The sequence below is a fragment of the Metabacillus lacus genome (genome assembly GCF_009674805.1).
Taxonomy (GTDB): domain Bacteria; phylum Bacillota; class Bacilli; order Bacillales; family Bacillaceae; genus Metabacillus_C; species Metabacillus_C lacus.
Window position 1 is genome coordinate 1 of record NZ_WKKI01000036.1, and the last position, 42,635, is coordinate 42,635.

A 42,635-nucleotide genomic window follows, 5' to 3' on the forward strand; every position below is an offset into this window, starting at 1 on the left:
ATCGATGAAAAAAGAGAAATTACAAAGAATAAAAAAGCTTGTGGAAGAAACATATAGTACCTTTCTCCACAAGCTGAATGAAATAAAATAAAGCGCCAGCCGGCGCTTTATTTTATTTCATTCTCTGCATCTTTTTTCCCCAGCTCATAGGCTTCAGCCATTACTTTTGTAAATAGCCCAAACATCGGCTGAATGGTTTCCATCGATAATTCAATGCCTGCCTTATCCAGCTCAGTTTTGACTTCCGGCAGGTATTTCATTGCAATCTGCATAAATTCCAGCGATTTTTGATGCTGTTCCATTCCTCATTCCTCCTTAAAGTTGGTTTGGCAGCTTGCCTGTACTTTTGTACGTTTTTACATGCTCCTGCAGGTTCTTTCGGAATTCGTCTTCAACCAGCGGGCTGAAGTCCCCCATATCAATGACTCCATCTTGGAAATCAAAGTATAAATTTCCGCTTTCAAGCTCTTTCTCGCTGAACCTTTGTGCAACTACTTCATACAGGGTATCCACATGCTGAACCGTACTTGTCAGGACAGTACCTTCTCCCATATCAGACTGATCTGAAATGTAGCCAATCGCATACAGCCCTTTATCCTTCAGCTCTTCTATCACGGGTATGTTATAGCCGTCCCCTGCAGGATAAATAATGTCTGCTCCTTCTTCAATCAATTCATTCAGGAGGGACATAGCTGTATTGATGTCATCCCAATGCTGAACATATCTGATTTCAACATCAACATTCTTATTTTGAAAAGCAGCTCCTTCGTAAAAGCCGTTTATCTCAGGCTGCCATTCGAAGGCTGCCAGAATGCCCACTTTGTTGGTTTCTGTCATCTTACCGGCTGCCATTCCCCCAAAGAACCCCATGGCATGGCTCTCAAAGGACAGGCTTGTAATATTATCTTCCTTTGCATCACCGTTAAAAAACACAAAATGCATGTCCGGAAAATCGCCGCTGATGGAATTGAAAAACGGGCCGTATTCACTTCCGTGCCCGAACACAAGGTTGACGCCTTTGTCCTGAAATTCCTTTACAGCCAGTGAAACGGCTGCCTCATTGTCCATTCCTTCCTTATAAAAAACATCTACCTGGAACTTTGACTGTATTTTCAAAAGACCTTTATAGCCTTTAGTTCCCCACACCTGGTCACTGATTGTCTCCGGGACAAGCAGGCCGACTTTTTTCAAATGTCCTGACGTGGCAGGCTGGCCGCAACCTGAAATGAAAATCGTTATAATAAGTATCAGTCCGAGCCTTTTAACCAAGAGCACGCAACTCCTTTACTGCTGTACTGTCAACACCTCTATTTTAGCTTGTAGAAGTTTGAAAGCACAAGAGCATATTTCTTTCCCCCTTTATCATTTAAAAGATATTCTGTTCTTACTGAGCCATTCTCTTTGACTGTGAACAGCTTTCTTTTTCTGCTCTTCATCAGCAGGTACCATATATAATTCCTTTTCTTTCCTTTCTGAAAACCTTTTTCCTGATATCCATTCCTTTGAAGTGACCGTTGTTATTTGATTTTTCTGGTTTAAAAGCAGGAATACCGCCTCAGCTCCCTGATCAGCTGGAAGTAAATATTTTATCACTCGTTCTGACAGGTGCTCATCATTCATCAGCAGGTCCGAAAGCTTGCTGCTATAACTCTGCCATGGACCAGCAAGCAATGGGAGCCGGATAATTTTGTACCCTCTGCTCAGTCCTGATTCCCTGACAGCTTTTTCAGCAAGATGAAATTGCTGCAGTGATTCCTCCGAGTGACGATATCTCCTGTCTGCAAAGAAGGGTTCATCTTCAAATGTTAGCTGAGAGCATGACAGCAGCGTATAGGGAAGATGATGCTTCGCGGCTGCTTCAATTGCCCCTGCTGCATGAACTGCCTGAGAATTTGTACTGTTAGGGTCCAGTGAAGCATCAATAATATGATCATACTTTTCAGCCGGAATTTTGTTTGTTTCACCGGCATCATATCTCGCAAGCCCGGCATTTCTTCCTATCATCAGCATTCGCTCCTCAAGCATATTCTGTTCCTCTTTTAGCCCCGGGGCTAAATAGATGCCAGCTACATGAATCCCTTCTTCTAAAAGCCTCTCCGCAAGCAAAAAACCAACATAGGTTTCTGCTCCATAAAGCAATACACTTTCCATTTGTAAACTCCCCCTTCAATCCTACTGTATCGTATGCTTCCACAGCTAAAAATAGTCCCTGCTGAACAGGGACCTGAAAGAACTTCATTCAGTTTATGCCGGGATCTTCATAGCTGTTTAAAACAGGTGCAGTCACAGATTCTTTTCATGTTCTTTGAAGAATTTTGGTATGGCCTGATGGAGTCGGTAGGAATTATCAGCCATGTGAAAGACTAGATCTATGCTGCTTCCCTGTTTCTTCCTAATTTCTTCATATCTTCTGCAATGCTGCTGATAGGGATAAGGTGAGTTATTGGTTTTTTGCCATATCCGGACAGGCACGTCAGACTCATAATCTTCCAGCTTTCTAAAGTCTGCCTTCAGTACTTCTTTTTGGTCAATTCCGTGTGCAGCAGCTAATTCCATCAACAGCTTTTTAAAATAAAAACGGTTCTGTTTTTCAAGAAGAATTTGGGCAGGAAGGTCAAGGCAAGGATTTAACATTGCCGCTGAGCGTATTTGAGCTGAAGGGCTGTTCATGATTTCCAGGCTCGTTAAAGCTCCCATTCCTTCTGCGAGAAGGTGTATTTTTTTATTAAGAATTTCTTTTTTGAGCACAATATGAATGGTTTTTCTGGCGAGGTCAATGGATCGGAGGCTGTTCCAATGTTTTCCATAAAGATTAGAATAAAATACAGTGTAGCCTTCCAGAAGCAAAGCGTCCAAAAGTTGCTTTCTGCCAATATGCTGCTGCCAGAAGCTGGACTTGCCGTCAACAAACTGCTGTTTGTCTCCCAGTATAAAAACGCCAAATCCATTAGGCCTATAAGGATAATGAATAACACTCCATTCTCCTTCAATTTTAAAGAATCGTTCCGCAATTTCCATCTCTTGCCCACCTCCTTTCAAATGAAAGTCATATTCCCTCATATGATATGTGAAAGGATCAGAATAGCTTGGGAGAACACCCATCAGCAAAGGAACTTGTGATCATTCCCGCACCAGATTACTCCTGCTAAATTAGGCTTTATTCTCCCAACTATGTATGATAAGATAAGCTTTAGAATACTCTGGAAAATGGGGTGAAAACTATGCGTTACTTTTGGACTTTATTTTGGGCATTTCTTTTGGTTAACATGGCATGCTACGTAGCAGCCGCAATGATTGGAAGTACATATGATTTTGTTGTTTCCTCAATCCTGTCGGTTATTGCAACCGTTCTCATCATCTTCATTGGGGAGCTTCTTCCTAACGAACCTGCTGAAAACCATCATTAATTTATATGCTTTTTCGACAGAAATGAGAATAACCCTGCTCAATTGAGCAGGGTTATTTCTTTATAACCGTAATTTGTCCGCCTTCTGCCTCAATGACCGCTGAATCTCCGCTAACCAGTTCATTTGAGAGAAGTTTTCGTGCCAGTCCGGTTTCTATTTCTTTTTGAATGTACCTTTTTATAGGACGCGCTCCATATACCGGATCATACGCTTCCATCGCAATAAACTCAAGAGCTTCATCGGATATGGCCAACACTATGTTCCGCTCTGCAAGCCTGCTTTCAAGTGTGCTGATAGTCTTCTTCACTATTTTCTTTATTTCAGACTTCATGAGCGGTTTAAACAGAATGATATCGTCAAGACGATTCAGCAGTTCAGGCTTAAAATGACCTCTTAGCTGAGCCATTACCTCTTTCCGTGCAGATTCAGCTATTTCTCCATGATCCTGAGAATTCTCCAGCAGCGTCTGAGATCCAATATTAGAAGTCATCACGATAATCGTATTCTTGAAATCGACTGTTCTGCCCTGCGAGTCTGTTATCCTTCCCTCGTCAAGCATCTGAAGAAGGATATGGTAGACATCATGATGCCCTTTTTCTATTTCATCAAACAAAATGACAGAGTAAGGATTTTTTCTGATTATTTCCGTCAGCTGACCGCCTTCTTCATAGCCCACATAACCGGGGGGAGCTCCGATCAGCCTTGAGACCGAGTGCTTTTCCATATACTCTGACATATCAAAGCGAATCAACTGGTCTTCGCTGTCAAACAGTACATCAGCCAAGGCTTTTGCAAGCTCAGTTTTCCCTACTCCGGTAGGTCCAAGAAACAAGAAAGATCCCAAAGGCCTGTTTGGATCCTGGATACCTGCACGTGCCCGGAGAACTGCATTTGCAGTAAGCATAACTGCTTCGTCTTGTCCGACGACTCTTTGTTTCACAATCTCTTCAAGCTTTAACAGTTTTTCACGTTCGCCTTCAACAAGCTTTGCTGTCGGTATTCCAGTCCAGTTTGCGACAATGCCGGCAATTTCTTCTTCCGTCACTTTCTCCCTTAACAGCTTATTTTCCTGTTCCCGCTCTGCAAGAAGTTCTTCTTCTGTTTTCACAAGCTTTTCTAGTTCAGGAATTCTGCCGTGCCTCAGCTCCGCCGCACGGTTTAAGTCATAGTCATTTTCGGCAGCATCAAGCTCCCGGCGTGCTCCTTCGAGTTGGCTTCTTAACTCCTGGACTCTTTCTATACCTGCCTTTTCGCTCTCCCACTTCGTTCTCATGCCGCTCGCACTTTCTCTTAAACCGGCAAGCTCGCGCTGAATATCATCAAGCCTCTTGGAGCTGGATGGGTCTGATTCACTCTCAAGAGCAGCTGCTTCAATTTCAAGCCTCATGATTTTTCTTGTCACCTCATCAAGTTCAACAGGAAGAGAATCAATTTCAGTGCGGATTAAAGCAGCTGCCTCATCCACCAGATCAATGGCTTTGTCTGGAAGGAATCTTTCAGTAATATACCTGTCTGATAGTTTAGCAGCTGCAATCAGAGCTGCATCCTGAATATGAACGCCATGGTGAAGTTCAAACCGTTCCTTTAATCCACGCAGGATGGAGATGGTATCCTCTACTGCGGGCTCCTGAACTAAAACCTGCTGAAACCGCCGTTCCAGCGCCGGATCTTTTTCTATATATTTTCGATGTTCTTCCAGTGTTGTTGCACCTATGCAATGGAGTTCACCTCTTGCAAGCATCGGTTTCAGCATATTGCCCGCATCCAGTGAGCCTTCCGTTTTTCCTGCTCCGACAATTGTATGAAGTTCATCAATAAATAGTAAAATGCTTCCTTCGCTTTTTTTCACTTCATTCAGAACGGCTTTCAGCCTTTCTTCAAATTCTCCGCGGAATTTTGCTCCTGCAATTAAAGCTCCCATATCGAGTGAATAAATACTTTTATCCTTCAGGCCCTCAGGAACATCTCTTCTCACAATTCGGTGGGCAAGCCCCTCCACTATTGCTGTCTTCCCAACACCCGGCTCTCCAATCAGCACAGGGTTATTCTTCGTTTTGCGTGAAAGAATCCTGATTACCCTGCGGATTTCTTCATCTCTTCCTATAACAGGATCGATTTTTCCCGCTTTCACTTCCGCAACTAAATCACGGCCGTACTTATTTAGTACATCATACGTTCCTTCAGGATGTTGTGATGTCACCCGCTGATTCCCCCTTATATTCTTAAGCGCATTTTTCAATTTCTTTTTTAATGGCTCAGGTTGGTCAAACAGTTTGTGAGAAGATGCCTGTTTTTCTTCAAGCATTGCAAGAAGAACATGCTCAATCGAAACATAGTCATCCCCCATTGCCTCTCGTTCTTTCTCTGCAGCAGCCAGCATGCTGTCCAGCTCTGAAGATAAAAAAACAGGTGCAGAACTTTTCCCCTCGCTAAAAACTTGAGGTAATGCCTTCATAGCCTTTTCTGCTTTCTTTTTCAACTCATCCAGCTGTATCCCGGCCCGCTCCAGGAGCGTATTGGCAAGACTGTCAGGCAGCTGCAGAAGAGCCAGCAGTAAATGGACTGAATTCAGCTCTTGGTGATGATAATTTTCAGCAACTTCTTTGGCAGAAATCAGCGCCAGCTGCATGTTTTCTGTGTATTTCTGGAGATCCAAACTGTATCACCTCCTTCTTTGACTAATTTTGACCTTTATACTTATTATATTTGGTTTTCCATCCATATGTAAAGCCATCCGGTTAGGGATGGCTGAAAGTTAAGGCTTTCGTTTATATGTCCACTGTCTGTTATGGTTGGCAGTTTCCGGAAAATGGTCACCGGCACTCAATTTAATACTCTTAGGATTTGTTACATTGTCACCTGTTTCGCCAATTTCAACGTAAATGCCATTGTTCGGAGCTTTTTGCCCCGGCCTGAAACGATGCTGCTGTCCCATTGGGATCCACCTCCTAAAACGATCGTGTTTATTATTCCCTTTGAGTCAGTAAAATAATCTCTTTACAGAACGAAATGTTTCTTGTTAAATGGAGAAGTATGATGTTTTTATCGGAGGTTAATAATGGAAGATTTAATGGTGATTTTGAAGTATTTATTTTTGGGTCTTTTTCAGGGGTTCACTGAACCTATCCCTGTCTCCTCTAGCGGCCATATTGTTATGGCTCAGCATTTTCTTGGCATAGAAATAGAAGGTTTAAGCTTTGAGCTCCTGGTAAATGCTGCTTCTCTGATTGCAGTTCTGATTATTTACAGAAAAGATTTGTTCCGCCTGACAGTGAACGGATTGCGTTACATAAAAACACGGGCTCCTCAATACAAGGATGATTTTATGTTCATCGTCTATCTTGTCATTGCCACAATACCTGCAGGAGTAATTGGCGTTCTGTTCGGGGATGCTATTGCCTCTGTGTTTAAAGAAGGCATTGGCATTATCGGCGTAACTTTAATTATAACTGGAATCGGGCTTTGGTTAATTCGAAACCTTCGCGGCCGAAAAGGTGACGGCCAGCTTAAGCTTGTTGATGCGCTTATTATTGGCCTGGCTCAAGCGGTTGCTCTTATTCCCGGAATTTCCCGTTCTGGCGCAACAATTGTCGCTGCTATGGGGCTCGGAATGAAGCAGGAAACTGCGCTGCGGTTCTCCTTCCTGCTGTTTATCCCGGTCAGCTTTGGAGGGATGCTTCTTAGCTTCAGCGAAATTGCAGCTGATCCTAATCTTGATACCTATTTCATTCCATATACGATTGCTTTCATCGGTTCCCTGGTAGCCTCCTACTTTTCACTAAAATGGTTTATGGGCATTATGGCGCGAGGCAACCTGAAGATTTTTGCATACTACTGCTTTATTGTCGGTACACTTGTCCTGCTGTTCGGCTGATCCAATTTAAGTACTTGTAACCAGAAAACCGCAGCTGAGGCTGCGGTTTTTTTCAGGTTATTCCCAGTGCAATTTTCGCGATACGGGACATTTTATCTTTTGTCCAAGGCGGGTTCCATACAATATTCACATCAACTTCTTTTACTTCCGGGAGATCAGTAAGTGCAGTTTTCACCTGATCAACGATCGTGCCTGCCAAAGGACAGCCCATTGAAGTAAGCGTCATTGTCACATCTGTTTTACCCTCTTCATCCATGTCTACATCATACACAAGACCCAGGTTCACGATGTCTACTCCAAGTTCCGGATCAACAACCTGCTCCAGTGCACCCATCAAATTCTCTTTTAATGCTTCGTCCATTTGTATCCCTCCGATTCTGGTGTCGTCAGCCCTATTGTAACGCAGCTTCATATTCAATCATAATCTTATGCTTTTAAATGCTGGGCCAGCCATTCTGCAGCGGCAAACATGCCTTCCATGCTGACTTTATGCTCAGCATGAGGATCTGTAATGAATTGAATGTTCTCTGGATGTTTCTTGTAAGCCGGCTTCACTTTCTCATAAAAAAGGGTGGCCTGCTGAATTGGAACAACCTGATCTTTCTCACCGTGCCAAAACAGGAGCGGCCTTTGCTTCAGCAGTTCAGTATGTATGCTCAGATCATATTTTCTTAAAGAAGCAGCCTGCTCTTGTATTTCCATCTCTGTCATAGGCAGATCATTGCTTTGCTGTTTCATGCCGGAAATCTGCCTTTCCAGCATTTTACCGTAAGCCGGATCGCCCATTAAGCTGACAGCTGCCGCTATCCATGGATATTGTGTGAGGGCTCCAAGCGTTGTAATTCCTCCAAGAGAAGTGCCTGCAACACCTGTTTTTACAGAATTGAGCAGGTTTTTATTCTCAAAATGCTCCTTAATCTGTTCAATTTCAGAGATCGTTTGCAGAACGATTGACCAAAAATGAAGGCTTAGTTCTCTCAAAGGAATGTTTTTGGATCTTTCTCCATGAAGAGCAACATCTGGCAGTACAACACGTAATCCCCGCTCTGCCATTAAGTAGGCATACTGAAGATTCATTTCTTTTGCACTTGTAAAGCCATGTATAAAGATAACAAGCGGTACAGATTCAGTTTGCGCATTTTCTTTTACGATATGTAAAACCGGCAACTTTTCGATATATAGCTTTTCAATGATGACCAAAGCTTGTCCCTCCTTCATATATAAAAGTGTAACATGCTGATTATGTTTGTTCTAGCAAACTGGCCGGACGGTCATCAGGCAAAGAGGGAAACAGCACAACACAGCAATCTCTTGTGTCCTATCACAATCAAATGTAAGATATAAGGGCAGGAAAAAGATTATAAGGGTGAATCACACCCCGAAAAAGGAGACTTTATGGAAAAGCAACCTTACTTAATCGCTCTTGATTTAGATGGAACACTCCTAACAGATAACAAAACGATCTCTAAGTATAATAAAGAGATGATTCAAAAAGCCAGAGAGGCCGGACACATTGTGTGCATTTCCACAGGGCGGCCCTTCCGTTCAAGCTCCATGTATTACGAAGAATTGAATCTTGATACACCGATTGTGAATTTTAACGGGGCTTATGTACATCATCCAAAGGATGACAGCTGGGGCGTTTATCATACCACGCTGGAGCTGGAGGTTGTCCGGCAGATTATTCAGGCAGCAGAAGAGCACAATATACATAACATTCTTGCTGAAATTATTGATAATGTGTATTTTCATTATCATGATGAAAAGCTCTTAGATATTTTCAGTGTTGGAACGGAAAAAGTGACAGTCGGCAACTTAAGCGAAATGCTGGATGGACCGGTAACAAGTGTACTGATTCATGCTGAAGAGCATGAAGTGCAAAAGATCCGCAATTATTTATCAGACGTTCATGCTGAAGTTGTTGACCATAGACGCTGGGCAGCACCTTGGCATGTAATTGAAATTATTAAATTCGGCATGCATAAAGCTGTAGGCCTGAAGCGTATCGCTGATCACTATGATATTCCTCCTGAACGCATCATTGCATTCGGCGATGAAGACAATGACTTGGAAATGCTGAAATATGCGGGACAGGGAGTGGCGATGGGAAATGCCACAAAAGAAGTAAAGAGCATTACAGATCTTGTTACACTGAGCAATGAAGAAGACGGCATTGCCCATTATTTAAAAAAAGCTCTTTCTCTGTAGTGTTGGAAACAATTTAACTGCATATAGCACAAGGTGTGCTGCATAATAAAAGGTGACGCTGTTAAGTGTCACCTTTTCAGTTATGACAATGGGAGGCGATGGAATTGGGAAGAAGCAGCAAGTCCAGAAGGTTCGTCAAACAAGGTGCAGATTCTGTTATGCTTCATGATCAAAAATTCCCTTACCATATGACATATGCAGAAGCAGAGGAGCAGCGTGAGCGCAAACAGGAAACAGCGACTCAAACTTCTCTTGGAGGTTTTTAAAGATGGGAAACCAACTTTTTCAAAAAGCAAGAGAGTATGTCTCTGCTGTGGAACATGCACAAACTGAAGAGGCCAAGGGGGCAGCTGTACTTCGGGCAAAGCAGGCCTTGTCCTCTGCATTTGCCAACTCTACAACTGCTGAGAAAGTTCAGCTTCATGACATGCAGGACCAGCTGGAAGAGATGAATTAAACAAAAGCTGCGGCATTTGCCGCAGCTTTTATTAATAGGTTTTTTTGGATGTAATGACAGATGATGAGAGTGAGGAAAGTTTTATAAATCAGCTTGCGGGCTGCGGCATAGTTCATGCTGAGTAATCTTTATAAGCTATTCATATGTTACATAAACGGAGTATTTCCGCTTATGTAACAAATACCATGAAAAAAGCTTCTATTAGCCGGAGCCATTCCGTCTATTGGCTTCAATTAGCGTAATACAGAGGTTTTTCATAAGCTTAACCGGAATAGCTCCTCTTATTTTCCCTGAAATAAAGCTAACTTCGGCATTTAACCGGAATTGATCCGTTTAATTTTTTTCTCATTGCTGAATCAATCTATAATCCGAAGTATTTTAAGGAATTCATAAACTTTACATAAGAAAAACGAACCTTATAAAAGGTCCGCTATTCTTATTATCATTATTGATTAAAAGGTCATATGAAATGGCTTTTCCTCTTCGTTAAAAAGAAGAAGCATCAGTTGACGGTTATGTTCAGAAAAGTTCCCAGGAATTTGAAGGGAAAAGCTGGCCCATTCACCTTTTTTCGGCACTGCTTCACTACTCTTCTCCACCACTTCATTATGGCCGTCCTCTATGGAGTAGTGAAATTCATTTCCTGAAGAATTGACATCTCCGGTTACTTCCAGATGCTGATCATGCTGAAATACACGAACGTTTCGAAAAGAGGAATGAAGAGGCGGAATTGTAAAATCCTCTTCAGCTGTTAAAACATCAAGGCCTGCCGCCTCACCTGTAAAGGTTACAAACACTTTATAATTTCCTTCAGGCACCCTGCTGCCCTCATCCTGATAATTCCATGTCTCTACGTAGGTTTCACTCTCTCCGGGACCCAGCGTGACATATTCTATTGCCTGGGTAAACATCCTCCCTTTGGAATAGCGGTAAACCTCTTTTCCATCCTCATTCAAAACCCTGATCTCATACCTCATGCCGGATCGAAACTCAAAAGTCACTTCCTCTTCAGTTTGATTCAATAAGTCGATGGCAAACCTTACCTGCTCACTGTCCTCCCTGGCATCTACTGAAAGCTGAACGGTATTTTCGGTCACGTCATTTCCCACCTCTTCCGCTTCTTGTGATTGGCTGCAGCCCGCCATCAAACACAATACAAAAATAATTGAAAACATACGGATTTTCATTCCGACTTCACTCCTTAATCCCTTCTAAATGCACCATATATCCCTTGAGTTTGAACAATATTTGTGAATGCTTGCGGATCTACGTCCTTAATGATTTTTTCCAGGTCGTACAATTCATAGCGGGTTATCACAATCATCATCAGATCTTTCGTTTCGTTGGTAAAACCGCCTTTAGCCGGAATGGTTGTGATTCCGCGGACCATTTTCCCGTGAATGGCTGATTTCAATTCCTCTGCCTTTTTCGTAATAATCATCGCTGTTACTTTTTCATGACGTGTATGAATCGCGTCAATTACCCTTGTTGAGACATACAAAGTCACCAATGTGTACAAGGCTTTTTCCCATCCGTATAAAATACCCGCTGATAAAATAATAACAGCATTCAGTGTAAAAAAATATGTACCCACAGGCTTATCTTTCATTCTGGATAGTACCATAGCCACGATATCAAGACCTCCGGTGGATCCTCCCCACTTCAGAGTCAGCCCGATTCCGATGGAAGCAATGACTCCTCCAAATACTGCATTAAGAAGAATGTCCTGAGAGACTGGTTCCAGAGGAAGGATTGACAGAAACACCGTTGTTGCCGCAACACTCAGTACACTATATAGAGTAAAGGATTTCCCTACCTTTTTCCATCCCAGAATGGCTACTGGAATATTAAGAAGGAGGAGCAAGATCCCTGTTGAAATATAAAAAGTTGTATAATCTTCAAGCAGATTAGAAATCAGCTGTGCTACTCCGGTAAATCCGCTTGCATACACGTTCGCAGGTATCATAAATAAGTTCAGGCCGATTGCATTGAGCAAAGCGCCGATAATGACTACGAATATTTTTTTGGATTCTTCTATGACCATTCTATTATTCCTCCTAGTACATTGCGATATCTTCACAGTCTTGGTTTACCCAATTAAGTGTGTTTGAAATACTGTTATTGTTTTTTAGCTGATAAATGATATATTTAAGAAATAAAAGTGCATAGGAATGAGGTGTTTGCATGACAGTCCACATCATAGCCGACAGTGCGTGTGATCTGCCTGCAGATTTTTTAACAGAAAACAACATAAAACTTGTACCCCTTGGCGTCCATTATGAGGGCCAGGACTTTGAAGATCAGGTCACTATTCAATCAACTGAAGTATATGAGCAAATGAGAAATGGAAAAACCGTCAAAACCTCGGGAGCATCACCAAACAGATTTCAAGAGATTTTTACTGAGCTGGCTAAACAGGGAGAGGCTGTTATTTATCCTGCTTTTTCTTCAGAGCTGTCAGGTACATACCAGACTGCAGTGATGATAGCGAACGAAGTGAAAGAGGAATATCCAGATTTTCAATGCTCCATCGTTGACACAAAATGTGCTTCTCTCGGACACGGGCTGGCAGTGATACATGCTGCAGAGCTTTCGCGCACCGGTAAAACATTACAAGAAATCGAGACATCTGTAAAGTCCTTCTCCAAAGAAATTGTTCATTTATTTACTGTAGACAATCTGGAGTATCTTGCAAGAGGGGGAAGAATCAGCAAAGCGTCAGCATTTGTGGGCGGACTGTTGAACATCAAGCCTCTGCTGCATGTAGAAGACGGCAAGCTGATTCCGTTGGAAAAAATCCGGGGCAAGAAAAAAGCGTACAGGCGTATTCTAGATTTAATAGAAGAAAGAGCTAATCCCCTGACAAACCAGACAGTCGCAATCAGCCACGGAGATGACGAAGAAGCTGCTCTCGAAATGAAACAGCTGATACAGGAAAGATTTCAGCCGAAAGAGATACTGATCAACCCCATTGGTGCGGCAATCGGAGCTCATGCTGGTCCTGGCACACTCGCAATCTTTTTCCTGGGAGAATAATTCACGGGGGGCGGGCGATAATAGGGTAAACCGACTGAATGAAAAGGAGCCCGATAACATGTCCAATACCCGTGACGACGATAAAAAGCCCAAAGACAACAACGCCAAAAACCACTTAAAAAACCTGCAGGAAGCAGAAAATAGCAGGCAGGGAAAAAAATCATACTCAAAAAAAACTGATCACTTGTAAGAAAAGCGAAAGCGCCCGTTCAGCGGCGTATGGACTGGAGCACCCTGACTGAGATAAAGGAAACACGAAGAGCGAAAGCGTTCGATGTTGACTTATCGTAGGGAAGGGGGCGAAGTCCAATAGCCGCTGGGCGCTGAAGCTAGACAATGAAAAGCGAAAGCGCCCGTTCAGCGGCGTATGGACTGGAGCACCCTAATCCAGCTGCGGCTCCTAGTCCCTTGAGCCATAAGCTGTACTGCTATGCGGCAAATACCGCCGCGCCGCAGTCCATCTTTTGTCGGGCCTGGGCAGTCGCCTCCGCTTTTTGCGTCTGAGATAAAGGAAACACGAAGAGCGAAAGCGTTCGATGTTGACTTATCCAGGGAAGGGGGCGAAGTCCAATAGCCGCTGGGCGCTGGCCGGCTAAGATCGGCACGTCCTGTGCCAATGCCGGCACTAGGACGTCCTGTCCGTCGAAGCTAGACAATGAAAAGCGGAAGCGCCCGTTCAGCGGCGTATGATCCGCTGCCTCAAAACAAGCACCATCTTAACTATAAAAGTTAGAGCAGCCAACATTCTTCTTTGGCTGCTTTTTTGCGTTTTGGAATCAGGAATCCTGGCAGCCGTTTCCTGTACTAGTTTCAGTACTTCAGTACTTCCTCTGCTGCCCAGTATTTCCGGCTGAAAATTCAACACTCATTGCAAACCAAAAACCGTCATACTTAGTTTCGTATTGGAAATAATATGTGGGAGGTGATGATATGGACACGGAAAAATTAAGACTTACTTCATCTGAGATCGGTTCCTTATGGGGTGAGTATGTGAACGGAACAGCTACAGATACAGTGATGAAATATATGTACTCTACTATTGAAGATGAAGCGATAAAAGAAGTTTTCAATCAGGCAATCCAGATTTTTGAAAGCCAAAAAAAGCACATTAAGACATTTATTAAAAATGAAGGATTTCCTATTCCAATTGGCTTTAATGAAAATGATCTGTATTTAGGGAAACAAAAATTATTTACTGATAATTTCTGCTTAAATTACCTGCACGTAATGACACTGCATGGGTTATTAGGACATGTTACTTCGTTAGGCATCTCCGTTAGAAAAGATTTAAGAGAATTTTATGACGCATGCGATAACGATGGGAAAAAGATGTATCATCAAACAATCGAATTATTGCTTGAAAAAGGCCTTTTCCAAAGAGATCCTATGTACTATCCCGACGAACATCCTATGCTCATTACAAGCCAAGATTTCAAGGATGGTTATTTCGGTAAGGGCCGCACACTTTCAGCGACAGAAATCATTAGTATCTCATTTAACCTTAAAAAATCAATTCTTGCTAAAACTCTTTCCATTGCATTCAGTCAAATAGCAGAATCCAAAGAAGTTAGGAAGTTTTTAACACAATCTGAGAAAACTGCTGATGGCCAAATACAAGCTTTGGCAAAAATCATGCAAGGAGATAACTTACCGGTTCCTAAATCATTAGAAACAGAAGTCTCAACATCAACTGACTCTCCATTCTCCGATAAATTACTGATGTATCACATGGGATTTTTATTTCAAGCAGCTCAAGCTTACCATGGTACAGGGCTGGCAGCTTCTATGAGAACAGATCTTGTAACCACTTATGAGACAATTATTTTGCAGAATATTATGGTTACAAAAAATTGGTTTGATATTATGGTGCAAAATAAATGGCTGGAACAACCTCCCCTTGCGCCTAATCGAGCGGAAATTTCAACACAAATATAACTATGCAAATACCCTTCCAAACCTGGAAGGGTATATCATTTTTCAAATGGTCTCTGGCCCTTTTATCAGGAGTACTGAAAAAGGACCGCCAGCAGGCGATCCTGAAATCTGCATCAGCTGGCCAAATATTGAATACTTAAGAGCAGGATCAGGTCCGCCTGAATTATTCCTTGGAACCCTTTTTCTCTCCAGTATACGTCCAGCCTTCTTCCTGATAGACCCTTTTGCTTTTATAGAGGGAGCCCAATGCCCTTTTAAAAGCTGCTTTGCTAAGGCCGAACACTTCCTTAATGTCATCTGGATTGCTTTTGTCCCAGAATGGCATTGCCCCTCCCCGTGACTGCATATATGCGTAAACTTTTTCAGCATCGACGTTCATTGCATCCTGCTTTCGGGGCAGGAGCGATATATTAATTGTGCCGTCTTCCTTCACATCCACCACTCTGCCATGAACACGGGAACCCAGCCTTGGTTCTTCCTCGCGCTGTGATTCATGTATGTAAGCTCTATAGCCTTCCTCAGTAATTACGTATGTTCCAGAGGCAGTTGTTCTGTATACCCGTCCTTCAACATCTTTATTAAAAGCACTTCTGTCCGCCTTTTTTGTAATCTCCATCATCACATCTTCAGTTGCAGGCCGTGCAAACAGCTTTCCGTTTTTGCTGATTCTGAGTGTACAGTAAAGCTTGTCCCCCTCTTGAGGCCAAAGGCTTTCAAACAGCGGCAGATGGTCATCTGCGACAAGAGCATCCTTTGACAGTCCGATATCAATAAAAACGCCCATTTTCTCAACGTTGCTGACAACATCTGTCCAGCCGTAGCCGTCCTCTGTTATAAGGGGTTTTTTCATAGTAGCTGAAAGCCTGTCCTGCGAATCCAGCATGAGAAATACCTCCACCTCTTCTTCGTCCTCAAGAGGCTGAGTAATTTCACTGTTGTGCAGAAGCACTCTTTCATATCCGTCAGTTAAAAAATACCCGAAATCCAATTCTTCATCTATTTTCAGTTTGATTATGTCACCAGGGTTCATATTTACCAATCCTTTCTATGCTATGGTGGGCATTAGTTGTCTGAACTGTTTTATTCTACTATAATCAACTCATAATATAAACTCTCAGGAGGTATAACATGTCGAAAGAAAGTTCCTTTGATATTGTTTCAAAAATTGAATTGCCAGAGGTTTCAAATGCAATTGGAATTGCGAAAAAAGAGATTAGCACACGCTATGACTTTAAAGGGAGCAAAAGTGATGTTTCCCTGGAAAAAGAAGAGCTTGTTCTCATCTCGGATGATGAGTTTAAGCTGGATCAGCTTAAGGATGTTCTCATCAGCAAATTGATTAAAAGAGGCGTGCCGATTAAAAATATTCAGTACGGGAAAATAGAAAACGCTTCAGGAGGCACTGTCCGCCAGCGTGCAAGCCTGGTTTCCGGCATCGACAAGGAAAATGCAAAAAAAATTAATAATCTTATTAAAGACAGCGGTGTAAAAGTTAAAAGCCAAATACAGGATGACCAAATCAGGGTGACTGGAAAAAGCAGAGACGATCTTCAAGCCATTATAAGTGCAATCAAGTCAGCGGACCTGCCAATTGAAGTTCAATTTGTTAACTACCGCTAAGAAAATTTCTTCGTATTAATATGTATACCCTGCGAGCCTTCTATTTATAGGAGGCTTTACTATATTCCTTCATCTTTTTCGCCTAATCCTTTGTATCCGATATACTCCTGGCAGGTTTCGGTTCCTGCATATCGGGAAAATGGAGCATAAGAAAAACAATCTGATGTTTCAGTATGTCATACTATGCTGATTATCAAATTGAGGAGGAATAGTGATGAGTGAAGAAAACAAAACCCTGCCTGCACAAGAACAGGATCAACAGCCTGGACTAGAAGAGGAAATGAAACCACTGCCGGAGTTTGAAGCGCCTGAGTACAAAGGCAGTGGAAAGCTGCAGGATAAAGTGGCGCTGATAACTGGTGGAGACAGCGGTATCGGGCGCTCAGTTGCCCTTTACTATGCCAAGGAAGGTGCAGATGTTGCCATCGTTTACCTGAATGAGCATGAAGATGCTGAAAAAACGAAAAGGCTGATAGAAGACGAAGGAAGAACAGCTCTGCTGATTGACGGAGATATTGGAGAAGAAAGCTTTTGCAAAGAAATTATCAGCAAGACCATTGACAGATTCGGCAAGCTGGATATTCTTGTGAATAATGCAGCTGAGCAGCATCCGCAGGAAAGTCTTGAGGATATCTCAGCAGAACAGCTGGAGCGTACTTTCAGAACAAACATCTTCTCTATGTTCTATTTAACTAAAGCCGCTCTGCCTCATTTGCAGAAGGGCAGCTCAATCATCAATACAACATCAATTACTGCTTATGCAGGTAATCCAACCCTGATCGATTATTCTTCGACGAAAGGGGCAATCACTTCGTTTACTCGTTCTCTTGCCATGTCTCTAGCCGAGAAAGGGATCAGAGTGAATGGTGTGGCACCTGGTCCAATTTGGACACCGTTAATTCCGTCAACCTTCCCTGCTGATAAGGTTGAAAAGTTCGGTGCTGATACTCCGATGGGAAGACCTGGACAGCCGGAAGAACTGGCACCAAGCTATGTTTACCTGGCAAGCAGTGATTCCTCCTATGTGTCGGGCCAAGTGCTTCACGTAAACGGTGGAAAAGTCATAAACGGATAACTGAAATAAAAAAAGCAACCTCAGGTGGTTGCTTTTTTTATGCTTCCAAATCGAGAATTCTTGCCGGGCCTGCGTGCTTCTTGGCAGACTGCCTAATGACAAGTTCATAAGGAACAATCACTCTTTTCACAGGCTCCGAAGGTTCCTCAATTTGCTGAATGATATGCCTGGCTGCTTCGCATCCCAGCATATAGATATTAATGTCTACAGTAGTAAGCGGAGGAAACGCGATTTCAGACAGCAGGAAATTGTTAAAAGATACAATGGAAACATCTGACGGGACCTGTATCTTCATCGCAGACAGCTTGTTTAACACACCGAGTGCCATAAGGTCATCTGCCACAACCAGCGCTGTTGGCGGAAGTTTCAGGGAAAATAGTTCCTTAACAGCTTCCTGTCCGCCCTCTTCCAGAAATTCTTCATGCACAATATAGTCATCTCGATACTCCAGCCCTGCATTTCTTATCGCTTTCTCATATCCCAGCAGTCTGTCAATGGTTACGACAAAATTCAAATTACCTCCAACAAAAGCAATTTCTTTATGCCCCAGGCTGATTAAATGCTCTGTGACTTCTTTAGCCGCTCTGTAATTGTCATTGTCTACATGGGTAATTCTCTCCATATCCTTAAAAGGTTTTCCTACAATTACAAAAGGAAAGTTTTTGTCTTTTAAATATGAAGTCAGTTTGTCATCAACCTTTGAGTACAGCACAATGATTCCGTCTACCCGTTTTCCTTCAACCATTTGCACAACACCTTCATAAATTTCCTCTTCCGTTTCGCCTGTGGACATATGAAGTGCATAGTGTTTCTGGTGAGCCCCTTTGCTGATTCCCCTAATCACCTCAGGAAAGAAAGGATTTTGAAATGCTTTATCAGTAGAACTGTGGATCACAACCCCTATTGCCTGTGTAGACTGATTCGCCAGGCTTCTCGCAATAAAATTAGGATGATACCCCAGCTCATCCATGGCTTTTCTTACTCTTTCTTTTGTTTTGTCACTAATGCGCGGATTATTCGCAATTACCCTCGAAACTGTAGACGGCGCAACTTTTGCAAGCTTCGCAACATCTTTAATCGTCGCCATGTGACCACTCCCCTCTCTCCCGCCATCCTCTTTTTTCCTCTTGTGAAGGAAGCTGCCGGAGTATGTAGCAGGCCTTCTCTTAGTTCCCGCTCTATGCCGGCTGAAACCTTCACTGATGGTTTTTTTTCCTGCGATTTGCAAACAGAAATGCAGCAAATAAAACCGGGATGAGTACAATCACTGAGATAAAAGAATAGTTTATCCCTGTTTTGTCCTCTAAACGATAAATCTCTGCTGTTTCACGATCCAGCACAATTTCATATGCACCGTTTTGCTCTGCTACAGAGTCATCAAGCAGCAAGCCTTTCAGTTCTTTATTTTCAGCAATTACTGAAGAATCCAGAACTGCCTTTTCTGCCTTGGATGAGTTATTCAAAGCAATAATCATCTGTTCATTATTAGCAGTCCTTTTAAAAACAGCCATTCCGCCCTGATCATACAGCATTTCAAAATTTCCTTCTGTTAAAGCGGAAAATTCTTTGCGAATGCTGGCAAGCTTGCCAATATACTTGTTCAGTTCATCATCGGTCCGGAAATTCATCAGCTGTCTGTTATCTGGATCTTCTCCTCCATCCATAGCAATTTCTGTTCCATAATAAACAATAGGAATACCCGGAGCTGTATACAGATAAGAGAGAGCCATTTTCAGCCTTGTTCCCGGATGCTGCTGCTTCTGTATAGCCTTTCTCGTGAATCTGACATTATCATGATTGTCCAGGAACGTACCGAGAAGATATGGATTTTGATAATACGCTTCATTTCTTCTCCACACATCATATAGAGGTCCAATCGATTTGTCAGGCTCGCTGAAGACAGCGCCCATTTCTTCATATAGAGGATAATCAACAAAAGAATCTATTCCCGTTTTCTCATATTCAGCCAAATACCTGGGATCGTTGTCCCATACTTCACCAAGCAGGAAAAAATTTTCTTTTAAAGACTTCACATGGACCGCAAATTCTTCCCAGAATTCTTTTGGCACATGGCGGACAGTGTCCAGCCTGTATCCATCAATATCTGTTTCTTCAATCCAGTATGCGGCTGCATCCAATAAATACTGCCTTGCCTCTGGGTGCGATTGGTCTAAATCAGGCAGACCGAAAAGCCAGCCATTCTCAAGATCATCCTGGTTATCCCAGTTTGAAATAGGCTGATTTTCGTGAAACCAACCCGCTTTGTCAGAATCATTCAGCCATTCATGCTGATAGCCGGTATGATTAGCCACAAAATCAAGAATGATTTTCATGTCCCTTTCATGTGCCTTTTCAACCAGCTCCTTCATATCGTCCAGAGTTCCGAAGTGTTCTTCCACTTTCATAAAATCACTTATCCAGTAGCCATGATAGCCGCCCGGTTCATTTTCAAATATAGGTGTGAGCCAAATCGAAGTAAAACCCATTTCCTTGATATAATCCAGTTGATTGATAATCCCTCTAAGATCACCGCCATGATAGGCTTTAGGATCTTTCGTATTCACTTCAACATCATTGGAAGTATCCCCGTTGTTAAACCGGTCCACCATAACAAAGTAAATCATCTCATTTTGCCAGGCTCTTTCTTCTTTTTCAGCGGCACTCGCAGGCAAGGCGTAAAAAAGAAGAAACGGGATTAGACACAGTTTGAATATACCTCGTCTGCTCATCGCCGCTCCTCCATATACTCTGCAGCAAAACTGCAGAGCTTCACTATAACTGGCAGCATTCCTGCCATTTTTTTTTGCTTCTTCTTTAAGATTATCCTTTTGTTCCGCCAGCCGTCAATCCTGAGACGAAATAACGCTGGAAGGAAAGGAACAGAATGGCGATTGGAACTGCAATCAAAACCGCACCTGCAGCAAATGTCGTAAATTCCGCACCGAATTGTTTTGCTACCATATCATACAATCCTACTGCCAAAGTATAATTTTTTTCAGTTCTCAGTAGAATACTTGCGATAATGAAGTCTGCAAATGGAGCGATGAAAGAAAATAGTGCTACAACTGCCACAATCGGTTTTGCGAGCGGCATTATAATCTGGATAAAGATTCGGAAATGCCCCGCTCCATCAATTCTTGCCGATTCATCAAGCTCTTTCGGAATGGTATCGAGATACCCTTTCATCAGCCATGTGTTCATCGGAATCTGGCCGCCGACATAAACCAGAATCAGACCCAGATGGGAATCAAGCAAACCAGTCAGCAATGCCAGAATAAAGATGGCAATGAGAGCGGCAAAGTTCGGAATCATTTGCAAAATCAGGAACGTCAGCAAGCCGTTCTTACGCCCGACAAAACGGTAGCGGGAGAATGAATAAGCTGTAAAGCTGACAAGTATCACAGTTAAAAGCATGGTGGAAACACTTACTTTTAAAGAGTTCCAGTACCAGTACAAATAGTTGCTCTGATTAACATCAAACAGCTTTTCATAATGCCGTAAGCTTGCGTTCTCAGGAATAATGCTGGAACCAGATAAGCTCTGCCCCGGATTAAAGGAAGAACCAATGATCCATAGAACAGGATAAAGAATGACCGCGAACATGAACAAGATAACCAAATATGATAGTGTCAGTCTGATATACTTCTGTCTTTTTATATTCATATTACATCATATCCTCTTCCTGGAATGATTTTGTTCTTCTAAACTGCCACAGTGCAACAGTGATGACGATGATTGATAGCAGCATTGTAATTGCAGCTGCCTTCGAATATTGAGCAGATGTCATGGTCAGGCGGTAAATCCACGAAATCAGAATATCAGTTCCACCTGCATTCTGATCAGGTATTGCCGGGCCGCCTCCGTTAAACAGGTAAATGACGTTAAAGTTATTAAAGTTAAACGTGTACTGTGTGATCAGAATTGGCGCTGTAGCAAAAAGCACAAGAGGAAGCGTAATGCTTTTGAACTTTTGCATTGTATTTGCTCCATCAACCGTTGCAGCTTCATACAGCTCATCAGGTATGGATTGCAGCACCCCTGTAGTCATTGCAAAGATAAACGGGAAACCGAGCCATGACTGCAGGAAAATAACTGCAAGTCTCGTCCACATTGGATCTGTCATCCACGGTATGGGATCGATTCCAAATGCTCCCAATATATCACGGTTGATAGCTCCAAATGATTCGTTAAACATGCCGGCAAACACCAATATCGAAACGAAAGCCGGAATGGCCCAAGGAAGAATGAAAACTGTTCTGATAAGGGCTTTTCCTTTCAGATCTTTCTGGTTCACGATAATAGCAAGCAGGATCCCCAGTGAAACCTGAAGCGTTGTTGCGGCAAACGTCCATACTACTGTCCATGCAAAAACAGCAAAGAATGTCTGGCGCCAGATTTCTATTTTAAATATGTCAATAAAGTTTTGAAAACCTACCCAGTCTACAAGCTTTGCAGGCGGTGAGTGGTAAAGGTCATAATTTGTAAAAGCAAGCAGGATTACAAAGATGATTGGAAAAATAACAACAAACACGAGAAGTAAAAATCCCGGTGTAATCATTAAATACGGAAAACCGTTATCCAGAAGGTTTTTATACTGTTCGCGTACTGAACTAAGCTCAAGCCCTAAATCTCGCTTTTCACCATTTTTGTATGCATCCCTCAAGTTATACAAATAAAAACCTAGTCCAAACACAATGACAATTAGAGCGAGTATTCCGTAAACAAGCAGGAAGATTGAGTGGTCACGGGGGGTTTGTGTTCCAAGAGTGGTAATACCCCAGATCCCTATATCAAGCAGATCCCAAAACACATAAAAGAATGATGCAATTAAAACTAAAAAGATACCGCCTTTTAAATATTGCTTATTATATAATTGTCCTATTCCAGGAATAAGTGAAAGGGCAAGCGCCGCTTTTCTGTGATTGGAACGATATTGAATCTCTTCCATTGTCTCTGTATTCCCCTCTCTGTATAGTAAAGGCATTGATGTCTATGAAGATGTAAGCAAAGCCTTTATAAAGCAGTAATCCAGGCAGATGCCGGCTTTACTGCTTTACAAAATTTTGCTTAACAGCATTCCCAGTGCATCCATGGCTTGCTTTAATCTTTTTTAAAGATAAGCAGTACCTTCGTTCATTACCGAAGGTACCGCTCTGAGCATTCATTCCTTATTTGGAATGATTCGCATCAATATTTTGTTGGATCGCTTTTACAGCAGAATCCATTGCAGCTTTAGGTTCTGCCTTTCCTGTAACAATGTTTTGAAGGTTATCAGCCATAGGCTTCCACACTTCACCCATTTCAGGAATGTTCGGCATAGGAACAGCTACAGCAGACTGTTCAGCCACAGCTTTAGCTTCTTGATTATCTGCAATTGCAGGATCGTCGATCAAAGCTGTCACAGGAGGAATCTCAAACGTATTTTCATAACGGTATTTAGAATTTTCTTCATTCGTAATAAACTCTACAAATTTCGTAGCCCATTCTTGGTTTTTAGAATAAGAACTTACATGCCATCCTTTTACACCCATGAATGTTTTCATCGGCTCTCCATTTTCGAACTTCGGAAGAGGAGCAACACCGATATCAATGCCGGCATCTTTGTAAGGACCAAAAGCCCAAGGACCGTTCATAACGAAACCGACTTTTCCTTCATTGAAAAGACCATCAAGAGCGGATCCGCCGTTTTCACCAATAATTCCTTTAGGGAATAAACCTTCTGTGTACCATTTTTGAATGTATTCAGCACCTTTTACAGCACCCTCGTTGTTAAGGCCAAGATCTTGTGCATCAAGCACGCCGTCCTGTTCATTGAATACATAGCCGCCCATTCCGCCGATAACTGAATGTGCGAAATAGAAGTTATCAAATAATGCGAGGAACCCGTATTGATTTCCGCTGGTAAGCTCTTTGGATTTCTCATATAGCTCTTCCATTGTTGCAGGCACTTCATCAACAATTGCCTTGTTGTAGATTAAAACAGGTGTTTCAGTAGATTTTGGAAGGCCGTAAAGCTTTCCATCATATGTTTGAGACAGAATAGAAGATTCAGTGAACTTGCTTTTTACATCATCTTCCACACTAATTTCTGCAATTAGACCTTCAACAGCAACCTGGCCGATTTGATCGTGAGGCAAAGTTACTACGTCAGGACCTGTTCCTGCAGGACCGTCTAAACGCAGCTGGTCACGCGCTTTTGTAGCCATTTCTACTTCTTTAAACTCAATTTTAATGCCATTTTCTTCTTCAAAATCTTTTGCTACTTTTTCAAGCCATTTGGATTTATCTTTATCTTCCCAAACAATTAATTTCTCCGGTTTTTCCGGCAGTCCTTCAGCAGATTCGCCTCCAGCACCCTCAGTATTTCCCCCTGTACCCTCTTTTGCGTCAGGACCGCAAGCGGCTAACACACCTAGAAGAAGCAGCATCATCATAAACAATGAAAGAGCTTTCTTCAAAATGACCCCTCCTAATATAGTAATCTTTTTTATTTGTACAAACGGTTGCACAAAAATGATTTAAAAAAATGCAGCGCTTTCATTAAAGCGAATACATTTCTGTGAAAACGATTGCACAACATACTTTTATTATAGCGCCTATTTTTGTTTTGACAAGCGTTTTTGAAAAAAAAATTTATAACTCTATTAAAGCTGAAATTTGACTTCTAAATACCTTTCAAATAATCTTTAATTAAACTATTTTGCAACTATTGTCCTGGGAGGATGAACATGTTAAGAGAATCTATTTATCACCGTCCGAAGAATGAATTCGCTTATGTATATGATGAAAAAACTATTCACATTCGCCTGAAATCTAAAAAGGGCGATGTACAAAAAGCTCTTCTCATCCACGGGGATCCGTACGACTGGGAGGATGGAAACTGGGTTTCAGATAAGATTGAAATGGGCATAACCGGAAGCGATGAACTATTTGACTACTGGTTAGTTGCTATACAGCCGCCTAACCGGAGACTGCGCTACGGATTCGAGCTTTCAGGTGAAGAAGAAGTACTGTTTTATACGGAAAAAGGTTTTTATTCTGATATGCCGACAGACGATATTGCACACTACTTCTGTTTTCCATTTCTTCATTATAATGATGCATTCAGAGCCCCTGAGTGGGTGAAGAATACTGTTTGGTATCAAATTTTCCCTGAGCGGTTTGCGAACGGAAACCCTGATATCAATCCGGAAGGCACATTGGAATGGAACAGCACCGAACCCACTCCGACCAATTTTTTCGGAGGTGACTTTGAGGGAATTCTTCAAAACCTCGATTACCTGAAGGAACTCGGTATCTCTGGAATCTATTTCACACCAATCTTTAAAGCGTATTCCAATCATAAGTACGACACGATAGATTATTATGAAATTGATCCGCAATTCGGAGACAAGGAAACCTTCAAAAGGCTTGTTGAGGAGTGCCATAACAAAGACATCCGCGTCATGCTGGATGCAGTATTCAATCATAGCGGCTATTACTTTCAACCGTTTCAGGACGTACTGGAAAACGGAGCAGACTCAGAATACAAGGACTGGTTCCATCTTCATGAGCTCCCGGTTTCCGCAGATCCTGCTCCCAACTATGATACGTTTGCCTATGAAGCGAGCATGCCAAAACTGAATACTCAGCATCCTGATGTGAAAAAGTATTTGATTGATGCAGGAACTTACTGGGTGCGTGAGTTTAATATTGACGGGTGGAGGCTGGATGTAGCCAATGAGGTTGACCATCAATTTTGGAGAGAGTTTCGAACAGCTGTAAAATCCGTCCGTGACGATATTTATATCCTGGGCGAAATTTGGCATGATGCTTCTCCATGGCTGCAGGGAGACCAGTTTGATGCGGTGATGAATTATCCATTCACCACCGGGGCAATAAGCTTTTTTGGAACGAACAGCCAGAGTGCTTCGGAATTTTCCAACGTGATTCAGCGAATGCTGCATATGTATCCGGAAAATGTCACGGAAGTTGCCTTTAATCTTCTCGGCAGCCATGATACACCAAGAATTCTGAATATAGCGGACGGCAACAAGGAACGAGTGAAGCTGCTGTTTGCTTTTCAGCTAAGCTTTTCCGGGTCACCATGCATTTATTACGGAGATGAAATTGCACTTCTTGGTGATACCGATCCCGGATGCCGCAAATGTATGCCTTGGGATGAAGAAGAAGAAGATCTTGATATGCTGGAGCACGTGAAAAAACTTCTTTCTTTACGTAAAGACATTGATGTATTCGGCAACAATGGCAGATACGCTTTTCTTCAGGCAAATGATGAAAACGGAACTCTTGTGATATTAAAAGAATTTGAGAACCAAAGACTGCTGGCCCTGTTTAACAATCTTGAAGAGGAAACGACTATTTACCTTCCGGAAGATTTCCACGGACAAGAAATGACAGACCTGTGGACCAATGATGTTCTGGAACCTTCGGAAGAAGGAATAATCGTTCCAGGCTTGAATTTTAAATTCTTGCTGATCAACGACAATTAATTTCAATAAAAAGAAGCTGGTCGGCAATCATGAATTGCTCCCCAGCTTCTTTTTTTCTTTCTGAACAAACTGCCCCTAATATTTATTTCCTCCGTCTACTCACAATCTTCCTGAATTCCAGTGGAGAAACTCCTTCTATTTTTTTAAAAAGCTTTGAAAAATAAGTGGAATCCTCTATGCCAACTTCACCAGCCACTGCAGAGATTTTATAGTCCGTTGTAGCGAGAAGCCGTTTTGCCTGAGAAATGCGGTAAACATTTACATAATGCACCGGTGTCATACCGAGCGTTTTCTGCATGCACCTGGTAATGTAATCAGGATGAAAATGAATCTCTTTAGCCAAATCCTCCATTCTCACATCCTTTTGATAGTGCTTTTGCAAAAACTTTAGTGTTTCTTCTACCACTCTTTCGGCAGCGGTTGGAATTTTCAGCGCTTCTTTTTGCAGCTGAACCAGAAGCTCTTCAAAATAAAGCTGCTGGCGAAGCGGAAAATCAGGCGTCTGGCCGGTCACACTGAACAGATTTTCCAGGATTTTTTCTATAAAATCTCTATGTACAACTTCTGCATATCTGGGAATTTTAAAATGAAAGGAAGAAGGATGTTCAAAATCGCCTTCCCTTGTCTGTACATCACTCCAATTCTCATGTCCTGTACCCGCAAGAAGGTACGATTGAGGAATTGTAAAATGAATCCAGTAGATTCTTGTATCCCGCGGAGAGTTTTTATGTCCGAAGTGTTCAAGCCCCGGCGCCAAAATAATATACTCCCCCTCCTTAATTGTGTATTCCCTGTTGTCTTCCGTCATATAAAGAAGTCCCTTTTTGACATATAACAAATCAAACACAGTATAAATTCTCTTGAAATGCTTTGTCCCCTCATTAAACCGGTCTTCCCCTCCTTTAATAAATACCGGAAATGGTGGGACATGAAATGAGATATAACCCATAGCTGCTCCTTTGTGAGGTCGGATTTTTCCAAAAGTGTTCGATATCCTCTCTTCCTATTGTAATACATTAGATGTACACTTATAAACGTTTTGATGAACATTTATAAGGTGGGTACAACTATGATTCCTGAAAATAAAAATCGAAAATTGACATTATTCGCCCTTACTTGGCCGATCTTTATTGAAATTTTCCTTCATATGCTGATGGGAAATGCAGATACTTTGATGCTCAGCCAATATTCGGACGGCTCAGTTGCCGCAGTCGGGGTTGCCAATCAGTTTCTTTACCTCCTGATCGTAATGTTTGGGTTTGTCGCAACAGGGTCTTCCATTCTGATAACCCAGCATCTTGGAGCAAATGAGAAGAAAAGCGCGGCTGAAATATCACTTGTCTCTTTAGTTGCAAATCTCCTCTTTGGTTTGGCAATTGGGATGATTGTTTTTATGTTCAGCGAGGAAATGCTTCAGCTGATGAACCTGCCTCAAGAATTAATGCCCGAAGCAGTCATCTATCTTCAAGTAGTCGGAGGCCTTTCTGTCATACAGGCTGTTGTCATGACAATAGGGGCCATTCTTAGAAGCTATAGTTTTACGAAAGATACGATGTACGTCACCATCGGAATGAACATTTTAAACGTAATCGGAAACTACTTGTTTATTTTCGGGCCGTTTGGCATTCCAGTCCTGGGCGTCGAAGGAGTTGCCATTTCCACAGTCATTTCAAGAATCATTGGTTTAGCAGTCATCATTTATCTGCTTATGAAGAGAGTGACCCTGAAAACTCAACTGAATAACATAAAGGTAACGTTCAAGCTTCACCTGAAAAACCTGCTTGTCATCGGCGTTCCTTCTGCAGGGGAACATCTGGCTTACAACATTGCGCAAATGATTCTGACTTTCTTTATTACATTGATGGCAGCAGAGCATGCATTAACAACAAAGGTTTATGCTCAAAACATCATGATGCTCGTTTTCTTGTTCAGCGCTGCGCTGAGCCAGGGCACGCAAATACTGATTGGTTACATGATTGGCGGCAGACAGTATGAAGAAGCATATCGCAGGTGCATGAAAAGCCTCTACCTGGGTGTGAGCATTTCAACAGTTCTGGCCATTTTGTTCAGCCTTGGCTCTGACACTCTTTTCAGCATTTTCACCAGCAATCCAGACATTATTGCTGTGGGCGGCACCCTTATGCTTCTGACTATTATTCTCGAACCCGGCAGAGCCTTTAATCTGGTAATCATCAGTTCGCTAAGGGCCGCAGGAGATGTGAAGTTCCCTGTCTATATGGGAATTCTGTCCATGTTTGGTGTACAGGTTCCGATTGCCTACTACTTCGGTATCCATCTCGGATATGGGCTTGCCGGTATTTGGATTGCCTTTATCGTGGATGAGTGGCTGCGGGGGATAATCATGTTGTTCCGCTGGAGATCCAGAATATGGGTTCATAAAGGTTTTATCCAGACCGCAGAATCCAGGGCAGTAACACAATAAAATACTTCAATCCAGGCTTCCATATCCATGGAGGTCTTTTTTTGTTAGATTTTCTAACAACAATTAATAAACAAGTGAAAATATTCTAAAAATTTAGTTGCATTCTCCTTCCTTCTCTTATATGATAGTAAATATAACAAGTCGATGTAATAAAAACTGACATTGGAGTTGAAGAGATGAAGAAAATTGAAGCGATTATCAGACCCGAACAATTTCCGGCTCTTCGTGAGAAACTGGAGGAAATCGGGATAAACGGCCTCACTGTCTCAGAGGTAGCAGGCTGCGGACAGCAAAACGGCCAGACAGGAAGATTTCGCGGAACAACATACGAAATCAAACTGCTTCCAAAAGTGAAAGTTGAAATGGTCATTGAAGCGGAACATGCGGACGAAATTGTCCGTATCATTCAAACAACTTGTTCCACCGACACTGTAGGAGACGGAAAGATATTTATCATCCCCATTGAGAACGCGATCCGCATCCGAACAGGTCAAAGCGGCATTGAAGCGATAAGTTAATTAAACTAAAAGGGAGCTGTTCATATTGTTAAAAAAAATCATGTATGTTTTTGCCGGAACATTTCTGCTGGCAGCAGGGGCGCATGCAGAAGAAGTTACAGCCCAAAGCGTCAGTGCCTCTCTTGATACAATCTGGGTTATGGTTGCCACTCTGCTTGTCTTCTTCATGCACGCCGGGTTTGCCATGGTGGAATCGGGCTTCACGAGGTCCAAAAACGCTCTTAATATTCTTATGAAAAATATTTTAACAGTCGCAATTGGTTCTATCCTTTATTTCGCTGCAGGTTATGCAATTATGTTCGGCAATGATGCAGGCGGGCTGATCGGCACAAACGGGTTTGCTCTTTCAGGGCATGAAGATCAAATAGGCTTCTTCGTTTTTCAAGCAGTATTTGCAGCTACTTGTGCAACGATTATTTCGGGGGCTGTCGCCGAAAGGATTAAGCTTAGCAGTTATATTCTGCTGACAGTATTTATGACAGGATTAATATATCCGGTAGCAGGACACTGGATCTGGGGAGGCGGCTGGCTTTCAGAACTGGGATTTGTCGATTTTGCAGGCTCCACTGTCGTTCACTTAACAGGCGCAACAGGTGCAGCGGTAGCAGTTTTATTCCTGGGTGCCAGAATCGGCAAGTATACGAACGGAAAAGCCAATGTGATTCCAGGCCACAATATTCCATTGGGAGCACTGGGTGTATTTATCCTCTGGTTCGGCTGGTTCGGGTTTAACGGAGGCAGCACGCTCGCAGCAGATCCTGAGCTGATACCTCATGTGATTACTGCAACACTCCTGGCTGCATCAGGGGGTATCATCACCTCCGCCCTTTACACTCATTTCCGCTATGGACAGATCGATCCCTCACTTACACTGAACGGAGCGCTTGGAGGACTTGTCGGAATTACAGCAGGCTGTGCCAATGTATCGCTTTTCGGAGCTTTAATCATTGGCCTTCTGGCAGGGTTTATTCTCGTCGAAGCTGTTCAATTTATTGATAAGAAAGGAAAACTGGATGACCCGGTCGGCGCAATAGCAGTGCATGGCGTATGCGGCATCTGGGGAACCCTTGCTGTCGGGCTCTTTGACACATCAGCGGGGCTGTTTTACGGAGGCGGCGTATCTCTTCTGGCTATTCAGGCTCTTGGAATCGCAGCAGTGATAGCATGGACGGCAATTGCATCAGGCACTGTCATCTATATTATGTCCCTGTTTTCTCCCATCAGAGTTTCTAGAGAAGTTGAAATTGCCGGACTGGACTTTGCAGAACATGGCTCCTCAGCCTACGAGCTGAGAGAATCTTATCTTTCTCAGGGGGCCGGTTCTTCAAATAAAGACTTTGGTTCAGATTTGATAGACAGACTGAACAATCTCCATCCTCATGTAAAAAATGTAAAAACTGAGCAATCATCATAAACCTTTATACAGCCCCTTCTTATGAAGGAGGTACAGATCGTAGACAAACTCGAGAATTCCGAGTTTGCCTGCGGTCTATTTTATTTCTAAATAACGAACTGTTGTTCAAGTGAGTGATTTCATGTTGCGTTTACGGACATTGTTAAGTAGTTTCAAAAACTCAATACTGCAGACCAACGTTGGACGGACCTAGTTAAGGGCGTGGCAACCAAATACCACGACCATTATTCGGGGTGGTTTCAATACCTGGACATAATCAGATTACCTAATGATTAAAGATCATTTAGTTATCAAGCTAGAGTCCACTATTGACTTTTCAATTTTTCAATGAAGTGAGAATTTGTATTTAACTTAGACTTTGCAGTGTGCTTGATCTTAACTTTAAGAAAATTTTGAGTCAAAGTTTTAAGAATATAACTGCTGACTGGAGCGGAGGGTGCTTGACTCCTGGGGGATTAGCGGGACAGGTAAGACCCCGCAGGAGCGCAAGCGACGAGGAGGCTTACCGCCTGTCCCCCGGAAAGCAAGCACCCGGAGCGGAAATCAGCCTTTTTCCCACCATTCCTAAACAAAAATCGGTATGGATGGAGTGAACCATTGTCATTATTACTACAAAGATGACTTTAACTTTAAGTAAATCCTGAGTCAAAGTTTCAAGAATATAACTGCTGATTGGAGCGGAGGGTGCTTGACTCCTGGGGGAATAGCAGGACTGGTAAGACCCCGCAGGAGCGCAAGCGGCGAGGAGGCTTACCGCCTGCCCCCCGGAAAGCAAGCACCCGGAGCGGAAATCAGCCATTTCCCACCATTCCTAAACCAAAAAATGAATAAAGGCAGCGAGATTGGCTTCTCACTACCTTTTATCTTCCCCCCTTCTTGTGAAGGGGTTTTTATACGTTCAATTAGTGGTACAGAGTAAAGCACATCTTTTCTTGCAGAATCCGGGATACAGCTACTATAATTTAGATAGATGATGGCAGCTTGCTTCAAGGAAGCTTGGCTGAAATCACTGCAGCCTGCAGGAAGACAGCAGGCACAACTCCCCCCAATCTCCACTGAAATCAATTTCATTTCAGCAATGACATATATATTGTTCCTATTAGACGATGGCGAGGTGCTTTAGATTGAAGAAATTTTTTAACGGATGCTTTTATTTTTTTCTGGTTTGGTATGCATGCGGAGTCATTTTATTAAGCTTTGATATTCTGCCCCCTTGGCTTGAATGGGCAAACGCGGTGTTTCTCATGGCAGCAGGCCTGCTTGGAGGCGCCTATTTTATCATGAGCTACGGATTGTTAAAAGGACTGCTTCTTTCATTAGGGGTTATATTTGGATCTATATTTGCAGAGCACGTGGGAGTCAAATACGGGATTATTTTTGGAGATTATTATTATACAAAGGATTTCGGACCGCAAATGATAGGTGTCCCTGCAGCAATCGGTTTTGCCTGGCTCATGATTATTGCAGCATCACATTCTATTACAAAAACCCTGTTTCCGCAGCGGACTCTTTTTTACCTGCTCCCCGCCTCCCTTATAACTGTGCTGATTGATTTAATTATCGATCCTGTAGCATTTGAAGTGAAGAAGTATTGGATTTGGGAAGAGGGCAGCAGCTTTTATTACAACATCCCTTTTTCCAACTTTTTAGGATGGTTTATAGTCGCCTTTCTCCTTCACACTATGATTTATCTGAGTGTCAAAAAGGAATGGAAGCAGGAAAACATCTGGGACAGACGGATTGTCATCGTGTATTTTCTTGTAATGGGGATGTTCCTGCTTTTAGCCGCTATTCACGGCCTCTGGATGGCTGTAGCATTTACTGCAGTTCCCGCTGCTTTGGTTCTCTATCTGTATTATAAAAAATTAGAGAAGGTACATCATGATTACAGCAAACAAAAAGCCCTGGTTTGAAAAGCTGTTTTACCAATACAATAGGCAGCTGATGAAAAGGCATTTTCATTCAATTAGCCTACAGACACCTGACACCCTGCCTGAGCATGCATTGGTCTGCATCAATCACAGCTCCTGGTGGGACGGGCTGATTCTGTTTCATCTGAATCAGCGCATCCTGAAGCAGGATATGTATGCAATGATGCATGAGCATGGCTTAAAAAAGCATCCTTTTTTTCGGAAAATTGGTGCGTTTTCTGTGGATCGTAATTATCCACGGAAGATACTTCAGTCGATCAAGTATGCCTCAGAGCTCCTGCACTCCGGCAAAACGGTCGCTCTTTTCCCTCAGGGTGAGGAAATGCATTTGGAAACACGCCCGCTTACGTTTATGCCGGGAGCTGTAAAACTGCTGGAGGAAAATCCGTCTGTTCCCCTTCTTCCTGTGGTTTTTTATTATTCCTTCGGACACTTTCAAAAGCAGGAAATATTTATTAAAATCGGCAACCCTCTTTACATCTCAGATCTTCCCGGAAACGACAGAAAAAGCAAAAATAGAGTGTTGGAGCAGTATATGGAGGAGATGCTGAACGCTGTAAAGCAGGATGTAATTGCTGAAAGCTTCAAAGGCATGCAAATACTGCAGAAAGAAAGGAACAAGCTATGAAACACGCAGCAGTGATTGGAGGAGGCCTCGGCGGTTTATCCGCTGCCATTACAATGGCCAGCAAGGGAGCAAAAGTAACAGTTATAGAAAAAAACAATCACCCAGGCGGAAAATTAATGAACGTCAGCATCGGTTCACATTCATTTGATTTTGGACCAAATACGATTACGATGCCTCATATTTTCCAGAGAGTGTTTGAAACGGCCGGCAAAAATATGGAGAATTATCTGGATATGACAAAACTGGACTCCCATACTAGAAATTTCTTTGAGGATGGAACCACCTTTGACTTCAGCAGCAATCCCCAAGTAATGAAGCATCAGCTGAACAATTATGATTCTTACGCCTCGGGGCATTATGATTCATTTTTAAAAGAAATCAGCAGGCTCTATCATCTTTCGGAAAAGCACTTTTTTCCAACCATGTTTCGGTCAATGAAAGATTATTTGTCTCCCTCACTCTCTCAGGCTCTCCTGAAAGTCAGGCCGCTTGAAACCATTGACCACTTTTTCCAAAGATACTTTCAACACCCCAATCTCATTTCGGCTATGAACAGATATGCCACTTATATCGGTTCTTCACCCTATGTGACCCCTGCTACATTCGCTATGATTGCACACTTGGAGCTGCATCAGGGAGTGTACTATGTTAAAGGCGGAAATGCCCAGATTGCCTATGCTTATGAAAAGGTTGCCCGTGAGCTTGGAGTTGAGTTTCTGTACGGTACAAAAGCAGAAAAGCTGCATATCTCCAATGGAAAAGCAGTCAGCCTCTCCTGCAGCAATGGCACGGAGATTTCTGCTGATCATTACATCATGAACGCCGATCTATTGGAGGCCTTTCCTTCACTTGTAGAGGAACAGCATCGTCCGCATTTTACAAATAAAAAGCGGAATAAATATCAGCCTTCCATCTCAGCGTTCGTTATTTTGGCAGGACTCTCAACGCGCAATCAAGGATTGCTGCATCACAATGTTTTCTTTTCAGACAATTATCAGAGGGAATTTGAAGAACTGTTTAACAAGGGGACATACAGCAGTTCACCTACTATTTATATCAGCAACTCCTCCCACAGTGACAGGAACAGGTCCCCCGAGGGAGACAACCTCTTTATATTGGTCAACGCTCCTGCGCTATCTCCTGACAGGAAGATGACGGTTGACCCCCAAGCCTACAAGGAAGACATTTATGATATTCTTGAAAGAAAAGGTGTGTCCATCAGGCCGCATCTCCTGGCAGAAAAAATCTATACGCCAGCCACAATTGCAGAAACATTCGGGGCGTACAGGGGAGCGCTGTATGGAATCTCTGCAAATTCAAAGCTGGATGCCTTTCTGCGGCCCAGCAATTTTTCGAAGGATATTCATAATTTGTACTTTGTCGGAGGCACCACCCACCCTGGCGGAGGTTCGCCCATGGTCACCTTGAGCGGCCTGAATGTCGGCAGTGAAATAATGAAATAGCGTTTGAAAAGGTAAAAATCTCAATAAAAAACACCCCCAAAAGATCCTTTGTTTTCGACCTTTTGGGGGTGTTTTACATCTTCGCCATAATAAGCTGTTTTTCTTCGCTGGTGACATAATTCCGATGGTTAAAAACTGCATAATGATTGGCTCTGACCGTATTTAGTATGGCTTTATAAAACAATGCGGCTGCTTTCACAGGGCGGCGTGAGTGAAGAGGATATAAATCTAGATCGTCCATGGCTTCTTCGTAATATGCTTCCGCTTCGAAAGCCAAACTTTCCCATACTGAAATGAACTTGTCGCTAATCTCACAATTTTTAAGATCTTCCTCTGTATATTGAAATCTTTCCATGGTTTCTGAGGGCAGATAAATGCGGTCTCTTTCCAAGTCTTCCCCAATATCTCTTAAAATGTTGGTAAGCTGCATTGCGATTCCAAGTGAAATGGCACTGTGCCTGAGCTGCTTAGCTTTCGACGGTGCGAGAATAGGCAGCAGCATCAACCCCACTGTGCTTGCCACATGGTAGGAGTAATTCAGCACTTCTCCCAAGTCTTGATAGCGCTTTTTAGTCAAATCCATCCGCTGCCCCTCTATCATTTCCTGAAAGGGAATAGAATCCATTTCATAACGCTGAAAAGTATCCCTCAGAGCAATCCACAGAAAATGATCATCAGGATTGCTGCCCTTCAGAAAATAGTAAAACTTTTCTTCAAACAGCTGAAGTTCTTCTTGTGGATTTGTCCCTTCATCCACTATATCATCCACTGTTCGGCAAAATGTATAAACTGCCCATACTGCCTTTTTTTTCAGAGGCGGCAACAGTGAAAAAGCCTTATAAAATGATTTTGAATGTACCTTGATAACTTCTTCGCATTGCTTGTATGCCTGATTAACATTATCCACTAGCTTTCACCCCTTTTGTTTGGAAAGCGTCATTTTGCAATTCCTGCACCATCAGCTTTGCTCCCTGCATCACGATTGGAATTCCTCCTCCAGGATGAATGGAGGCACCTACAGCAAAGACGTTAGGTATCCCAAACGGCCGGACCTGCGGGCGAAAGACTCCAGATTGAAAGAGATTGGGCGCAATGCCGAAAGATCCGCCTTCAAACAATCCTTCTTTCTCCGCTTGAGCAGGAGTCTTGTATTCAACCCATTCCACAGCATCTCTTAATCCAGGAAAACCTTTTTCTTCAAGCTTATCAATGACACTATCAAAAAAAGCTTCCTGCTGCTCCCAATTTAAATGGTTTCCTGACGGGACCGGAACCAAAGCGTACAGCACACCTTTTCCTTCAGGAGCGAGAGAGGGATCAATGACAGAAGGGTGGAATGCATAAACAGAGGGGTCATCAGGTATCTGCCTGCTTTTAAAAATCTGTTTCATATTGAGGGCAAAATTCTCGCTGAGAAAAAATTGATGAACTGGAGCATCTTTGTATATTTTATTAAGTCCGAAATAAATCAACGCACAACTGGAGGATGCTTTATATCTTTTGTTATGTAATGATTTATCAGGGAGAAGCTTTGTCGCAATAGGAAAGTCTCCATTAAGGATAACATAGTCCCCTTCTATTAGTCTCCCATTAACCTTTACACCCGCAGCTTTCATCCCAGACAGTTCAACAGATTCTGCTTCAGTTGAGGAAAGAATTTCTATTCCCTCTTCCTGCATTGTTTCTTCAAGAACTTCCGCCAGTCTGGCATAGCCTCCTGACAGATAAAAGACCCCATGTTTATGCTCGCTGAAAGATACCAGCGAATAAAGTGCCGGAGATTCATAGGGGTTTCCTCCAATATAAAGAGTTTGAAGGGAATACGCATGACGAAGCTTTTCCGAACTAAAATATGATTTCAGGGACTGATAAACAGTTTGATAGGCTTTTAGCTTTGCAAGCGTTCGCATATTTTCTCTTGTCCAGAAAGACTTTTTCGCAGTGAAAGATTTTTCTAAAAACGCAGGCTTTCCTATGTTGAAACGGGTGTCCATATCTTCCATAAATCTTCTGAACCCATTCTCATCTTCAGGAAAAATTTTTCTGATTTCTTCCGCCTGCTTTTCAATATCTGAGTATTTTGTGTAAGCAGAGCCATCGCTATAGTGAATGGTATAAAGAGAATCCAGCTTATTTAATGTATATTTCTCCCGGCTCACACCTGCCTCATCCAAAATGGATTGCAGCATTTCCGGCAGAAGCACAATCGTCGGACCAGCATCCACCTTAAAGCCGTCCCTCTTCACATATGATAGCCGGCCTCCCAGCTTCTCGTTTTTTTCAATAACAGTTACTTCAAAACCTTCTTTTCTCAGGAGCAGTGCAGAAATCATTCCTCCTACTCCTCCACCAACAATGACTGCCTTCATAGCGCATTCTCCAAATTTTTGTCGTTATGTTTGCTGACTCTCTGTTTAACAGGCTTTCCTCCAATGGCATTTGCAGTTATGCGCGCCGACTCCAGAATTGTAGGCAGCCCGCTTCCTGGATGCGTGCCTCCCCCTACAAGCCAGCAATGATTCAATTCTTCAAACTGATTGTGGGGGCGAAGGACCATCATTTGTGAGAGCTGGTGGCCAAGATTGAACGTAGCTCCTTTATAAACAAGAATATCCTTCTCCCAATCAGCGGGACTGATCACCTTTTCAACCTCAATATGGTCGCGCAGCCCCTTGAATGAGGTTTTTTCTTCCACAATATTCAGCACCAGTTCTTTAAACTTGTCCTTATGTTCAGCCCAATCAATATTGCTGAAATTATTGGGTACCGGCGCCAAAATATAAAGTGCGGATTTTCCTTCAGGGGCTAATGTAGAATCCGTCACACTTGCATTTTGAATATAAATAGATGGATCCTCAGGCATCTTCAGTGTTTTTGTGATCTCTTCAACATTTTTTTGATAATCATCAGAAAAGAGAATGGTATGATGAGGCACATCAAACTTCTTATCTACTCCAAGATAAATCATAAAGGTCGAGCAGGAATACTTTTTCTTTTCAAGCTTTTTCGAAGCATATTTCTTTAAAGTGCCATTATCCACAAGGTTGGACATCACATAAGCAAAGTCACCATTGACAACCACCTCATCACTGATCACTTTTTCTCCGTTCTCAAGGAGCAGCCCCTGCACGTCTTTTCCTTTCAGTAAAAGTTTTTTCACCGGCGCGTTTAAGTGAATTCTTCCTCCGAGCTCCCTAACTGCTTTTGCCATTCCCTCAGAGAGCTGATTGACTCCCCCTTTTGGGTGAAAAATTCCGTATTCATGCTCCATATATGAAAGGATAGAAAATGCTCCGGGACATTCCCATGGGGACATGCCCAAATATTTAGACTGAAATGTAAAAGCAAGCTTCAGCCGCTCATCTTTAAAATAGCTTGTTAACACTTGATATAGGCTTTTGTTCAGCGTTAAATCCGGCAGAGCCCTCAGCACCTTTGGAGAAAGATAATGATGAAATCGATCCATCCTGCTTTGCAGAATAGGTGTTAATTTGTCCATCTTCCTTCTGGTTTCCTTCATAAACCGTTCATAGCCCTCACCGTCTTCAGGCGAAAAATTCTCAATGCGTTGAATCATTTCCTCACGGTTCCGAGTCATATGAAGACTTTCACCATTAAAAATCAGCTCATACATTTCCTTTAATTCCGTTAACTCCATATAATCATGCAGATTTTTCCCTGCCATCTCGAATATCTCTTCTGCTATATGTATCATGCTTAAAAAGGTTGGGCCCATATCGAACGTATAATCACCCAGCTTAATAGCTGAGTTGCGGCCGCCAACATAATCTTGCTTTTCAAATACATCTACCTGATAACCTCTGCCTGCTAAAATCATGGCAGCAGCCAGTCCACCGGGCCCTGCGCCAATGACGCTTACCTTTTTCGGCATGTTCTTCCCTCCTGATTTAACAAACGTTATACAAACATTATACAAAATGTTAAGGCAACTGGCAATCTATAAAACTTTTACAATAGCTTCCAAAGTCCAGTATGTACACATCCTTATCCTTTTCCCTCTTTTCAGTTTTTTAAAAGGAAGTTTCGTAGTTTTTATGTTTTTATCTATAAAAGCTGGTTATATAAGGTTATGAACTCCCGAAAACAGAGAATAGCTTGTCCAGCCGACATCTGCAATGAAAAGGCAGCTTACTAGATAAGCTGCCCAAGAAAAGAGTCAGGACTCTTCTAATTGTACATTATTTTGTTCAAACCAGACATGAATCTGTGCCAGGTGTGCAAGCAGCTGCGGCCCTGTCATCAGCTGTCCAAACCATGGAACCTGAAATGCACTTCCATTTGACTCCAATAAGACACCCAGCTGCCTTCTGTCAAAAAACTCGTGCAGGATTGATTCTTTCTGGTTCAGAAATGAAGAAAGCCAGTCTTTTACAAGCTTTGTATAAAGAGGATGGTGAGTTTTGGGATAAGGACTTTTTTTCCTGTACAGCACTTCATGGGGCAGCAGCCCTTCAAGGGATTTTCTCAGTATGCCTTTTTCTCTGTTTTCATGCATTTTCATATCCCAGGGAACATTCCACACATACTCAACCAGACGGTGATCGGCGAATGGCACTCGAACCTCAAGGCTTGCTCCCATGCTCATGCGGTCTTTTCTATCCAGGAGTGTTGTCATAAACCAGATCATGTTCAGATAAAACAGCTGTCTTCTTCTTGCTTCACTCTCTGATTCTCCTTCAAGAACAGGGGTTTCTCTAACGGTTTCTGCATATTTGGCAGAAACATATTCTTTCAGCTGAAGCTTTTCTCTCCACTTTTTCTGCAGTAAACCAGTTCTGGCCGCTGTCGATCTCATCCAAGGAAAAGCATCAGCTTCCAAATCCTCTTTGCGGTGGAACCATGGATAGCCGCCGAAAATTTCATCTGCACATTCTCCGGATAAACTCACAACAAAGTCCTTTTTTATTTCCTTGCAGAACCACAGCAAGGAGGAATCAATGTCAGCCATGCCCGGAAGATCCCTAACAAGGGCAGCTTCCTCCAAATAATGAGCTAAATCTGACTGCTTGATCACATGTGAGTGATGAATGGTCCCGAACGCCTCTGTCATTTTATTAATCCAGGGAGCATCGGAATTCGGTTGAAATTCGTTGGCTTTAAAGTAAAGGTCATTATCTTCATAATCAATTGAAAACGTATGAAGCGGCCCCTTGCCTTCCCTTTTAAAAGCATTGGCTGCTATCGCTGTAATGGCGCTCGAATCCACTCCGCCTGACAAAAACGTGCACACTGGCACATCTGAAACAAGCTGTCTTGTAACTGCATCGGTAAACAAATTTGTGATGTTCCCAACCGTTTCATCAAAGGCATCTGTATGCTGTTTGCTTTCTACATTCCAGTATCTCCATACCTTCAGGCCTTCCCGTGAAAAAGTAAGCGCATGTGCTGGACGCAGCTCTTTTACACCTTTATAAATCCCGCTTCCTGGGCTCCTTGCCGGTCCAAGCCCGAGCACTTCAGCCATTCCTTCACGATCCAGAACCGCTTTGACCCCCGGAGCAGCCAGGATGGCCTTTAACTCTGACCCAAAAAAAAGAGAGGCATGCTCTTCTTTATAAAACAGCGGCTTGACACCAAGACGATCCCTTCCGATAAACAGCTTTTCCTGCTCCGAATCCCACACAGCAAATGCAAAAATCCCATTCAGCCGCTTCAGGCAATCTTCCTTCCATTCTATATAGGAAGCAAGAAGCACTTCAGTATCGGAATGGCTCTGAAAAGTATGGCCCCTGCTCAGCAGCTCTTTACGCAGTTCGTCTGTATTGTAAAGCTCACCGTTATAGCAAATGGTGAAATTTCTTCCATCCTTTTCCCTCGCCATTGGCTGTCGGCCGCCCTCTAAATCGACTACTGCAAGCCTCTTATGACCAAACAACACATGCTTCTCACCCCAGATATTTGAATCATCGGGGCCTCTTTTCGAGAGAGTTTCCGTCATTCTTTCCATCGCATCTGCCCTTTTCGACAAATCTTCCTGATAATGTATCCAGCCGGTAATGCCGCACATGAACCAATCAACTCCGTTCTCCTGCTGTAAATTTCCCATAAACAAAAGCCCGCTTATATAGCCGTTTTCTATCCTATTCCAATATTATGAAAGGTTGAATTGTCCAAATTAATGACATTTTGCATAAAGCGCTTACCTTTTGGAAAAAAAGGTCATACAGACTTTTATACTTGAGGAGAGATGATTCATGACTCATCGCACAGAACTGCTTCAAATGCAGGAACGCGCTTATATACCAGGAACCATAGCATGCAGAGATAACACCTATTTCTTTTATGAAGAGGAATCCGACGACATTCTTCCCCTTCAATCCCTGGAAGGCAGGGAAATGGAAATATACTTTCACCAAGAATGGTACAAAGGAAAAGCCACATCTTCACCTGAACTTCAGCTTACCTTTGGACCATACTACTTTCAGGACGGCGACAAAGTCAGACTAAAAAAATCACTGCCTTATGCCTTTGATCAAATGCTGTCAACACTTGAAGATCAATGGTTCTTTGCCTTTGCCACGCACCTGAACGAGCTCGGATTCTCCATTTATGACTGTATTTACTGTTACAATCAAGCACTATTCCTGGAAGGCGCGGAAGAAAGAAAGGGAGTCTCCTTTTTCCACTTCGACAACGAAGAATACACCTGTGCCGTTCAGCACCATTTCGAAAGGGGGGAGACCGCCTCCCTTGACCGCTTCGAATTCACCACGAGCCTGTCCAAGCGCAGAGTGCTCATATCCAGAAATCTTGCGTAGGGCACGAATAATGGGGTTTTGTTCTACTATCTTTGGAAAAACGCGCGATAGTAGAACAAACTGGGGGGTTCTGTTCTACTATCTCAAAGATCGTATAACAAACGGGGCAGTTTTGTTCTACTATCTCAAGGTTCGTATAACAAACGGGGCAGTTTTGTTCTACTATCTCAAAGATCGTATAACAAACTGCACGGTTTTGTTCTATCATTAGCAACAATCGTACAACTAAGCTAATCCCGCTGCCTTGACAAGCCTCGAAAACCAGTACTTCTCACCTCTTTTAATCATACATACTTAGCTTTCATCTAATCAGTGGTACCCTTTAATATTGATGAAAGCTGAGATGACAATGAACTGATTCATCACAAATGCACTTTTGAAAAATGAATTTTTGAACTTGCGCGGAATTGCTGTATCATCATTGGCTAATAATTTTTTCCCTGGTTTTATTTTTGAGATAAAGTGTTCAGCCAATTTTCATCCCATTGAAAATAGACGTCACTGATTTCCTTTTGAAAAAATAAGTTTTTAGGATAAGGTAAAGCGAGTTCAGGCATGTTAGCTGAACTGAAATATCGGAGTTCAGCCGTTTCTGTATCTACCGGCCTTAGCTCGCCACTCTGAATAACGCAATTAAACAAGTAGATGTTATATTCCACCTTATGCCCATTTGGATATTGGTAACGAAAATCTTTACCGCCAAATATTCCTAATAGCTTTGTAGGAACTACATATAATCCCGTCTCTTCCCATACTTCACGCACCACTGCTTCGGCAGGTGCTTCTCCAAGTTCAATAGCACCAGCAGGCAGGCTCCAATTCTCTCCGTTCCCTTTATTTTGTAATAAAATTTCACCCTTATCGTTTGAAACTATCCCTGCTGCACAGGGCATAAATATGAGTTCTTTTCCAATTTTCTCCCTGAGGTTACTATAATAATTAGAAATCATCAGACTTCCTCCTAATTTTACAATTGGTAAACTTTGTTCCCCTTCATCGAAGGTTAATTCAGCAAGCCACCGAAAATAAGCGGAAGATTTCCGGTTAAACGTTTAAAAACCCTTTATTTACAGCCTTCCGGAAGCATTAGACGGAATTTCTCCGTTTATTGCAGGCTATCCTCTCCATATTTTCTATTTAACCGGAATTCTTCCGTCTATTCCCAGATAGACCCGCTGCCCCAGCTGTCTCAAGAGCTCACGAAGCATTCATAAGCGGAAGTTTTCCGCTTAAGTTCAAAATGTAGCTCTTTAAGGCCAATATAAGGGAAGGATTTCCGGTTAAACGTTTAAAAACCCTTTATTTACAGCCTTCCGGAAGCATTAGACGGAATTTCTCCGTTTATTGCAGGCTAT

The 42,635-nt window shown here is 42.6% G+C and carries 40 protein-coding genes; 18 read left to right on the forward strand and 22 right to left on the reverse strand.

The genetic code is table 11. The features are described 5' to 3' along the window. Window positions 1-107: 107 nt before the first annotated feature. From GJU40_RS15275 to GJU40_RS15290, 4 genes are all read right to left on the reverse strand, one after another. On the reverse strand, window positions 108-302 hold the full coding sequence (locus tag GJU40_RS15275; protein ID WP_154308936.1) for a ComZ family protein: 195 nt from the start codon (window positions 300-302) through the stop codon (window positions 108-110). A 13-nt stretch (window positions 303-315) separates the two neighbouring features. Next, window positions 316-1,269: a BMP family ABC transporter substrate-binding protein gene (locus GJU40_RS15280; RefSeq protein ID WP_154308937.1), complete on the reverse strand. Its 954-nt coding sequence runs from the start codon at window positions 1,267-1,269 to the stop codon at window positions 316-318. Between the two features lie 93 nt (window positions 1,270-1,362). Then, window positions 1,363-2,151 carry a hypothetical protein gene (locus tag GJU40_RS15285; RefSeq protein WP_154308938.1) on the reverse strand — a complete coding sequence of 263 codons (789 nt, stop codon included), beginning with the start codon at window positions 2,149-2,151 and terminating at the stop codon, window positions 1,363-1,365. 132 nt (window positions 2,152-2,283) lie between these two features. Continuing rightward, window positions 2,284-3,018: a hypothetical protein gene (locus GJU40_RS15290; protein ID WP_154308939.1), complete on the reverse strand. Its 735-nt coding sequence runs from the start codon at window positions 3,016-3,018 to the stop codon at window positions 2,284-2,286. Between the two features lie 203 nt (window positions 3,019-3,221). Here GJU40_RS15290 and GJU40_RS15295 point away from each other — a divergent pair, with 203 nt between their 5' ends. Continuing rightward, complete coding sequence (locus GJU40_RS15295) at window positions 3,222-3,407, forward strand: YjzD family protein (protein WP_154308940.1); 186 nt, start codon at window positions 3,222-3,224, stop codon at window positions 3,405-3,407. 52 nt (window positions 3,408-3,459) lie between these two features. On the opposite strand, the gene clpB is transcribed toward GJU40_RS15295, so the two are convergent. Beyond that, a complete protein-coding gene (gene clpB / locus GJU40_RS15300; protein WP_154308941.1) occupies window positions 3,460-6,063 on the reverse strand; it encodes an ATP-dependent chaperone ClpB in 2,604 nt (867 codons plus the stop codon). A 99-nt stretch (window positions 6,064-6,162) separates the two neighbouring features. Then, a complete protein-coding gene (locus GJU40_RS15305; protein WP_154308942.1) occupies window positions 6,163-6,342 on the reverse strand; it encodes a YjzC family protein in 180 nt (59 codons plus the stop codon). 123 nt (window positions 6,343-6,465) lie between these two features. Here GJU40_RS15305 and GJU40_RS15310 point away from each other — a divergent pair, with 123 nt between their 5' ends. Next, window positions 6,466-7,281 (forward strand): undecaprenyl-diphosphate phosphatase, encoded by an 816-nt coding sequence (locus GJU40_RS15310; RefSeq protein WP_154308943.1) that lies wholly within the window; start codon window positions 6,466-6,468, stop codon window positions 7,279-7,281. 52 nt (window positions 7,282-7,333) lie between these two features. Here the strand turns inward: GJU40_RS15310 and GJU40_RS15315 are convergent, their stop codons facing one another. Beyond that, entirely contained in the window at window positions 7,334-7,642 is a 309-nt protein-coding gene (locus tag GJU40_RS15315) for a metal-sulfur cluster assembly factor (RefSeq protein ID WP_154308944.1), read from the reverse strand. 65 nt (window positions 7,643-7,707) lie between these two features. After that, window positions 7,708-8,481, reverse strand: a complete 774-nt coding sequence (locus tag GJU40_RS15320; protein WP_154308945.1) for a prolyl oligopeptidase family serine peptidase — start codon at window positions 8,479-8,481, stop codon at window positions 7,708-7,710. Window positions 8,482-8,676: 195 nt separating this feature from the next. Between GJU40_RS15320 and GJU40_RS15325 the strand changes: the two genes are divergently transcribed. The 3 genes from GJU40_RS15325 (at window position 8,677) to GJU40_RS15330 (ending at window position 9,946) form a co-directional block, all read left to right on the forward strand. Beyond that, window positions 8,677-9,489 carry a Cof-type HAD-IIB family hydrolase gene (locus tag GJU40_RS15325; RefSeq protein WP_154308946.1) on the forward strand — a complete coding sequence of 271 codons (813 nt, stop codon included), beginning with the start codon at window positions 8,677-8,679 and terminating at the stop codon, window positions 9,487-9,489. A gap of 104 nt (window positions 9,490-9,593) precedes the next feature. Continuing rightward, entirely contained in the window at window positions 9,594-9,755 is a 162-nt protein-coding gene (locus GJU40_RS20745; protein WP_212029862.1) for a hypothetical protein, read from the forward strand. A 2-nt stretch (window positions 9,756-9,757) separates the two neighbouring features. After that, entirely contained in the window at window positions 9,758-9,946 is a 189-nt protein-coding gene (locus tag GJU40_RS15330; RefSeq protein WP_154308947.1) for a DUF3813 domain-containing protein, read from the forward strand. Between the two features lie 452 nt (window positions 9,947-10,398). Here GJU40_RS15330 and GJU40_RS15335 read toward each other — a convergent pair whose 3' ends face one another. Then, window positions 10,399-11,133: a BsuPI-related putative proteinase inhibitor gene (locus tag GJU40_RS15335; RefSeq protein ID WP_154308948.1), complete on the reverse strand. Its 735-nt coding sequence runs from the start codon at window positions 11,131-11,133 to the stop codon at window positions 10,399-10,401. Between the two features lie 14 nt (window positions 11,134-11,147). Next, window positions 11,148-11,990, reverse strand: coding sequence for a YitT family protein (locus GJU40_RS15340; protein WP_154308949.1), 843 nt, complete (start codon window positions 11,988-11,990; stop codon window positions 11,148-11,150). A gap of 140 nt (window positions 11,991-12,130) precedes the next feature. Between GJU40_RS15340 and GJU40_RS15345 the strand changes: the two genes are divergently transcribed. From GJU40_RS15345 to GJU40_RS15355, 3 genes are all read left to right on the forward strand, one after another. After that, a complete protein-coding gene (locus tag GJU40_RS15345; RefSeq protein WP_154308950.1) occupies window positions 12,131-12,982 on the forward strand; it encodes a DegV family protein in 852 nt (283 codons plus the stop codon). Between the two features lie 58 nt (window positions 12,983-13,040). Beyond that, the gene (locus GJU40_RS15350; protein ID WP_154308951.1) at window positions 13,041-13,172 is read left to right on the forward strand and encodes a DUF3941 domain-containing protein; all 132 of its coding nucleotides are present in this window, start codon (window positions 13,041-13,043) and stop codon (window positions 13,170-13,172) included. A gap of 740 nt (window positions 13,173-13,912) precedes the next feature. Beyond that, window positions 13,913-14,917 carry a DUF3231 family protein gene (locus tag GJU40_RS15355; RefSeq protein WP_154308952.1) on the forward strand — a complete coding sequence of 335 codons (1,005 nt, stop codon included), beginning with the start codon at window positions 13,913-13,915 and terminating at the stop codon, window positions 14,915-14,917. Between the two features lie 163 nt (window positions 14,918-15,080). Here GJU40_RS15355 and GJU40_RS15360 read toward each other — a convergent pair whose 3' ends face one another. Continuing rightward, entirely contained in the window at window positions 15,081-15,947 is an 867-nt protein-coding gene (locus GJU40_RS15360) for a CvfB family protein (RefSeq protein ID WP_154308953.1), read from the reverse strand. 98 nt (window positions 15,948-16,045) lie between these two features. Between GJU40_RS15360 and GJU40_RS15365 the strand changes: the two genes are divergently transcribed. Both GJU40_RS15365 and GJU40_RS15370 read left to right on the forward strand, forming a co-directional pair. Continuing rightward, a complete protein-coding gene (locus GJU40_RS15365) occupies window positions 16,046-16,537 on the forward strand; it encodes a YajQ family cyclic di-GMP-binding protein (RefSeq protein WP_154308954.1) in 492 nt (163 codons plus the stop codon). Between the two features lie 214 nt (window positions 16,538-16,751). Further along, complete coding sequence (locus GJU40_RS15370; RefSeq protein ID WP_154308955.1) at window positions 16,752-17,612, forward strand: SDR family oxidoreductase; 861 nt, start codon at window positions 16,752-16,754, stop codon at window positions 17,610-17,612. A gap of 37 nt (window positions 17,613-17,649) precedes the next feature. Here the strand turns inward: GJU40_RS15370 and GJU40_RS15375 are convergent, their stop codons facing one another. From GJU40_RS15375 to GJU40_RS15395, 5 genes are all read right to left on the reverse strand, one after another. Beyond that, entirely contained in the window at window positions 17,650-18,699 is a 1,050-nt protein-coding gene (locus tag GJU40_RS15375) for a LacI family DNA-binding transcriptional regulator (protein ID WP_154308956.1), read from the reverse strand. A gap of 109 nt (window positions 18,700-18,808) precedes the next feature. Beyond that, the gene (locus GJU40_RS15380; RefSeq protein ID WP_154308957.1) at window positions 18,809-20,341 is read right to left on the reverse strand and encodes an alpha-amylase family glycosyl hydrolase; all 1,533 of its coding nucleotides are present in this window, start codon (window positions 20,339-20,341) and stop codon (window positions 18,809-18,811) included. Window positions 20,342-20,432: 91 nt separating this feature from the next. Beyond that, window positions 20,433-21,275, reverse strand: a complete 843-nt coding sequence (locus tag GJU40_RS15385) for a sugar ABC transporter permease (protein WP_154308958.1) — start codon at window positions 21,273-21,275, stop codon at window positions 20,433-20,435. Between the two features lies 1 nt (window position 21,276). Beyond that, window positions 21,277-22,560 carry a carbohydrate ABC transporter permease gene (locus GJU40_RS15390; RefSeq protein WP_154308959.1) on the reverse strand — a complete coding sequence of 428 codons (1,284 nt, stop codon included), beginning with the start codon at window positions 22,558-22,560 and terminating at the stop codon, window positions 21,277-21,279. Window positions 22,561-22,780: 220 nt separating this feature from the next. Then, the gene (locus GJU40_RS15395) at window positions 22,781-24,070 is read right to left on the reverse strand and encodes an extracellular solute-binding protein (RefSeq protein WP_154308960.1); all 1,290 of its coding nucleotides are present in this window, start codon (window positions 24,068-24,070) and stop codon (window positions 22,781-22,783) included. A gap of 270 nt (window positions 24,071-24,340) precedes the next feature. Here GJU40_RS15395 and GJU40_RS15400 point away from each other — a divergent pair, with 270 nt between their 5' ends. Next, entirely contained in the window at window positions 24,341-26,104 is a 1,764-nt protein-coding gene (locus GJU40_RS15400; protein WP_154308961.1) for a glycoside hydrolase family 13 protein, read from the forward strand. 82 nt (window positions 26,105-26,186) lie between these two features. On the opposite strand, the gene GJU40_RS15405 is transcribed toward GJU40_RS15400, so the two are convergent. Then, window positions 26,187-27,053, reverse strand: coding sequence for a helix-turn-helix domain-containing protein (locus GJU40_RS15405; RefSeq protein ID WP_154308962.1), 867 nt, complete (start codon window positions 27,051-27,053; stop codon window positions 26,187-26,189). A gap of 120 nt (window positions 27,054-27,173) precedes the next feature. Here GJU40_RS15405 and GJU40_RS15410 point away from each other — a divergent pair, with 120 nt between their 5' ends. From GJU40_RS15410 to GJU40_RS15435, 6 genes are all read left to right on the forward strand, one after another. Beyond that, window positions 27,174-28,547 carry an MATE family efflux transporter gene (locus GJU40_RS15410; protein ID WP_154308963.1) on the forward strand — a complete coding sequence of 458 codons (1,374 nt, stop codon included), beginning with the start codon at window positions 27,174-27,176 and terminating at the stop codon, window positions 28,545-28,547. A gap of 176 nt (window positions 28,548-28,723) precedes the next feature. Beyond that, the gene (locus GJU40_RS15415; RefSeq protein ID WP_154308964.1) at window positions 28,724-29,065 is read left to right on the forward strand and encodes a P-II family nitrogen regulator; all 342 of its coding nucleotides are present in this window, start codon (window positions 28,724-28,726) and stop codon (window positions 29,063-29,065) included. 25 nt (window positions 29,066-29,090) lie between these two features. Further along, on the forward strand, window positions 29,091-30,479 hold the full coding sequence (locus GJU40_RS15420) for an ammonium transporter (RefSeq protein ID WP_425481233.1): 1,389 nt from the start codon (window positions 29,091-29,093) through the stop codon (window positions 30,477-30,479). 1,124 nt (window positions 30,480-31,603) lie between these two features. Then, the gene (locus GJU40_RS15425) at window positions 31,604-32,392 is read left to right on the forward strand and encodes a carotenoid biosynthesis protein (RefSeq protein WP_170289430.1); all 789 of its coding nucleotides are present in this window, start codon (window positions 31,604-31,606) and stop codon (window positions 32,390-32,392) included. After that, window positions 32,361-33,038, forward strand: coding sequence for a lysophospholipid acyltransferase family protein (locus tag GJU40_RS15430; RefSeq protein WP_154308966.1), 678 nt, complete (start codon window positions 32,361-32,363; stop codon window positions 33,036-33,038). Before GJU40_RS15425 ends, GJU40_RS15430 begins: the two co-directional genes overlap by 32 nt. Beyond that, the gene (locus tag GJU40_RS15435) at window positions 33,035-34,501 is read left to right on the forward strand and encodes a phytoene desaturase family protein (protein WP_154308967.1); all 1,467 of its coding nucleotides are present in this window, start codon (window positions 33,035-33,037) and stop codon (window positions 34,499-34,501) included. The genes GJU40_RS15430 and GJU40_RS15435 overlap by 4 nt, the downstream gene beginning before the upstream one ends. 73 nt (window positions 34,502-34,574) lie before the next feature. Here the strand turns inward: GJU40_RS15435 and GJU40_RS15440 are convergent, their stop codons facing one another. From GJU40_RS15440 to asnB, 4 genes are all read right to left on the reverse strand, one after another. After that, window positions 34,575-35,408 carry a phytoene/squalene synthase family protein gene (locus tag GJU40_RS15440; protein ID WP_343031576.1) on the reverse strand — a complete coding sequence of 278 codons (834 nt, stop codon included), beginning with the start codon at window positions 35,406-35,408 and terminating at the stop codon, window positions 34,575-34,577. Continuing rightward, window positions 35,401-36,870: a phytoene desaturase family protein gene (locus GJU40_RS15445; RefSeq protein ID WP_154308968.1), complete on the reverse strand. Its 1,470-nt coding sequence runs from the start codon at window positions 36,868-36,870 to the stop codon at window positions 35,401-35,403. The genes GJU40_RS15440 and GJU40_RS15445 overlap by 8 nt, the downstream gene beginning before the upstream one ends. Next, complete coding sequence (locus GJU40_RS15450; RefSeq protein ID WP_154308969.1) at window positions 36,867-38,393, reverse strand: phytoene desaturase family protein; 1,527 nt, start codon at window positions 38,391-38,393, stop codon at window positions 36,867-36,869. Before GJU40_RS15450 ends, GJU40_RS15445 begins: the two co-directional genes overlap by 4 nt. A 285-nt stretch (window positions 38,394-38,678) precedes the next feature. After that, window positions 38,679-40,529: an asparagine synthase (glutamine-hydrolyzing) gene (gene asnB / locus GJU40_RS15455; RefSeq protein WP_154308974.1), complete on the reverse strand. Its 1,851-nt coding sequence runs from the start codon at window positions 40,527-40,529 to the stop codon at window positions 38,679-38,681. Between the two features lie 187 nt (window positions 40,530-40,716). Here asnB and GJU40_RS15460 point away from each other — a divergent pair, with 187 nt between their 5' ends. Next, window positions 40,717-41,280, forward strand: a complete 564-nt coding sequence (locus GJU40_RS15460; protein ID WP_154308970.1) for a DUF2777 family protein — start codon at window positions 40,717-40,719, stop codon at window positions 41,278-41,280. A 446-nt stretch (window positions 41,281-41,726) separates the two neighbouring features. Here GJU40_RS15460 and GJU40_RS15465 read toward each other — a convergent pair whose 3' ends face one another. Next, on the reverse strand, window positions 41,727-42,233 hold the full coding sequence (locus GJU40_RS15465) for an NUDIX hydrolase (protein WP_154308971.1): 507 nt from the start codon (window positions 42,231-42,233) through the stop codon (window positions 41,727-41,729). Window positions 42,234-42,635: the final 402 nt, after the last annotated feature.

Coding starts and splice junctions, on each gene's coding strand:
- GJU40_RS15275 (WP_154308936.1), bottom strand. CDS start 302: ATGGAACAGCATCAAAAATCGCTGGAATTTATGCAGATTGCAATGAAA.
- GJU40_RS15285 (WP_154308938.1), bottom strand. CDS start 2,151: ATGGAAAGTGTATTGCTTTATGGAGCAGAAACCTATGTTGGTTTTTTG.
- GJU40_RS15290 (WP_154308939.1), bottom strand. CDS start 3,018: ATGGAAATTGCGGAACGATTCTTTAAAATTGAAGGAGAATGGAGTGTT.
- GJU40_RS15295 (WP_154308940.1), top strand. CDS start 3,222: ATGCGTTACTTTTGGACTTTATTTTGGGCATTTCTTTTGGTTAACATG.
- GJU40_RS15305 (WP_154308942.1), bottom strand. CDS start 6,342: ATGGGACAGCAGCATCGTTTCAGGCCGGGGCAAAAAGCTCCGAACAAT.
- GJU40_RS15310 (WP_154308943.1), top strand. CDS start 6,466: ATGGAAGATTTAATGGTGATTTTGAAGTATTTATTTTTGGGTCTTTTT.
- GJU40_RS15315 (WP_154308944.1), bottom strand. CDS start 7,642: ATGGACGAAGCATTAAAAGAGAATTTGATGGGTGCACTGGAGCAGGTT.
- GJU40_RS15325 (WP_154308946.1), top strand. CDS start 8,677: ATGGAAAAGCAACCTTACTTAATCGCTCTTGATTTAGATGGAACACTC.
- GJU40_RS15330 (WP_154308947.1), top strand. CDS start 9,758: ATGGGAAACCAACTTTTTCAAAAAGCAAGAGAGTATGTCTCTGCTGTG.
- GJU40_RS15335 (WP_154308948.1), bottom strand. CDS start 11,133: ATGAAAATCCGTATGTTTTCAATTATTTTTGTATTGTGTTTGATGGCG.
- GJU40_RS15340 (WP_154308949.1), bottom strand. CDS start 11,990: ATGGTCATAGAAGAATCCAAAAAAATATTCGTAGTCATTATCGGCGCT.
- GJU40_RS15345 (WP_154308950.1), top strand. CDS start 12,131: ATGACAGTCCACATCATAGCCGACAGTGCGTGTGATCTGCCTGCAGAT.
- GJU40_RS15350 (WP_154308951.1), top strand. CDS start 13,041: ATGTCCAATACCCGTGACGACGATAAAAAGCCCAAAGACAACAACGCC.
- GJU40_RS15355 (WP_154308952.1), top strand. CDS start 13,913: ATGGACACGGAAAAATTAAGACTTACTTCATCTGAGATCGGTTCCTTA.
- GJU40_RS15360 (WP_154308953.1), bottom strand. CDS start 15,947: ATGAACCCTGGTGACATAATCAAACTGAAAATAGATGAAGAATTGGAT.
- GJU40_RS15365 (WP_154308954.1), top strand. CDS start 16,046: ATGTCGAAAGAAAGTTCCTTTGATATTGTTTCAAAAATTGAATTGCCA.
- GJU40_RS15370 (WP_154308955.1), top strand. CDS start 16,752: ATGAGTGAAGAAAACAAAACCCTGCCTGCACAAGAACAGGATCAACAG.
- GJU40_RS15375 (WP_154308956.1), bottom strand. CDS start 18,699: ATGGCGACGATTAAAGATGTTGCGAAGCTTGCAAAAGTTGCGCCGTCT.
- GJU40_RS15380 (WP_154308957.1), bottom strand. CDS start 20,341: ATGAGCAGACGAGGTATATTCAAACTGTGTCTAATCCCGTTTCTTCTT.
- GJU40_RS15385 (WP_154308958.1), bottom strand. CDS start 21,275: ATGAATATAAAAAGACAGAAGTATATCAGACTGACACTATCATATTTG.
- GJU40_RS15390 (WP_154308959.1), bottom strand. CDS start 22,560: ATGGAAGAGATTCAATATCGTTCCAATCACAGAAAAGCGGCGCTTGCC.
- GJU40_RS15400 (WP_154308961.1), top strand. CDS start 24,341: ATGTTAAGAGAATCTATTTATCACCGTCCGAAGAATGAATTCGCTTAT.
- GJU40_RS15405 (WP_154308962.1), bottom strand. CDS start 27,053: ATGGGTTATATCTCATTTCATGTCCCACCATTTCCGGTATTTATTAAA.
- GJU40_RS15410 (WP_154308963.1), top strand. CDS start 27,174: ATGATTCCTGAAAATAAAAATCGAAAATTGACATTATTCGCCCTTACT.
- GJU40_RS15415 (WP_154308964.1), top strand. CDS start 28,724: ATGAAGAAAATTGAAGCGATTATCAGACCCGAACAATTTCCGGCTCTT.
- GJU40_RS15430 (WP_154308966.1), top strand. CDS start 32,361: ATGATTACAGCAAACAAAAAGCCCTGGTTTGAAAAGCTGTTTTACCAA.
- GJU40_RS15435 (WP_154308967.1), top strand. CDS start 33,035: ATGAAACACGCAGCAGTGATTGGAGGAGGCCTCGGCGGTTTATCCGCT.
- GJU40_RS15445 (WP_154308968.1), bottom strand. CDS start 36,870: ATGAAGGCAGTCATTGTTGGTGGAGGAGTAGGAGGAATGATTTCTGCA.
- GJU40_RS15450 (WP_154308969.1), bottom strand. CDS start 38,393: ATGCCGAAAAAGGTAAGCGTCATTGGCGCAGGGCCCGGTGGACTGGCT.
- asnB (WP_154308974.1), bottom strand. CDS start 40,529: ATGTGCGGCATTACCGGCTGGATACATTATCAGGAAGATTTGTCGAAA.
- GJU40_RS15460 (WP_154308970.1), top strand. CDS start 40,717: ATGACTCATCGCACAGAACTGCTTCAAATGCAGGAACGCGCTTATATA.